The following is a 55,267-nucleotide window of genomic DNA, read 5'->3' on the forward strand; positions in this document are numbered from 1 at the left end:
ACCAAGTCCAACCTGATCCTGGGCATGGGCGAAACCCGCGAAGAGATCTCCGAAGCCCTCGCCGATCTGCACGCCGCCGGCTGCGACCTGATCACGATCACCCAGTACCTGCGCCCCTCCGAACGGCACCTGCCCGTGGACCGCTGGGTCAAGCCCCAGGAATTCGTGGACCTCGCCACCGAAGCCGAGGAAATCGGCTTCCTCGGCGTCATGTCCGGCCCCCTGGTCCGCTCCTCCTACCGCGCCGGTCGCCTCTGGGCCACCGCGATGCGCAAGAAAGGCCGCGAAATCCCCGCGCACCTAGAGCACATTGCCCACATCGCCGAGGGCATCCAGGACTCCGGCACCACCCGCCAGGAAGCCCGCACCCTCCTCGCACACCACGCAACGGCCTGACCCGCAAGGAGCCAGCATGTTCCCCACCCGGATTGAAATCATTCCCTCAGAGGGAATCGTCGAGGAAGTCCAGGCCGCAGTGCCGCTTTCCACACCGCTTACCGTCACGTGCCTGCCCCATCATGGCATCGCACGGACCATGGAGGTCTCGATAAAGCTCAGCCTCCTCGGCTACAACGTGGTTCCGCACCTCTCCGCACACGGACTGGAGCATCGGGCACAGCTTGCCGGCATCCTCCGGGACTGCGAGGTCGCCGGGATCCGGGAGGTATTCGCCATCGGTGGGGACGGGCCTCTTGGTGCCGGCCCCTACCAATCGAGCCTTCCCCTCTTGGCGGACATCGCCGAGTACACCGGCGGTCGCATCACCGCGGGCATCGCCGGGTACCCCGAGGGGCATCCTTCCGTGAGCGGGCTGGACTTGCTGGATGCCCTGTTGGCCAAACAGCACTTGGCCACGCATGTTGTCACGCAGATGTGCTTCTCCGCCCCGAAGATCCTCGATTATGCGGCACTATTGCGCCGTGAAGGCGTCGAGCTTCCGGTGTGGGCAGGGGTGGCCGGGGCAGTTCCCCTGACAAAACTGCTGGCCCTGGCAACCCAAATCGGCGTCGGGACATCCCTGAAGTTCCTCAGCAATAAAGGAACCCTCGCCCTCAAGCTTCTGGGCGGGGACAAGTACTCGCCGCAAAGCCTGGTTTCCGAGCTCACGGCGCACCCGGAAGGCGTCTCGGGAATCCATCTTTACAGTTTCAACCGACTCGACATGCCCGTCTGGGAGCGAAGCGAGCTGCCCGGTGCAGCGGGCAGCGAAGCAGCAGCCGCCCGGCCGCCGCTGACCGCCTAGGTCCCGGGGACCCCTAGCTCCCCGGGACCGAAATCACCGCGACCGTCTTCTGGGCGTCATCGCGCAGTTCCACGCCCGAAATCCCGGCGAGCTGGACCGGCGTCGCCCCGGTGACCTTGATGTGGCCGCCCGGGGTTGCGGTCCAACCGCAGGCCATTTCCTCCGTGCCGTCGCGGCCCTTGACCCACAGGTACATCGTGCCTTGCGGCGGCATGCTGCGGCCTTCGAGCTGCAGTTCGGTCCCCCACGCCTTCCTGACGAGCCCAACCGTAAGCTGCAGGCCGTTGTCCGTCTGGACCGAGTAGCTGGCGTCAGGCTTGGGTGGCTGGTTCAACACGGGTCCCGCCAGTATGCCCAACCCCAGGCAAGCGGCGGCCACGGCACCCACCAGAGCCGTCCACCGGCGTCGGACTTTCCGCCGCCGTGCCGCCACCTTCAAGAGAATCGGCTGCGGCAGCGTTTCTGGGAAAACCCCCATAGGCGAGCGGGCGTCCGAAGGGGAGGGCGGACCAGTCGCGAAGGGCTCGACGGCGGGGCGCCCGGCGGCGAGCGCGACGGCGTCGGGCACGGGGACTGCGTCGAGGAGGGCCGGGAGGCTCTCCAGCTCGCCCAACTCGAGCCGGCAATCCGCGCAAGTTGCGAGGTGCTCCTCGAAACTCCTGGCCTCAGCAGGCTCCAGGCCGCCGAGCAAGTAGGCGCCCAGCAATTGGTGAAGTCCGGTTTCGTTCACCGCTGCACCCCCATTTCGTCGAGAATCGTTCGAAGCGCCCTGACAGCGTAGAAGGCCCGGGATTTCACCGTGCCGCTGGGGATATTGAGCCTCAGCGCGGCCTCGTTCACCGTGAAACGTTCGTAATGCAGGGCAACGAGGACCTCCCGGTGTTCGGTGCTGAGCCGCAGGAGCGCCTCCTCCATCAGGACCCGGTTGAGGAGCTCGTCGACTCGCTCCGTGGCTTCCTCCGGGTCCGCCATGTCGCGTTCGGAGGCTTCTGCCGGGCGCCGCTGGGCCTTGCGGTAGTTGTCGATGATGACGTTGCGGGCAGTGCGGAACAAATAGCTGCGCAGGCTGCCGGTGATCTGCGGGGCGTGCTGCCACACGCGAAGGATGGTTTCCTGCACCACGTCCTCAGCCAAGTGCGCGTCCGGCGTGCAGCTGAGCACGAAGCGGCGCAGGGCTGTGCCATGGTCGCGGTAGATCGCGGCCACCACGTCCTCGTCGAGCGGCATCGGCGCCTCCTTGGTGCTCGGCTTCCCCTTCTCCTGCGATACGACGCGTCCGCCACGGAAAAGGTTCAAGCCCCGTGAACCATTCTTCACCCGGCGGCGTCGTACGGGTTAGCTTCCGGCCCTTCCGCGGCCGGGCCAACCAGAGGAGCAAACCATGAAGAAACCACTCAGCACCGGTCTCGGCGTCCTTGCTCTGGCATTCGCCCTCGCCGCATGCGGAGGTAGCCCCGGCACGTCCCCTTCCTCAAGCGCTGCGGCGTCCAGCCCATCGGCGTCGACTTCGGCGTCGTCGAGCGCTCCTAGCTCCCCGGCGTCGAGCGCTCCAGCGGCCGCGGCGGAACTGAAGACGGCGACGTCGAGTGCCGGCGAGAGGGTGGTGGCCGCCAACGGCAAGAGCGTCTACTTCTTCACCAAGGACGTCAAAGGTTCCGGAAAGAGCGCCTGCACCGGCGGTTGCGCTGCTTCCTGGCCGGCCGTGACGACGACGTCGGCCACACCCGCAGTTGACGGCGTGAGTGGAACCATCGGAACCATCCCCACGGCGGACGGCAAGATGCAGATCACCATCAACGGCATGCCTATCTACTTCTACTCCAAGGACGAAGACTCCAGTGACACCTATGGCCAAGGCGTCGGCGGTGTGTGGTTCCTGGTCAGCCCCTCCGGCTCCGTGATGACCCCGGGCAGCAGCACCCCAAGCGGCAGCAGCATGGGCTACTGAAACGCTCGCTCACTTATGCGGCCCAAACGGCAAACGCCCGCTCAGATCTCTCCGGACCGGCCGGAAGATCTGAGCGGGCGTTTACCTAAAAGGCCCTAAAAGTGGACGGGCGTCCGCGTTTGCACCCTTATAGGTGAGCGAGCGTTTAGGCGTCTTCGAACTCGTCAGCGTCCTCGAACTCGACGGCGGCGATGATTTCCTTCGTCTCCGGGTGGATCATGAAGGCTTCGTCGTCCTCTTCGATCATGATGTAGTTGCCGTGGTCGGTGGTGAAGTGCCAGGCGAGGATCGTCTCGCCGTCGTGCTCATAGTTGGGATCGCCCATGGTGATCTTCTCCAGGTTGAAGCCGGCGACGTCGCACAGTTCGCGAATGATGAGCTCGAATTCAGGGGCGTTCTCAAGTTCCGCTTCGGCGGCCTCGGCCTGACGCTCTTCGAGGTTCGGAATGAGGGCCACGCGCTCGGCGATGTGGGCTTTGAGCTCCTCGTCGTCCAAGTAGAGCACGCCGTCCTGGCTGCGGAGCCACGCGGCGTTGAGTTCGATGATGTCTTCGGTCTCCAGGAGGGAATCGAATTCGCGGTCCAGGGCTTCGAGTTCAGCGACGGCTTCCGGGGCCTCTCCGGACTCGTCAAGGTCGCCATCCAAGTAAGCCTCGGCGTCGTCCTCGGACAGCGCGTCGAACGCTGCAGCGGTGCGGTTGAACAGCTCAAGGTGGCCCTTGGCGCCCATTCCTTCGAGGCCTTCCCGGACAAACGCATCCACTTCTTCGCGTTCCGGAACGGTGAACACGTACTGGGCGAAACCCCCCGCGAGTGCCTGTGTGAGGTAGTAGTCCACAAAGTAGCTGCGCAGCGCGTTGGGAGCGATTTCCTCATGGTTGAGGAGCGCCTCGTACATCTCGTTGACCACGGTGACGTTCGCGTCCACAACGTCTGCGTTGCTGGCCTCGATGCTGTCCTTCGTCAGAACTGTTACGTACCTAAAGGTGGTCTCATTGGTAGTCATGGGATTTCCTCACTGCTAAGAAGCTTGTGCTGCTCCGGACCCTTTCAACGTACGCGGGGGCGGTTGTCGGGCAAGCTAGGCCGAGGTGAACGTCCGGCAAAGTTTCAGGGCCGGTCGCCGCTGGCTAGGATTCATAGATAGCCTCCTGCCGAAAGTAGCCCGAACGAATGCCTTCCCGCTCAGACGACTCCTGGGAACTGGCGATTCAGACACCCGCCATTAACGACCGCTCCCTCGCGGCTGGCCTGGCCTATGCCATGGGAAGCCGGGTCAGCGGCATCACTTTCGATTCCGCCACGGGCCTGATGATGGGCAAGGTCATGGGCAGCGGCCCCTCGCCGTATTCGACGTCGGCCAAGCTGGTCCGCAAACCCGGTGGCTGGAGCTGCACCGTGGGCGTGTGCAGTTGCCCCGTCCGCAAGGACTGCAAACACGTGGCCGCCCTTCTCTTCGCCGCCGAAGACCATCCCGCCGTGCGTGCACAGCTGCTGAGCGCGCCGGTTCTCGGGCAGACCGCCCGGCCTGGGGCAAGCGTGCAGAGACCGGCCTGGGAGCAGGCCCTCAACAAGCTCATCGCCACTCCGGGGACCGCTCCGCAAGGCCAAGGCCTCCCCTTGGCACTGGCGTTCGAGGTGGAAGAGCCGGCGCCGCACTTCTCCTACACAGGCCGGCGGGATCCGGTCCGCAGCGTTCGCCAGCTTAAGGCCCGCCCGGTGATGATGGGGGCCAAGGGCAAGTGGATCCGGGGCGACGTTTCCTGGACCAACCTGAACTACCTGGGCTACAAGCGCGAGTTCAACGAAGCGCATATCGGCTGGATGCAGGACTTCCTGGCGGCGCATTCCACCTCAGACTACCGGCAGCTCACGTCCAGCATGTGGCTGCTGCTCAACGAATTCGCCGGCAAGAACCTGTGGAGCCTCCTGGCCGAGGCCGGGAAGATCGGGGTTTCGCTTATCCACTCCGGCGGGGCCGAACCGGTCCGCATCGCTCGGGAGCCCGCCGTCGTCGGTCTTGACCTCAGCCGGCCCGACGACGGCCTGCAGCTCGCGCCGTCGGTGGCCTTGGGTGCGGACGCCCTTGATCCGGCGACCTTGGGATTAATTGGGCGCCCCGCGCACGGCTTGTTCTTCACGGGTCCAGGCGAGGGGCGCTTGCCCGGCGTATCGGCACCCGAGAACCTCATCACGCTGGCTCCGCTGGAGGGCGGTGAATCGCAGGAACTCCTCGATTTTGTCATGGGCGCATCCCGGCTCCAGATCCCGGCGAAGGACGAGGAACGATTCCTCACGGCGTTCTATCCGAAACTCAGGCAGTCCGCCAGGGTCACGGCCGCGGACCATTCCGTGGAGTTGCCCGTCCTCGCCGTGCCCACGCTGTCCTTGCTGGCGAACTACGGCTCAGACCACAGGGTGCGCCTGCACTGGGAGTGGCACTACAAGGCCGGCAAGCTCGTAACAGCCCAGCCCCTTTGGCGCCACCCGGATGACCACGGCTACCGCGACGACGTCGAGGAAGCCCGGATCCTGGAGTCGGTGGGCCGGCCGTGGGATGTGGTTGCCGCACTCGGCGAGTCGTCGAGCGGAGGATGGGGGGCTCCACGCCTGGCGGCCTCGGTAGCCCTTGACGGGCTCGACACCCTCGCCTTCACCGAGGAAGTATTGCCCCGGCTGCGCGAGTTGCCCGACGTCGTCGTGGAGACCTCCGGCGAGATCGCCGACTACCGCGAAGCCACCGAGGCTCCCGTCGTGTCCATCTCGACCAAAGCCACCGACAGCCGCGACTGGTTCGATCTGGGCATCGTCATCACGCTCGAGGGCGAACCTGTGTCCTTCGCCGCAGTGTTTTCCGCACTCGCCGCCGGCCAAAGCAGGATGTTGCTGCCCAGCGGCGCCTATTTCTCATTGGACCTGCCCGAGTTGCACCAACTCCGCGCGCTGATCGACGAGGCCAGGTCCTTGCAGGACAACCCGGACCGGCATGGCACCTTGCAAATCAGCCGCTTCCAGGCCGGGCTTTGGGATGAGCTGGCGCAGTTGGGGATTGTGGACGAGCAGGCGGCCGCATGGCGCGAGGCCGTGGGCGGCTTGCTCGACGACGACATGACCGGGCTGCCGCTGCCGAGTTCGCTCGATGCCGAGCTCCGTCCGTACCAGCTGGAGGGCTTCAACTGGCTGAGTTTCCTCTACCGCCACAGCCTGGGCGGTGTCCTTGCCGACGACATGGGCCTCGGCAAGACAGTGCAGGCGATTGCCTTGATGTGCGCGGCGAAGGAGCAAGCTGAATCCAACACCGCCGGAGCCGCCCCTCACGCCCCATTCCTAGTGGTAGCCCCCACCAGCGTCGTGGGCAACTGGGCGGCAGAGGTACAGCGCTTCGCGCCCGGGCTGCGCGTAAAGACCATCGGTGAGACGTTCGCCAAGAGTGGTGCGGAACCGCAGGAAGCCATGTCCGGGACCGACGTCGTAATCACCTCCTATGCTCTGTTCCGGATCGACTACGAAGCCTACGCAGCCAAGGAATGGGCCGGGCTCATGCTCGACGAAGCCCAGTTCGTCAAGAACCACCAGTCCAAGGCGTACCAGTGCGCCCGGAAACTCCCGGCATCCTTCAAGCTGGCCATCACCGGCACGCCGCTTGAGAACAACCTCATGGAATTCTGGGCGCTGACCTCGATCGTGGCGCCCGGGCTGTTCTCGAGCCCGCGCCGCTTCGCGGAGTACTACCAAAAGCCGGTCGAAAAGAACGGCGACAAGGCCCAGCTTGCCAAGCTCCGCCGTCGGGTCCGTCCCCTGATGATGCGCCGCACCAAGGAGCAAGTCATCAAGGACCTGCCGCCCAAGCAGGAGCAGGTGCTGGAGGTGGTGCTGAACCCGCGGCACCAGAAGGTGTACCAGACGCATCTGCAGCGCGAGCGGCAGAAAATCCTGGGACTCATCGACGACGTCAACAAGAACCGCTTCACTATTTTCCAGTCGCTCACCCTGCTGCGGCAGCTGAGCCTGGACGTCTCCCTCGTGGACGAGTCACTGTCCGCAGTGCGCTCGTCCAAGCTGGACGTGTTGTTCGAACAGCTCGAGGACATCGTTGCCGAGGGCCACAGGGCGCTCATCTTCAGCCAATTCACGGGCTTCCTGGGCAAGGTCCGGGAGCGGCTTGAGGAAGAGGGTACGGAGTACTGCTACCTCGACGGCGGCACGCGGAACCGGGCCGACGTCGTGAGTGAATTCAAGAACGGCGCAGCACCGGTGTTCCTCATTTCCTTGAAGGCAGGCGGCTTCGGCCTGAACCTGACCGAGGCCGACTATGTGTTCCTGCTGGATCCATGGTGGAATCCGGCCTCCGAAGCGCAGGCCGTGGACCGCACCCACAGGATCGGGCAGGCGAGGAACGTCATGGTGTACCGCTTGGTGGCGAAGGACACCATCGAGGAAAAGGTCATGGCCCTCAAGACCAGGAAGTCGCAGCTGTTCGCGGACGTCATGGAAGGCGATGCACTGACTGGCGGTGCCCTGACGGCGGAGGACCTGGCGGGGCTGTTCGCGGAATAGGGCCGGCCTGGTTCCGATGGAAGACCTCCGGCGCGAACTAGGCTGGACCGCATGGCGATCATCCATCGAGCAACCCTGAGTCCCAGCAAACTTGAGCTCATCGAAAAGTACCTGCCCGTCCAGCCGTGGTTCACCAAGGACGGCTCCCCACAGCCCGAACTCCTTGGCGCCTACCGCTTCGATGACCCGGACGGCGAAGTCGGCCTCGAAACCCACCTGGTCTCCCACGACGGCAAGGTCTACCAGGTTCCCCTGAGCTACAGGGGTTCGGAATTGCCCGGGGCAAAGGACTCGCTTCTTGGCACCATGGAACACTCCGTTTTGGGCACGAGGTGGGTCTACGACGCCTGCGCAGATCCCGTCTACGTCGTTGCCTTGGCCACCGCCATCCTCACCGGACAGCAGGAAGCCGAACAGTTCGTGGACGTGGACGGCGCGCTGGAGCCACGCAAGAGTTCGGTCAACGTCAAAGGCGGCGGGAAGCCCGGAAGCGAGGTCCCGTCGGTGACCCCCGCAGCCCCGGTCACGAACGACGGCGTCACCAGCATCGAAGCCGGCCAGCTCACCCTGCGGATAAACCGGGTTCTGGATTTGGGAACACAAGGTCCGGAAGATGCGGCTGCCCTGCGTGGCACCGGGACTCTCAAAGGCACGTGGGCCGGCCAAGAAGCGCCGGTGCTGCTGGCGTCCCTCTCGCAGCGCTAAGGGGGCTACTCCCCCGACCGGGGCCGCCACACCACGAGTGCCTGGGACCGCGCCCGGGGGCGCTGCCCGCGGGCCAGGCTGACGACGTCGCCCGCTGCTCCCGCCGCAAAGACACGGGCCTCCACCGGGCTCCGCCGGCGTTGCAGTTCCTCACTCAATTCGGCCACGCGGAACTGCAGCGCGGCCACTTGGTTTTCGAGTTCGAGGATGCGCTTGATGCCTTCGAGGGACACCCCCTCGTGCGAGAGCCGCTGGACCTCGCGCAAGCGGTCGATGTCGCGTTGGGAGTAACGCCGGGACTTGCCCGGGGCGCGGCTCGGCGACACGATGCCGAGGCGATCGTACTGGCGCAAGGTCTGCGGGTGCATGTCCGCCAGTTCAGCCGCAACGGAGATGACGAAGATCGGCTGGTTGATGTCGATGCCCATGCCTACGTCCCCTCCCATGTGTATTGCTGCCGCTACAAGCGGGCCTTGGCGGCCAGGTCGCGGCGGGGATCGGCGTCGGAAGTAGCCGCGGCGAATGCCTTGACGGCCTCCTCGGCCTCCTTGTTAAGGTTCTGCGGGACGGCGACGTCGATTGTCACCAGCAGGTCCCCGGAGCCCTTCGATGTCTTGACGCCTTTGTCTTTGACCCGGAGCGTGCGCCCGGAGGGTGTGCCGGCAGGGACGCGGACGGTGACGGTGTCGCCGTCGAGCGTTGGCACGTGGATGTTGGCACCCAGCGCGGCTTCAGCGAAAGTCACCGGCACGTGGATGCGGATGTTGTCGCCGTCGCGGTGGAAGAACTCGTGGGGCTTGACGTTCACCGTGATGATGAGGTCCCCGTTGCCGGCTGCGCCGGGATTGCCCTTGCCGCGCTGACGGACCTTCTGTCCGTCCCTGATCCCCGCGGGAATTTTGACGTCGATGACGTTGCCGTTGCTTTCGCGCAAGCTCACCGTGGTGCCGTGGATGGATCCGGCGAAGGAAATCGAGGTGGACGCGGTGCGGTCGCTGCCCTTTTGCGGGGTGCGCTGGAAGCCGGTCTGCCCACCGCCGAAGCCACCGCCGAAGAGGTCAGCGAACTCAGGCGGGATGCCGCCGGCGCCGGCAGGCTGGCGTCCGCCGCCGAAAAGGCCGCCGAAGAGGTCCTCGAAGCCGCCATTGGCCGGGCCGCCGCGAGCTGCGCCCGGGGCGAAGCGTGCCCCGCCCATGGCGCGAATGGCATCGTACTGCTGACGCTCTTCGGGATCCGACAGCACCGAATACGCTTCCGAGATGTCCTTGAACTTCTTCTCGGCAGCAGCATCCCCGGAGTTGGTATCCGGATGGTACTTCCGCGCAAGCTTGCGGTAAGCCTTCTTGATGTCAGCGTCAGAGGCGTCCTTGGCGACACCAAGGATGGCGTAAAAATCCTTCTCAACCCAGTCCTGGCTGGCCACTCGGCTTCTCTCTTTCGTTTCTGGTTAGTTGGCGCTCAGCTGGATAGGGGGCCGTGCCCGCTCCGCGGTGCCCGCCACGCCGCGGCCCCCTATCCAGCTGCGCTGCGCTTATCCCACCTTAGGTGAGACAACCGCATGAGCGGAGCGAGGCAAGGGGCCCGGGAGTGGCATCGGGCCTGCCGGAGCCGGGCGGCCAAGGATCGCAGATCCTTGGCCACCCGGCGGAGGGGCGGGGCCCCTTGTCTCGTTTCGCGATGGTGACGCGCATGTGCCGTGAGCTACGGCGAGCAGTTACGCCGGTACAGCCACAATCACCTGTGCCGCACGCAGCACGCGCTCGCCCGACTTGTAGCCGGAGCGCAGCACTTGGCTGACTGTGTCTACTTCGATGTCCTCGCCCGGTTGCTGAATGAGGGCTTCGTGGATCGTGGGGTCGAATTCGACTCCGGTTTCCGCGATGCGCTCCAAGCCGTACGTCTTCAGCGCGTTCTCCAGCTTGGCGGCGATCGCGGCGAACGGGCCGTCCACGAGGTCGCCGTGCTGGCGGGCGGCGTCGACGTCGTCCAGCACCGGCAGCAGGGAGTTCAGGACGCCGATGACGGCCATTTCCCCTGCGACGGCGCGGTCGCGTTCGACGCGCTTGCGGTAGTTGACGTACTCAGCCTGCAGTCGCAGGAGGTCGTTGCGGAGTTCCGCGGCCTCTGCTTCTGCAGCGGCGCCGGGGGCCACCGACTCTTCAGCCGGAACCTCCATGCCGTTAAGGATCTCCTCAGCCTGGGACAGGGCGTCGCCCTCGGCGGCAGCGGCGTTGGAATCAGCTGCCGGTCCTTGGGTGTGGCGGGCGGCCCCGGTTTCCGGGTCAACCTTGCGGTTGTCGCGAATAATTGGCTTCTGCTGACCGGCTCCTTCACGCTCGTCGTGTTTGCCCTCGTTGGAAGGTGAGTGCTCTGCGTCGTTGCCGTGGTGAGGCATGCTTACTTCTTTTCGTCTTCGTCGATGATCTCGGCGTCGACGATGTCCTCATCGCCGGAGGCCGAACCCGGGTTGGCACCCTCGGCGCCAGCGGCGCTGCTTGCGCCGTCCGGGGAACCGGCGTGCGAGTAGATCGCTTCGCCGAGCTTGGACTGCGAGTGCTGCAGCTTCTCGAAAGCGGTCTTTACCTCTGCGTCATCGGTGCCTTCGAGGGCTTTCTTGAGGGCGTCGACGTCGGCCTTGACCTCGGTCTTGACGTCTTCAGGCAGCTTGTCGTCGTTGTCGGCGATGAGCTTGTCCACGGAGTAGGCGAGCTGCTCGGCACTGTTGCGGGTGTCGGTAGCTTCGCGGCGGGCCTTGTCCTCGGCCGCGTGCTCCTCGGCTTCACGGACCATGCGGTCGATGTCTTCCTTGGACAGCGCGGTGCCGCCGGTGATGGTCATCGACTGCTCCTTGCCGGTGCCCTTGTCCTTGGCGGAGACGTGGACGATGCCGTTGGCGTCGATGTCGAAGGTGACCTCGACCTGGGGGACGCCACGCGGTGCCGGAGCGATGCCGGTCAGTTCGAACGTGCCCAGCGGCTTGTTGTCGCGGGTGAATTCACGCTCGCCCTGGAAGACCTGGATGGCCACGGACGGCTGGTTGTCGTCAGCGGTGGTGAAGGTCTCGGAACGCTTGGTGGGGATGGCCGTGTTGCGCTCGATCAGGTGCGTCATGACGCCACCCTTGGTTTCGATGCCGAGGGACAGCGGGGTGACGTCGATCAGCAGGACGTCCTTGCGCTCGCCCTTCAGCACGCCGGCCTGGAGGGCTGCGCCAACAGCAACAACTTCGTCCGGGTTGACGCCCTTGTTGGGCTCCTTGCCGCCGGCGAGTTCCTTGACGAGATCGTAGACGGCGGGCATACGGGTGGAACCGCCCACCAGCACGATGTGGTCGATTTCGGAGAGCTTGATGCCGGTCTCGGCGATGACGTCGTGGAACGGCTTCTTGGTGCGCTCAAGCAGGTCCTTGGTGAGGTCCTGGAACTTGGCGCGGGTCAGCTGCTCGTCCAGGTGGACCGGGCCGTCGGGGGTGACGGAGAGGTACTGGAGGGAGACGTTGGTGCTGGTGGAAGAAGACAGTTCCTTCTTGGCCTGCTCCGCAGCCTCACGAAGACGCTGCAGGGCGATCTTGTCCTTGGAAAGGTCGATGCCCTTGATCTTGAGCTGGTTCAGCAGGTAGTCAACGATGCGCTGGTCCCAGTCGTCGCCGCCGAGGCGGTTGTCACCGGCCGTGGCGCGGACCTGGATGGTGGAGAAGCCGTCTTCGTCCTTGCCGACTTCCAGCAGGGAGACGTCAAACGTTCCGCCGCCGAGGTCGAAGACCAGGATGAGTTCATCTTCCTTACCCTTGTCCAGGCCGTAGGCAAGCGCAGCCGCGGTGGGCTCGTTGACAATGCGGAGAACGTTCATGCCGGCGATTTCACCGGCTTCTTTGGTGGCCTGGCGCTCGGCGTCGTTGAAGTAGGCCGGGACGGTGATGACAGCGTCGGTGACCTTTTCGCCGAGGTAGCTCTCGGCGTCGTTCTTCAGCTTCATGAGGATGCGCGCGGAGATTTCCTGCGGCGTGTACTTCTTGTCGTCAATGGCGACGGACCAGTCGGTGCCCATGTGGCGCTTCACGGAAGCGATGGTGCGGTCGATGTTGTTGACGGCCTGGCGCTTGGCGATTTCGCCAACCAGGACTTCACCGGACTTGGAGAATGCAACGACCGACGGCGTGGTGCGGCCACCCTCGGCGTTGGCAATGACGGTGGGCTCGCCACCTTCGAGAACAGAGACGACGGAGTTAGTGGTTCCGAGGTCGATACCTACAGCGCGTGACATATGTTGCTTCCTTTCAATGGCCGACGGTCGAGATTTCACCCGGGCCTAACCTATGGAGGGTTTGGAACCGGGGAGCACTCAACCTTCGGCTAGTTGAGCGTTCTGCACTCAACTGTACTCAGGCCCCGTTCAATGTCAATCCAAACTTGAGTCAAGTACGCTCAACTATTGTTCGTGCGGACCAAGGAACCCCGGAAAATCAGGGCCTGTGATCGATTTCGCCGTGGGAGAACGCCGAAACGCCCGGGCCAAGCTGGCCCAGATAGTAGTTCTTCGGCCAATGCCTGACTTTCTCCGGCAGGCGCGGATAAGCCACCGCGAGGAGCCGCATCGTGCCCTCGAAGCTGCGCCGGCGCCGGGAACTCCACGGAAGTCCGAAACCCTCACGAAGCCCCTCCGGCAGCAACCCCGCCGTAATCAACCGGACCAACGGCATGCTCAAGCGCATCAAGAACGGCCCGCTCGCGGGGTAGAGGAGTTCGCGGGCCACCTTCAGTGCAACTGCGTCTGGGGCGAGGTTCTGCAAGGATGCGTCCCAATACCGCGCGAAAGCCTGGCGGTCCGCCGGCCACAGCTCGGCCGGAAGCTGCAAGGCCGTCCCAATGCCCGCATACTCCCGGTAGATACGATCGGCAGTGTCGTCATCGAGGGCTCCATGGACCTTTTCGTAGACGGTGACGGCGGTGTCATAGAGGGTCGCCACCACCCAGAGCTGGGAGTGCGGGTCAAAGGCGTTGTAGCCCTGCGACTTTTCGTCGGCTGTCCGGCGAACAGGGGCATGCCCGCGATTCACGGCCCGGCGGACCGCGGCCAATTGCCCCTCCGAGCCATAGACGACCGTGTAGACGTACGTCATGGTGGCACGCAGCCGATCCAGCGGCCGCTCGGCGAAATTGCTGTGTTCGGCTACGCCGTGACCGACCGCGGGATTGGCGATCTGCATCAGGATGGCGCGGCCCGCTCCCGCGAGCAAAACGCCCTCCGCGCCGATGTCAGCGAGTCCACGGGCCATGCAGTTACTTTACCTTTCCGGGACCTCCTTGATGCAGGGCCTTGATGCACGGCGGATGGGGGCTACAACCCCACGATCCCGCACAGCACCTCGAGTTGGTGCTCAAACAGCTCGTCGCGCGCGGCGAAGGTATCAGGTCCGTACTGGCCGAACACCTCGAAGCTGACCGCCCCGAAAACCGACGTCCACGCAAGCACACCCTTGGCCAATTCAGGTTCGGGAACGGCCACGCCCAGCTCGCCCCGGATGGCCGCCAGGTCTGCGGCAAGGGCAGGAGGAACGACGACGGCGGGCGCCGCTTCGGCGGTCAAGGCACCTGCGCGGTAGGCGGCGTCGAAGATCCCCACCATCCGGTAGATCACCCGCGTTCCAGGTTCCGTAGTGCGTTCGGAGGGCGCTTGGTATCCGGGCACCGGACTGCCGAACAGGAGCGCGTACCGCGCCGGCTCGCGCAGGGCCCACTGGCGAACGGCCCGCCCGAGTGCCAGGAACCTGCCACGATAGTCGTCCTCGGGGAGGGCGTCGACGGCGGCGTCAACTTCGTCGCCCAACTCACCGTAAGCGTCAATCAGCAGGAGGGTCAGCAGTTCGTCGCGGCTCTCCACATAGCGGTACACGGCGGAGGACACCACACCAAGATCGCGTGCCACCGCCCTCAGGGACAAGCCTGCGGCGCCATGCAGGGCAAGGTGCTCGCGACCCAGCCGGATAATGTCCGCCACGGTCCGTGCCCGGGCCCGCTCGCGGGGCGTCGATTTTTTGGCTGCTGCGGAGGAAGGGTGGTCCATGACTCCAGCATGCCACACAAGAGAGCGCCAATAACAAATGTGAGCACCGCTCTTGACACCTACAAAGCAAAGGTCCATCCTGAATTCAGAGAGCACTGCTCTCGAGTCTCAATCCCGGTCAGAAAGCGAGAACACCATGTACGTCGTCACAGGAGCCGGTCCCGTCGGATGGACCATTGCCGAGCAACTCGCGGACCGCGGAGAACGGGTGCGTGTGCTGACGCGCTCGGGCAGCGGCCCGGACCATCCGATGGTCGAAAAGCTCCGAGTGGATGTCTCGGACGCGGCCAAGCTGGCGCAAGCCTTCGACGGGGCCACCGCCGTTTTTCACTGCATCCACGGTTCTGCCTACCGGGCCAAAGCCTGGGCGGCCGAGCTTCCCGGAGCGGAGCGCGTGGTGATGGACGCCGCTGCTGCGGCGGGCGCCGTCGTCGTCTTCCCTGAGAGCCTTTACTCCTACAGCCAGCCGGACAAGACCATCACCGAAAGCAGCCCGCGCGAAGCAGACGGCGGTAAACGCGGGATCCGTACCGTGCTGTTGAAGGCCCGGCAATCCCACCCGGCGAACACCGTCAGCGTGGTGGCGGGCGATTTCTTCGGGCCACGGGCCCGCATGGCGCACGCCGGCGAGCGCATGGTCCCCTTGGTCCTCAAGGGCAAGCCGGTCCAGGTCCTCGGAAGCGCCGATGAGCCCCACTCTTTCACCTACGTCCCGGATCTGGCCGCAGCCATGATCGATGCTGCCCAAAAGCCCGAACTCCGGAACTCGGTTCTGCACGCGCCAACCGGTCCGGCCATGACGATGCGGGAAATCGCGGGGAACTTCGCTCGCTCGGCCGGCGTCCCCGAACCAAAACTGAGCGTAGTTCCAGGCTGGCTGCTCCGGACCCTTGGCCTGTTTTCACCCGACATGCGGGAGCTGGCCGAAATGCTGTACCAGTTCGAGCGGCCGTTCGTCATGGACTCCACTGCGAGCCAGGCCAAGCTTGGGCTCGCACCGACGCCGCTAGCGGACGCCATGGCGGCGACCGTGGCCTGGTGGCGGGATCAGGAAGCGGTGGCTGCCCGTTAAGCCAGCGTGCTGCGACGCCGGATCCCGGGCCAAACGCCCCGGCCACCAAATCCGACGGCCAAAGTCGTACGACAACGCAGGCACCAAGAGCGAGCGCACGATGGTGGTGTCGAGCAACACCCCGAACGCCACAATAAAGGAGATCTGCGCAAGGAAGAGGATCGGAATGACCCCGAGTGCGGCAAACGTTGCAGCAAGAACGACGCCGGCCGAAGTAATCACCGCACCGGTGGCACCGAGCCCCTTCAAGATACCGGCACGGGTTCCCTCGAGCGTCGATTCTTCCCGGACACGGGTCATGAGGAAGATGTTGTAGTCAACGCCGAGGGCAACCAGGAATACAAAACCGTAAAGCGGTACCGAGGCATCCGCGCCCGGGAACCCAAATAGATGGTTGAATACCCAGGCCGAGACACCAAGGGCTGCCGCATAGGAGAGCACCACGGTTCCGATCAGCAGTAGCGGTGCCAGGACTGCCCGCAGGAGTGCCATGAGCACCAACAGGATGACGGCCAAAACGATCGGAATGATTCGCCGCAAATCAGACTGCGCGCTCGCGTTGGTGTCGACAGCGGTGGCGGTGGTTCCTCCAAGCAACGTCCCGGGCGCTTTATCGTGCAGCTTCTGCCGGAGCGTGGCGATGGTCTGCTCGGCCTTCGCCGAATCCGCCTCCATGGACAGGGTGGCGTTGATCAGCACGCGACCGTCCCGTACCAAGGGTGCAGTGTCCGCCGCGCCTTCCGCCAGCGGTCGAAAGCCGGAACCAGGCTGAGCGGCAACCACGGATGCATCCGAGATGCCCTCCTGGGCCTTGACTTCGGCAAGTACCGCGGCTGCTACTTTTTCGTCAGCAACCACGACCACCGGGCTTCCGGCCCCGGCAGGATAGTGCCGGCCGAGTGCCGCCTGGCCGTCCACCGCCTCTGATTTGCTCAGAATGAGCGCCGACTGCGGAACTCCGCTGGCCTGGAGCTGCAGCAGGCCCGAGGCGCAGACCACCAAGACGGCAGTTGCGCCCAGCCACACGGCCCGGGGGCGCGTGGCTATGGTGTTGGCCAGAAGCCTCCAGATCCGGGGAATGTCGGAGTTGGCCGGGGCCTTCCTCGGGGTACGCGGCCAAAAGGCGGTCCTGCCGAGCAGACCAAGGGCCGCGGGAAGCAGAGTGAGGCTGGCCAACATTGAAAAGCCGATCCCGATCGCGCCGATGGGCCCCAGCCCGCGGTTTGAATTCAGTTCCGAGAAAAGCAGGCAAAGCAACGCCAAGGCGACCGTCGTCCCGGATGCCAGGATGGCCCCGAAGCTGCCCTTGTACGCGCGTCCCAAAGCCGACCACTTGCTCGAGGCGTCGCCCAAGGCCTCACGGTAACGGGCCACAAAGAGAAGTGCATAGTCGGTGGCTGAGCCAACCACCAGGATGGACAGGATCCCTTGGCTTTGTCCCGTCAATTGGACTGCGCCCGACTTAGCCAAGGCAAAGACCAGCAGAATCGAACCGCAAAGCGCGAAGACGGCGGTAAGCAGCACCACAAAGGGCAGCACCACGGATCGGTAGACCGCTAGCAAGATGACCAAGACCGCACCGAGGGCGGCGAAGAGCAATATTCCGTCGATACCGCCAAAGGCGCTCACCAAATCGGCGATGAAGCCCGCCGGTCCTGTCACGTAACCGGTTGTTCCAGCGGGAAGCCCGGCGCCGGTTATGTAGCCCGCCGCCTTCGCGCGAAGCGTTTGGATGCTCGCTTTGACCCCGTTTCCATCCTCCACGGGGACGATGAATTGCACCGCTTTCCCGTCCGCGGACGGAATCGGCCCGACCGTCGACGTCGAGTGGCTGACCCCCGCGACGGCAGACAGCTGCGTACCGAGGGAGGCCGCTCCGGCTAGTTGAGCGGGTGAAAGCTTCGCAGGAGACTCGATCAGCACCACCGCGGGCACACTGCCGCTGGAAGTGAACTTGTTTTGCCATGCACGGACCTCGGTGGATTCGGCGCTCGCAGGCAGGAAGGCTGCCTGGTCGTTACTGGACACCTCACTGAGCTTCCCGAAGGTAGGGCCGCCGAAGCCGCCGATCGCCATCCAAGCCACCAGGGCGAGCAGCGCCCCTGCCACCCACAACCTCGAAACCCTTAGTCGGCCGGTTCCACGCCGTTTGTCCATGACGCCCGCCCCCTTCCAATTACTTCCACGATGAAATATATCTATCATGGAGATAATTGGTCAATGGCACTCCGGTGGGATAATTTGAGGCTGAAGGAGGCCTCATGGATGACAAGCAGCACGCTCAGTCCGCAGCTGTACTCCTCGGGCTACTCCAGCAGTTCACGGTGGAAACGGAGCGTTACGTGGAGGCCGTCAGCACCCGCCATCACCTCCATCGAACGGACCTGAATGCCTTGGCTGCCATGGTGGCCGCCGCGCGGGAGGGCAAGACCATGACTCCCGGGGCGCTCAGGGCGGCACTCAACCTGAGTTCGCCCGCAACAACTGCGCTGGTGGACCGCCTAGACCGGGCGGGCCATCTGGCACGCCGCCGCAGCGAAAAGGACCGCCGGCAGGTTCATCTGGAGATGACCGATTCCGCCCGCGCTACCGGCAGTGAATTGTTTTCTCCCCTGGCGGGCGCCATCGCCCCGGTCATTGACGCGCTTTCGCCGGAAGAACTCCACGTCGTCATGGCTTTCATGCAAGGAGTCATCGAGGCCACCAAGACGGCCCGGAACGGTGTCACGCCAAGCAGCCAACCATCGAGTGGAGTTACACCCGAACCCCGGTGACTCGTGGACCAGTGCGGGAGTAACGTAGAGCACAACGGCTAGCTGGACCGCACTGTGGACTGGAGTGTCACCGTGGGTTTTGTGCGATCATCCATGACCGAGCTCCTCGGGATACTCTCCGACGCCGTTTCGCCCGAGCGCGTCCGTTTCGACGACGGATCCGCACCACCCACAGGCCATTCCACCGATGCTCCTGTCACGGTCCACGCCGTCGCCATGAACAGGGTGGGCCGTTCCCGGCGGGAGGGGCCGCTGCTGGACCTTGAGCTCAAGGTGGCGGTGGAATGCCATGGTCCGATGCAACTGGACAACATGGAGAAGCTCCTGGTTGCCATCGAGCAAAACACCCAATACTCCGTGGTCTCCAGCGGCGAATTCCAGCCGGACGAATACGACGCCGGAATCCGCCAAGGCCTCGGCTTCCTGGTCCGCGTACCCATCGGCATAAGCCTCGATGAGCCATCCGACCCGCCGTCCGCTGAACCTCTCCTTGACGCCGCCACGGTGGCCCGCCTCATCCACGGCCGGTTGGTCGACGTCCACAACAAGGGCATCCCCGAGGCATACATCCGCCCACATTCGTCCGCAACCGCCGTCGTGAGCGATCCCACCGGCCATTTCGAGGTCCTGGCCTCGGCGGAGGATCTCCAGCATTTTGTCGTGGCTGTGCGAGGCACCGAACGCGAAGTCTCTGCCAACACGAGCAGCCTGCCGGTCATCATCCGCTGGGAGTGAGGGCGCCGGACATGAAATGATCAACCATGCGTCCGATGCAGCACTCCAGCAAACTACAAAACGTCCGTTACGAACTCCGCGGGCCCATCCTCCAAGCGGCCAAGACCATGGAGGCCGAAGGGCACCGCATCCTCAAGATGAACCTCGGGGACACCGCGCCGTTCGGACTCGAAGCTCCGGAGTCGGTCGTGGTGGACATGATCCACCACCTCCGCGGCGCACAAGGGTACAGCGACTCCAAAGGCATCTTCACTGCCCGGACCGCGATTTCGCAGTACTACCAGACCAAGAACCTGATGAATATCGGCGTCGAGGATATCTTCATCGGCAACGGCGTCAGCGAACTGATCTCCATGACGCTGCAGGCCTTCCTGGAAAACGGCGACGAGGTCCTCATCCCCGCGCCGGACTATCCACTGTGGACGGCCACAGTGACCCTCACGGGCGGCAACCCGGTGCACTACTTGTGCGATGAGGAGCGGAATTGGTGGCCGGACATGTCCGACGTCGAAGCCAAGATCACCAAGCGCACCAAGGCGATCGTCATCATCAACCCGAACAACCCCACGGGAGCGGTCTACCCCCGCCACATCCTGGAGCAGTTCGCGCAGCTGGCCCGCAAGCATGATCTTGTCCTCTTCTCGGACGAGATCTACGAGAAGATCCGCTACGAAGACGCCGAGCACATCCACACTGCCTCTATCGCGGACGACATCTGCGTCCTGACCTTCAGCGGCCTTTCCAAGGCTTACCGCATGCCGGGCTACCGCGCAGGTTGGGTCGCCATCACGGGACCGCACGCGGCAACTGCCGAGTACCGCGAAGCCCTGGAGCTCCTGGCCTCCCTCCGTTTGTGCTCCAACGTTCCCGCGCAGCACGCCATCCAGACCTGCCTGGGCGGCTACCAAAGCATCGAAGAACTCATCAGGCCAGGCGGCCGGCTCCGCGAACAACGGGACCTGGCATTGAAGCTCCTGACTGCGATCCCCGGAGTGAGTTGCGTTCCCGCGGCCGGGGCAATGTACTTGTTTCCGCGGCTGGACCCTGAGGTCTACCCGATTGAGAGTGACGAGAAATTCGTCCTCGACCTCCTGCAGGACCAGAAAATCCTGGTCTCCCACGGTTCGGCCTTCAACTGGCCAACCCCGGACCATTTCCGTTTCGTCATCCTGCCCTCCGTCCGCGAGATCGAAGAGGCCGTGCGAAGGATCGCCACGTTCCTGTCCGCGTACCGAAACCGGCCCCAGGAGTAAAGTTCCGCCCTCTTTCCAGCTCATCGGGGTAGCGTTTGCCTATGAACGAGCAGAAGCCCGAAGACGTCTACACCCACGGACACCACGAGTCCGTTGTACGCGCCCATGCCTCCCGCACAGCCGAGAACTCTGCCGCCTTTGTCATCCCGCATCTCACCGCCGGGACATCAGTGCTCGACGTCGGATGCGGACCTGGAAGCATCACCTGCGACTTCGCTGAGCTGGTGGCTCCCGGGAAAGTCGTCGGGCTCGACCGTTCGGTGGAGATCGTGGCCCAGGCTGCCTCGCTGGCCGCCGAACGCGGTGTGGAAAACGTGGAATTCGTGACCGGCAACATCTACGATCTGGACTTCGAGGACGAGACCTTCGACGTCGTCCACGCCCACCAGGTCCTGCAGCACCTGACCGACCCCGTGGCGGCGTTGCGCGAAATGCGGCGCGTGGCCAAACCCGGCGCCATCGTGGCAGTGCGCGACGCCGACTTCCACGGCATGAGCTGGTACCCGGAGGTCCGCGAGCTCGACGACTGGATGGAGCTCTACCAGAAGATCGCCCGACGAAACGGAGCAGAACCCGACGCCGGGCGGCGGCTCGTGTCCTGGGCCCAGCAGGCGGGGTTCACCGATGTTGCGCCCTCGAGCAGCAACTGGCTATACGCCACCGCGCAGCAGCGCCGTTGGCAGTCGCGGGTGTGGAGCGAGCGCGTCCTGCACTCCGCCTTTGCCGAGCAGGCGCTGGAATACGGCCTGGCCAACGAGGCGGACCTGGCCAGGATCGCCGCCGGTTGGCACCGTTGGGGCTCCACGGACGACGGCTTCTTCCTGATCCCGAATGGGGAAGTCATCGCACGGGCTTAACTTTCTGTATTTCGATGTCGAAAACCGTTCCGTAGTTCCGACCTATGCACGAAAGCGCCCACACGGAGCGCCCTGATAAAGGAGTTCGAGATGAAATACATGATCATGATGTTTGGCTCTGCCGAGGGCATGATGGAGACCGCGGATCCGGAATGGATCAGGGAAATGATCGGATTCATGATCCAGATCGATAAGGACCTCAGCGATTCAGGCGAGATGGTTTTCAACGCAGGCCTTGCCGACCCGGGCACTGCCAAGCTCGTCAAGCAGACGGACAACGGCGTCATCACCACGGATGGACCTTTCGCCGAGGCCAAGGAATCCCTCATCGGCTACTGGGTAGTGGACGTCGCCAGCGAGGAACGGGCGGTGGAAATCTGCTCCGGCATCGTCAAGTACGCACCGGTCGTGGAGCTTCGCCGCGTCCAGGACGAGCCGCCTGAGGTCTAGCACTTGGCCGTCTCCCCCGGGGAATTCGCATTCGAGGACCTGCTGCGCACGCTTGCGCCGCAGGTCCTTGGCATGCTCGTCCGCAGGCACGGCCACTTCGCCGAGTGCGAGGATGCCGTCCAGGAAGCGCTGCTCGAGGCCGCGTTGCAATGGCCGGCCTCCGGGGTCCCGGACAATCCGAAGGCATGGCTGCTGACGGTCGCCAACCGACGCTTGGTGGACCACTGGCGTAGCGAAAGCGCGCGCCACGCGCGCGAAAAACGCGCGGCCGCCTTGGAACCGCCGCTTCCGGAAGATCCCGACGCCGGTGCTGCCGCCGACGATACCCTCGCCCTACTTTTCCTGTGCTGCCACCCCGCTCTCTCGGCACCCTCGCAGCTGGCATTGACATTGCGGGCAGTGGGAGGGCTCACGACAGCGGAAATCGCCAGCGCATTCTTTGTCCCGGAAGCCACCATGGGCCAGAGGATCAGCCGGGCCAAGCAGCGCATCAGGAAAGCCGGAGCCCATTTCGAGCTCCCTGAGGCCGAGGAGCGCAAGGCGCGGCTCGGCGTCGTACTCCACGTCCTGTACCTGACCTTCAACGAGGGCTACGCGGCGAGTTCCGGGCCATCCATGCAGCGCGAAGACCTCACCGCGGAGGCTATCCGCCTCGCGCGGCTCCTGCGGGGGCTGCTCCCGGGCGAGCCCGAGGTGGGCGGACTGCTCGCGCTTATGCTCCTCACCGATGCACGACGCCGGGCAAGGTCCCTGCCGGACGGTATGCTCGTGCCGCTCGCTGAGCAGGATCGGCGGCAGTGGGACTCGACGCAGATCGCCGAAGGCCTTGCAATACTATCCACGGTGCTCGGCGTTGGGCGTCCGGGACCCTACCAGCTGCAGGCGGCCATCGCTGCGGTCCATGCCGAGGCACCCTCGGCGGACCAGACCGATTGGCCGCAGATCCTGGCGCTGTACACGGTCCTCGAAGCTATGGCTCCGAGCCCGGTTGTGGCGCTCAACCGCGCAGTTGCCGTGGCAATGGTTGAAGGGCCGCAGGCGGCCCTTCAACTGCTGGACGGGCTTGAGGAGGGACTGAAAGGCTGGCACAGGCTCGACGCCGTTCGCGGGCACTTGCTCGAAATGTCTGGGGAGCTTGTTGGCGCCCGGGAGTGCTTGCTCGCCGCGGCACGAAAGACAGGGAGCGTGCAGGAGCAGCAGTATCTCTTGGTCAAGGCAGCGAAACTCGGACAGTTGTCCACATAGGCAAAGGCATCTCTGTCCGGGGCCGCCGCGTCCTGGCGCCACGTGCTGCGGGCATAAGCTGGATTGGTGCAAATTTCGCTTTGGCTGGCCCTGGTAGGCGCCGGCACCCTGATCAGTTTCACTCCCGGCGCGGGCGCCATCTCCACCATGAGCAACTCGCTCAACTCCGGATTCCGCCGCTCCATCTGGGGAGTCCTGGGCCAACAGGCGGCACTGATCATCCACATTCTGATTGTTGCGCTTGGCGTAGGTGTCCTGGTCTCAAGCTCGCCCGTGGTCTTCAACGTGATCCGCTACACGGGGGCGGCATATCTCGTGTACATGGGCATCCGGCAGTTCCTGCACCGGCCGGACCTGGACAAGGAAAAAGTGGAAGCCCGGCGGAATGAGCCGGCCTGGTCCATGTTCCAGCGCGGGGTTTGGGTGAACCTGCTGAACCCCAAAGCGATCGTCTTCTTCTTGGCCTTCATGCCGCAGTTCATCCGCCCGGAACAGCCGCTGATTCCGCAGTATCTGATCCTCAGCGCCACGATCGTATTCATCGACATTTGCGTCATGTGGTTCTTCTTCGCCCTGGCAGCCCGTTCATTCCAACGGTTCACGCACAACGAACACGGGCAAAAAGTCCTCAACCGTACTTTCGGCGTGCTGTTCATGTCCGTGGGCGTGCTGCTCGCCGCCATCCACTAGTCGGACGCGGGGTCACTTACGGCCCATGCCGGGCCGGTTAATGGGCGCTAAGTGACCCCGCGTTGTCAGCAATCGATGCGGTAGAGCCGCGCACCACCAGCGAGCTCTCCAGCGTCAGCTGCGGCTGTTCCAGCTCACGGCCTTCCATCAGCCCCCGGAGCTGTTCGCCGGCTTTGAGTCCCAACGGAGTGGCCGGCAAATGCACACTGGTCAGGCTCGGGTTGCTCGTGGCTGAATAGGGCAGGTCGTCGAAGCCGGCAACCGCGAGTTCCTCCGGAATCCGGACCCCGGCCACCCGGGCTTCCTGCAATACACCATAGGCGTGGGTGTCAGTACCGCAGACGACGGCGGTGACCCCGGCGCGCTGCCAGTCCGGCCATGCGGCAGCGAAGGCAGCCGCGGCAGCGCCGACGTCGATGGTGGTGCTGATGATGTGCTTGTCCGCTACCGAAATCCCGCAGGAAACCGCCTCCTCCAAAAATGCCGTCCGGCGCACCTCGAAGGTGGCCGTGCCGGTCACGCTGTCCACGTAGGCAACTCGATTGTGCCCGGAGGCCGCAAGATGCGCGGCCAATTCACGGGCACCGTGGGCAACATCGAGGTTCACGGACGGAGCGTAACCTTCCAGGCCGGGGGCATCGAGAAGGACCAGCGGCCCGGCAACTGACAGATCCTCCAGAAAGCTTGCGTTGGGCGCATCCACCAGCAGGCCTGCAGGGCGAAGGGCCAGAAGCTTCCGGACGTCCTCCGCGCGGGGGAACTCGCCGGCGTCGGTCACGGAGAGCAGCAGCTGGTACTCGGAGCCGAGCGATTCCCGTACTCCGGCGATGACCTTGGCGAAGAAGGGGTTGGAAATGTCCGGCGCCACAAGGATCACAATCGAGCTCACGCCCTTGGCCAAGGAGCTGCCGATTCCGTCCACCACATAGCCAAGTTCGGCGATGGCATGGCGGACGCGCGAGATGTTCTCCTCGGAGACCCTGCCCTGCGTCTTCCCGTTGGCGACCAACGATACAGTCGCCGTCGAAACCCCTGCCATGGCGGCCACCATCGCTGCCGTGACGCGATGGGCGCGGCCCTGCGCCTGCTGCACTCGTCCCCCCGTTTCCATACAACGATCGTAACGGGGATCCGGCCAATTCCCACGCAACAAGGCATCAAGCGCTTGACGCAAAGATGCGTTAAGCGCTTGACGTAAAGCCCGAGCCAATGCCAGAATTCCCCTGAATGCTTTAACGCCCTGCCTCGGCAGGCCCCAATGACGTGGAGATGAACATGGACCCCAACCCCATGACCCGAGAACCCAAGAAGATCATCCTGGATTGTGATCCCGGGCATGACGACGCGGTGGCCCTGCTGCTGGCCTACGGCAACCCTGACATCGAACTTCTCGCCGTCACCACGGTGGTCGGAAACCAGACCCTCGAAAAGGTCACCCGCAACGCCCTTTCGGTGGGAACCATCGCAGGCATCACGGGTGTTCCCTTTGCCGCAGGCTGCGACCGTCCGCTGGTCCGCGCAATCGAGACCGCACCGGATATCCACGGCGACACCGGCATGGACGGCCCCGAACAGCCCCAGTCCACCATCGAGCTGGACCCGCGCCACGCCGTCGACCTCATCATCGAAACGATCATGGCCCACGAACCCGGCACCGTGACCCTGGTCCCCACGGCGGGACTCACCAACATCGCCATGGCCGCCCGCAAAGAACCGCGGATCGTTGAACGGGTCAAGGAAGTTGTCCTCATGGGCGGCGGCTACCACGTAGGCAACTGGAGTGCCGTGGCCGAGTTCAACATCATCATCGATCCCGAGGCCGCCCACATCGTCTTCAACGAAAACTGGCCAGTGGTAATGGTCGGCCTGGACCTTACGCACCAGGCCCTGGCCACCCACGAGGTCGTCGAAAAGATCGCCGCCATCGGCAGCAAGCCAGCCAAATTCGTCATGGAACTCATGGAGTTCTTCACCAAGACCTACCGGGACGCCCAAGGCTTTGACTATCCTCCGGTGCACGACCCCTGCGCCGTGGCCTACGTCATCGACCCCACCGTCATGACTACCCGCAAGGTCCCGGTCGACATCGAACTGCAGGGCAAGCTCACTCTTGGTATGACCGTGGCCGATTTCCGCGCTCCCGCACCGGCCGACTGCAACACATCCGTCGCCGTCGACCTCGACCACGGGAAATTCTGGAACCTCGTCACCGACGCGATCATCCGCATCGGCGAGCCCGACGCAGGAGAGCCCACCGGCGCTCCCGCCACCGCTGCAGCCATCGCAGGAGAGGCCAAGTAAATGACTACCCTCATCAACGAAACCAAGACAACCCGCGGTAATATCGCCGCCCTCATGGTCGCCCTGCTGGCCGCCTGCGTAGCCTTCCAGCTCAACGCCTCCATGCTGAGCCCGGCCCTCGTGACCATGGGTAACGAGCTCCACACCGGCCAGGCAGTCATCGGCCTCTCCCAGACCTGGTTCTTTACCGCCGCGGCCTTGTTCTCACTGTTCCTGCCGCGCTTGAGCGACATCGTGGGCCGCAAGAAGATCCTGCTCGGCATGATGCTGCTCATGGCCCTCGGCTCGGTCATCGCAGCCATGGCGCCCGACGTCACGTGGCTCTTCGTGGGCCGCGTCGTCCAGGGCGTCAGCGGCCCTACCGTCCCGCTGTGCCTCATCATGCTGCGCTCCGCGGTCAACAACCCGCGCAAGTACGGAGCCCTGATGGGCCTCATCACGGCCGTCAACGGCGGCGTTGCCGGCGTCGACTCCTTCGTGGGCGGCTATTTTGCCGAGCACTTCGGATTCCGCAGCATCTTCTGGCTCATGGTTGGCCTCGCAGTCGTGGCCACGGCCTTGATCGCCTTCCTCGCCGGGGAGAGCAAGCCCGCCGCCGGCACCCGAATGGACTGGCTCGGTGTGGTCTTCATTGTCATCGCCGTGGGAGCACTCCTGACAGCCTTGAACGAAGGATCCAAGCTGGTCGGCGCGTTCTCTTCCGGAACGCTGATGTTGGCCATCGGGCTCACGGTAGTGGCCGTCGTGGCGTTCGCGGCCTTTTGGAGGACCGAAAAGCGCTCCAAGCAGCCCATGGTGGAGACTGTCCACCTTCGCCAGCGTTCCACGTGGGCGCCACTGCTGACCACCACCCTCGCCATGACCGGCATCTTCGCAGTCATCAACGGCATCGTCCCGGCATATGTCCAGGCCGCCGCGCCGGGATTCGGGGTTGGCCCCACTGAGATGTCGCTCATGATCCTCACACCGTACGCCCTCCTTGGCTGGGTGTTCGGGCCCATCAGCGGCAGGCTCGCGCCCGTGCTCGGCTACACCAAAGTCCTGCGCATCGGCATGCTGGGCAGCATTGCGTCACTGGCTGTCATCGCGTTCCTCGGACTCAACAGCCTGCCCCTCATGATCGCGGGAACGGCCTTGCTCGGGATTATGTACGCCGGTACGGTCAACATCATGCTCAACGGACTGGGAGTTGTCCTCTCCCCCGCCGGCAACCCCGGCTTCCTGCCCGGCATGAACGCCGGCGCTTTTAACCTCGGCGCCGGCCTGAGCTTCCTGGTGTTGCCGGCAGTCCTCGTGGCGACCTCGGCGCTCGGCGACGCCAAAGCCTCCTACTTGACGGTGGTCGTCGTCGGTTTGGCCATCACGGTTGCCGCCTTCGCGGCGTCGCTGCTCATCCCCAAGCCCCTCGAAGCCGAGGTTGAAAAGTGAACGGCAGGATCGTCGTCGTCGGGTCCTTGAACGCGGACCTCACCATTTATTGCGAGCGGCTCCCGCTCCCGGGCGAAACCGTCCACGGCAACGGTTTCGCCGTCAATCCCGGCGGAAAGAGCGCCAACCAGGCCGTCGCTGCGAGCAAACTGGGGGGCATGGTGAGGCTGGTCGGCGCGGTTGGAAACGACTCCAACGGCGACATGCTCCTTGCCTCCACGGAAGGGGCCGGCGTGGACGTTTCCCGCGTCCGGCGTTCCGCGGATGCTGCCACCGGCGTCGCGGTGATCGCGGTGGACGCCCATGGTGAGAACAACATCATCATCTCGGCCGGAGCAAACGGTACACTCGCCCCGGCGGACGTTTCGGCGGATGCATTCGACGACGCCGCGGTGCTGTGCCTCTGCCTGGAGGTCGGCCTCGAAACTGTGGAAGCTGCCGCCAAAACAGCGCACGACGCCGGTGCAACTGTTCTGTTGAACCTCTCGCCCTACGCCGAGATTCCGCAAAGCCTGGCCGCCTTGACCGATGTCCTGCTGGTGAACGCCCATGAAGCATCCATGTTCCTGGACAACGCCGACATGCCCCATCCGGGCGCGCACGCAAGCGCGTGGGAGCCGGTCAGGAGCCAGTTCGCTGAGCGAGGGCTGGAGCGGGTCCTCGTTACCCTCGGCTCGCATGGCTCGGCGGTGTTGGATTCCCTCGCCGCGCCGGGGGAACAGATCTCCCGGATCGCCCCTACCAAGGTCAATGCCGTGGATACCACCGGTGCCGGGGACGCCTTCACGGGCGCCGTCGCTGCCCGCCTCGCCGCGGGCGAAACCCTGGCCGAAGCCGCGGCGTTCGCTTCGGTTGCCGCCGCGCTCGCTACCACCAAGAAGGGCACCCAGGCCGCCTATCCCGGCGCGGAGGAGGTCCTGGAGCACTTGCGGATTTCCTAGGCACGGCGGTGCCGCCTCAACTTCCTACCAGTTTTCCGTTGCGGAACCCCGGAGTCCCGCGAGACGGCGGCGTCGACGGCAGTCAAAAGTGGTAGGAAGTTGAGGCCCCGTCTTTTTGACTAGCCAAGACGGGGTGGCATCCCCCATGCTTGCTCCATGTACTCAGCGTCGAGCCCATACCGCATCATCACCGTCTGTACGGGAAACATCTGCCGCTCCCCCATGGCGGAACTGATGTTGGCGGAGGCGCTCGACGCCGGAGGGCTGGGCGGGGCGGTTGCAGTGGACTCCGCGGGAACCACGTCATACGAGGCCGGACACCCCATCGATCCACGTGCTGCCCGTGTCCTTTCGGCCCACCGCATCCACTCTGAGAGTCACATTGCCAGGTGCTGGCGTCCGGAGTGGTTCCGGGAGCGGGACTTGATCCTGGCCCTGGACGTGGACCACTACGGCTGGCTGCACGAGACCGCCCCGAATTCGGAAACACTCGCCAAGATCCGGATGCTGCGCAGTTTCGATCCCTCCGTGACAGGCCGGAGCACCTTGGATCTGGGCATCGAAGACCCTTGGTACGGCGGCCACCACGACTTCGACGTCACGTGGAACCTCATCAAGGCCGCCGTGCCCGGCATTGTGGCCCACGCCCGGGCCGCCGTCGCCACGCAGGACTACGACCCGCAGCAGGTACGCTCTATTTCATGACCCCAGCACCCGTGATCATCGCTATCGATGGCCGGTCCGGCGCGGGAAAGACCACCCTCGCCGTCGAACTTGCCGCCCGCCTCCGCATGCATCACAAGGTGTCGCTGTTCCATCTTGAGGACATTTATCCGGGCTGGAATGGCCTTGCCGCGGGCATCGAGCGGTACGTCACCACCGTCCTGGCACCTCTGCGGCACGGCGACGCCGCCGAGTGGGTCCGCTGGGATTGGGAGAGACACTACGACGGCCGCAGGGAGGTGACGCTGCCCGCCGAAATCGTCATTGTCGAGGGCGTCGGGGCCGCCGCAAGCGCCGCCCGGCCCATGCTGGATGCCGTGGTTTGGGTGGACGCTCCCGACGACGACCGCCGGCACCGCGCGATGGCCCGGGACGGCAGCAGCTACGAACCGTTCTGGGACAGCTGGGCGGCCCAGGAGGACGAATGGCTGGAGAGCGACGGCGTCCTCGACCACACCGACGTGCGAGTAGTGAACCGGGCAGACGGCACCGCCCCGGGTGATGTCCTGCAGGCGCTGAACTACCTCCCTTCGCTCTCCCCGGTGCTTGCTCCCGAGCTCTCGGCGCGCCGCGGCTTGCAGCTCAAGGCCGAACGGATTGAGGCTACGCCGGACGCAGCGGCCCTGTTCCATGCGCTTTACGCCGGTTCTGCCAACGCCATCTGGCTCGATTCCTCCAATGCGTCCTCCAACACGGGCACAGCCCGCGACGCCGCAGCCGAGCGCAGCCGTTTCAGCATCCTCGCGGATGACGGCGGTTCCTTCGGCCAGGCCGTAATACACAGTTCCGGAACAACCCGGCTAAGCGCCGGATGCGCCACCGTGGAGACGAGCGGCCCGTTCTTCCGTTGGCTGGACACAGTGTGGGGCCGCAAGGCCTTGAAGGCGCCGGAAGGCTACGACTGCGAATTCACGCTCGGCTGGTTGGGCTACCTCGGCTACGAGCTGAAGCGGGAAACCGGGGGCGGCGACGTCCACGCCGCCACACCGGATGCAGCGTTGCTCTTCGCCGGCCGGGGCGTGGTGATCGACCACCGCGACGCCGCGGTGTGGCTGCTCGCCATCGATGCCCCCGACGCCGGCGATTGGCTTGGCCTGGCGCGCGAGGCCGTGTTGTCCGTGGCCGAAACCTCGAAGGCCCGGCCCTCAGCAACCGGCACACCGAGGCACTCGGCCGGGGATTCCGCCGTCGGGAGTCCCTCGGTGGGGCTCGAGTTCACCAGCCGCGACACCGAGGAAGAATACAAAAGCAAAATCACCGACGCCCAGCACCAGATAGCCGAGGGCAACACGTACGAGGTCTGCCTGACCACCACCGTGAGCGCTCCGGACCCTGGACTGGACCCGTGGGAGGGCTACCTCGCGCTGCGCAAGCGCAATCCGGCGCCGTTCGCGAGCTACTTGCGGTTCGGCGAGCTGACGGTGGCGAGCACCTCGCCTGAGCGCTTCCTCCGGATAACCTCCGACGGCGGGATGCGGGCCGAGCCGATCAAGGGCACGAGGGGCCGGGCCAACGATCCCGTCATCGACGAGGCTCTGCGGCGTGGCCTTGAATCCTCGATCAAGGACCGTGCCGAGAACATCATGATCGTGGACCTGCTCCGCAACGACCTGAGCCATTTCGCCGTGCCCGGATCCGTGACGGTCAGCCGGTTGTGCGCAGTGGAAAGCTACGCCACAGTGCACCAGATGGTGAGCACCGTTGATGCCCGGCTGCGTGCCGGAGCACCCCGGGCCGAAGCCGTTGCAGCCGCGTTCCCCGCCGGATCCATGACCGGCGCTCCGAAGATCAGTACCATGGACATCCTTGACGGATTGGAATCCGGACCTCGAGGGGTTTACTCGGGCGCGATCGGCTACTTCTCGCTCAACGCGGCGACGGACCTCGCCGTCGTGATCCGAACCCTGGTGATGAGTCCCGACGGCGACGGCGGACGCACGCTCAGTCTCGGGGTCGGGGGCGCCATTACGGCGGATTCGACACCCCAGGACGAATACGCCGAAATCCGGACCAAGGCCTTCGGGGTCCTCTCCGCCCTCGGCGCGGAATTCCCGGCGGGCTGAGGATCAGCCGTGTTCCTCGGTGCGTGCGCGGAGCGTGCGCACGTCGTTCCGGGTGATCGTGTAGTAGATCAGGCTGGCCAGGATTGCCCCCACAAACCATGAATACGGGCCTAGGCCCGAGCCTCCCGGCAGGAAGGCCTGCAGCCCGGGGACCAGGGCCAAAACACCCGCGACGACGGCAGCCGGAACCAACGCGGCGACGGCCTTGGGGTTCCAGCCCTTGGTGTAGAAATAGAGGCCGTTCTCGTCCTCGTGATACAGGTCCGAGACCTTGCAACGCTGGTTCCTGATGCGGAAGAAGTCGGTGAAGATGACCCCGAACAATGGACCAAGCAGCGCGCCGAGGCCACCCAGGAAGTAGACGATCACCACCGGGCTGCTGAAAAGGTTCCACGGCAGGATCACGATCGCGAGAACCGCGCTGATAAGGCCGCCGCGGCGGAAATCGATCCGGTGCGGGGCCACGTTCGCGAGGTCGTAGGAAGCCGAAACGAAGTTCGCCACGACGTTGATTCCGATCGTGGCCACCACAAACGTCACCGCGGCGATGATGGTGATCCACGGATTCTTGATCGCCTGGACAATCGCCACCGGATCGGTGATCACCTTGAACATGTCTTGGCCGCGGTACTGGTCTGCGGTGAAGTAGGACGCTGCGCCGGCCGTGACCACCACAGTGACCAAGGCGAAGGCGATGAAGTTCACGGGCAGGCCCCAGAAGTTGCCGCGCAGGATGGTCTTGCGGTCCGGTGCGAACCGGGAGAAATCGCAGAAGTTCAGGAGAAGTGCGGCGAAGTAGGTGACTGTGAGGGCGATGGCCGAGAAGAACTGTGTCAAGGCCGCGGGGCCGTCCAACGGAGCGACGCCGGGAATCGAGAGGCTGAACTTGCTGCCGGCTTGCGTCAGGATATAGACCGCGAGCGCGAACATGGCCACCCAAATGGCAGGACCGGCCCAGTCCTGGAACTTCCGTACCGTCTCCATGCCCCGCCGGATGACCAGCAGCTGGACAGCCCAGAGGACCAGGAATGCCGCCCAGCCGAGCGGCGTCAGGCCAAGGATGCGTGGCACATCCGGGGCGTCGAGAGAGCTCAACTGGGGCCAGACCGAGAACAGCAGCACCAAGACGGCTTCCGAGGCGAGCCACGTCTGGATGCCGTACCAGGCGATGGCGATCAGTGCCCGGATCAGGGCCGCGAGGTTGGCGCCGAAGAGGCCGAAGGACATCCGCGCCAGGACCGGATAGGGTACGCCGGTTTTCTGCCCGGCCGTTCCGGCGAAATTCATGAGGAAATAGACCAGGGTAATGCCGAGGACCAAGGCCAGGAAGACTTGCCAGCCCACCAGTCCGGTGATGAAAAGCCCGGCCGCGAAGGTGTAACCTGCAATGCTGTGGACGTCGCACATCCACAGTGCGAAGAGGCTGCGGACCCGCCAGTTGCGTTGCCGGGCCGGTGCAAGGTCCGCGTTCCACAGGCGGTCGCTGACCAATCGGCCCTCCGCCAGGATCCGGACTTTCTCGGGGTATTCGTCGCCGGGCTCGGGCGGCGCCTGCGCGGCCGGGGACTCGTTCTTCCGCGCCATGATGCCTCCGAACAACGCTTCCAAACATGCTTGGAACTCCAGAATCGCCCCATTGCGACGGGAAGGAAAGACCCCCGACGGGCGCCGGCGCATCGTCGCGTTAGCATTGGTTCAACCAGGTCCTACTAGGAGGGTGCATGCCGCACGTCGTTGACTTCGAGAATGTTTCTACTGTCGGATTGGAATCGTCTCCCGTTGCCGAGGCGCTTGCCGGACTGCGCGCCAACGAGGGCCGCTACTACCGGAACAAGTACGGCCACGTCTTCACAGTGAGCCCTGCTGGCGAGGTCCCGGAGGTGGTCGAGCGGGTGAGCCGCATCCTGAAGGAAGAGCGCGACATCGTCATCAGCTCCCGCCCGCTGGAAGCAACCGCCTTCGACGTCGACGGTTTGCGGATGGCCTACGTTTTCTACGAGTCGGGGCTCTCGATCAACGTCATGTACAGCATCGAGGCCGGCGGAAAGCGGGCGGTCGGCTTCAAGCTCGCTGACGGCATGGAGATTCCGGAAGAACTGGCATCGCGCTTCAAATTCGCCCGCCAGAAATCGAAGCTGGCAGGCGTTATCCGCGGCTCCTACTTCGTGATCAAGGGCGAGTACTAGCGTCCAAGTAGTCGGCACTCTATTTAGGAAGCCTACTGAATATGTACAGTGGCATGCATCCTATTCATTACCGCTTGGGATCGGTACGGGGAAAGACCGGGCCGGGCGGTTAGGGCAGGGCTGTGCCGGTTACCCCCGGAAGTCCGTGCCCCCACAAAAATTGGGGTTACAAATGAAAAAAATGCTCACGCCACTCGGTATCCTCTTCGTTGCCGTATTGGCGTTGACCGGCTGCGGTGGTTCCACGAATGCGGGAAGCACCGCTGCATCCACCTCGACGCCGACGCCTACACCGACGCCCACTCCGAAGACCTACACGAATGAGGAACTCGCTTCGATCATTGCGCAGTTGAAGGATGACCAGGGCAAACCGTTGACCGTCGTCCCTGCCGCGCAGCTCGACCAAGGCGTGATCGCGGCGAAACAGATGCTCAAGTCCGCCGTCATCACACCCCCGGCGTGCGCAGCCTTGGCGAACAGTAATGCGCAGGTGCCGGACGGGGCGACGTATGCGGCGGGGCAGAGTCTTTCTGCGGCCGACAAGTCCCTGACCGTAATCACCGCCCTGGCGGTGAAGGACCCCACCGTACTGGCGGGCCAGACGAAGAAGTCCGCTGACGCGCTGGCTCAGTGTTCGACCTTCACGATCGAGGCCGGAGGGCAGAAGATCACGACCCAGACCCAGCCGTTGCCCGAAAAGACCAGCGGGGAGCAGTCGATGGGGGCATTGACCACCCAGGTCCTGGCGTCCGGCCAGAAGTCGACCACACTGACGGTTACAGGGGTGAAGGGCAACCTCGGAGCCACAGCGGTCAAGACGGGCGCCTCGGTCACCGCTGACTCTGCGGCGGAACTGGTCAAACTGGTCAACGCCGTCCTCGGCTGACGGCCGGCGGAGGACTGAGGTCGCGAGAACCTTGCACCACGGGCCGTCCGCGGCTCAAGCGCCCAGGTTCAACATTTCGACGTAGCGGTCGATCATCATGTGTTGGCCCTTGATTTGGGAGATCCGCTCCGGGCTGGCGATCTCGCCGTCGGGCAGTTGTCCTGAACCGCCCGACGGCCCCAACGGAAGGATAATGACTGGCTTCGACGGCGTGTATGCGGCTAGGTCCGCGGAGCCTTCGATCTGGGCTTGGATGTTCTTGGCAACCACCGCGGCCTCGCGTCCCGCAACGCCGGCTTTGTTCGCGTCGATCGCCGAGATGTCGCCTAAAGCGTAGACGCTCTCGAAACCTGCGACGCGGAGTTCGGGGGTCACGTCCAGGTAGCCCTCCGCTGTCCGTGCGGCAAGGAGGTCTCCCGTCACATAGTCCGTCTGCGGGGCTATTCCATAGCAGCGGAACCAGATATCCGCCTCGATGGCGGCACCGTCCGTGGTGCTGACGGTGAACGTGGCAAATTCACCCGCAGGAACCGGAGGCATCTGCACCAACGGGCTCCCCAGAATTCGCCGTACGCCAAGGTCATCCAGCTGCCGGTTGACCTCAATACGCAGCCGGGGATCATATGGCCCGGGAAGGATATCCGGCGCCATATCCACCATCACAATGTCCTTGTCCGGCCACGCCGCCGCGATCTCGCCCGCAAATTCAAGCCCGACCGCCCCGGCGCCCAGGAGCATCACCCTGCCGGCGCGCTTGAGGTCGTCGTGGGCGGCCTCGTAGCGGGCGATTGCGTAAGTGGTGATCGCTCGGTCACTTTTGGCCGGGAAGGGATAGCTGGAACCGCTTGCGAGGACAATGTAGTCCGGCGTCAGCCTGGCACCTGACGCCAACTCGACTGTGTGCCCGTCTACTCGGACAGCACGGTCCCGCAGTACCGTGCCGCGCGCCAGCAGGCGGTCATAGGGGAGGAACATCCGCGGCAGGAAGTCGGGTTGGACTACAGCTCGGAGGGCCGCGATGTTGTGGACAAAAGCGTCCTTGGGCTCCACCAAGGTAACCATCGCGTATTGGTCCAGCGCCTTGGCTACGGAGATCCCGCCGTAGCCTCCGCCGATAACCACCACGGTGGGGTGCGGAGTGTGGTCGTTCATGGCAACTCCTTTGGAAAGAGGCTCGTACTGCTCGGACCGTGCCGTCCAGATCGTTTATGAAGCACAACGATTTAACATAAGCAATAATTTCCCGAGTGATAGGATTTTCCTGATGAGTCCTTCAACGCCAGGCACACAGTTGGGGTTTCTCTTGGCGCGCCACGGGCGCATCATGAATTCGCACCTCCGCCAGGCGCTGGACTCCTCCGGGCTCAGCCCAAGGCATGCTGTGCTGCTTTGCCGGCTTGACGAGTCAGGACCGGCCAGTCAGCAAGACCTCATCGATTTCCTGTCGATAGACGCCAGCGCCCTCGTGGCGGTCCTGAACGACCTTGAACGCGACGGCCTGGCGGAACGCCGCCGCGATCCCGCCGACCGCCGTCGTCATATCGTTGAAATCACCGCTGAGGGCAAACGCGCGGTGGCCTCGATTGACGTCGCCGTGGCCGACGTCGAGCGCGAAGCCTTCACCGGCTTCTCCGCCGAGGAGCTCCAGCAACTCCATGGGCTGCTGTCACGGATCCACGGCGATACCGCGGATGAGGCCTGCGCCGAGGACTGAGCCCTACTGGAGCGTGGCGGTCAATCGCGCCACGTTGTCCACGTATTTGGCAAGCATCGGCCGGTGCAGCCAGTCCTGCAGGGTCAGCTCCCGGCACATTTCCCGGTAACTCGACTCGACGGAGCGCATGCTGTCCACCGCTTCGGCCCCCAGAAGCATCACGGACACCTCCATGTTGAGCGAGAAGGAGCGCATGTCCATATTGCTGGAACCGAGGACGGCTACTTCCTCGTCAATGGTGAAGTGCTTGGCGTGCAGCACGTACGGCGCACGGTACAGGTAGATCCGCACCCCGGCCTCCAGCAGCGCCTCGTAGTAGGAGCGCTGCGCATGGTGGACCAGGAACTGGTCGCCCTTCTCCGACACGAAAAGTTCCACGTCGACGCCACGCTGGGCCGCCGTCGTGATGGCGTACAGCAGCGAATCGTCGGGCACGAAATACGGGCTACAGATGGAGATACGGTGCTGGGCCGAATAAATCAACGTGTTGAAAAGGCGCAGGTTGTTTTCCGTGACAAACCCCGGACCGCTGGGAACCACCTGGGCCGTCATCCCCTGTTGTGCCGTATGCACTGGCGCCGCCTGGACCGCGACCTGCAACTGATACTCGAGGGACTCGTCCGTTTCGCTGAGCCAGTCGGTGGCGAAGACAACGTTGAGCGTGGCAACGATCGGGCCCTCCATCCGCGCCATGAGCTCCACCCATTTACGCCCTGCGCGCCGATGCTTGGGGTTGTTGTAGGAGGGCTCGATCAGGTTCTGGGAACCCGTGAAGGCAATTTCGCCGTCGATCACCAGGATTTTCCGGTGGTTCCGCAAGTCAGGGCGGCGCCACTGGCCGTGGATGGGCAACAACGGCAACATGCGGCGCCACTGGATCTGGCCACGCCTGAGCCTGCGGACCAGTCTTCGGTAGCCGGGGATCCGCAACGTGCCGATGTGGTCGAACAGAAGACGGACGTTGACGCCGCGCGCTGCCGCGTTTTCCAACTCGGTGAGGAGCTCGTCTGTGACCGAGTCGCTGCTCATGATGTAGAACTCCGCGTTGACGAACTTCTTGGCTCCCCGGACCGCTTCCGCCATGGCCTTGATCGACTCTTCGTAGCCGGGCATCAGCTCCACCGAATTACCGTCGACCATCGGAAGTGAGCCGAGGCGTCGGTTCAGTTCGCCCGCCGACGTCACCCATTCGGGTCCCGAGTAGTTGCTGACGGCGTCGGCGAGCGCCGAGGTGCCCGCCCTCACCCGGTCATTGACTTGCTCCTGCTGTTCACGACGACGGCGGGACAAGCGGAAATTGCCGAACAAGAGGAACAGGACGAAACCAATGGACGGAACGAGGAAGACAACCAGAAGCCAAGCCATGGCGGTGGTGGGACGGCGGTTTCCCGGGATGACGCCCAGCAGGACGATGCGCAGGATGATCTCAACAACGGCCCACGCGCCGAGGAGCCAGGTCCACTCTGCCCCGAACTGAAAAGGAAACAGCACTCCACACCCCACGGTCAAATAACCAGTCAAAGAACCAACAGTGAGGCCAGCCTATCTGGCGCACCGCTCCCGGCTGTCCGCCCTGTGGGCCAGCACTAAGCTGGAAGCATGACTTTACCTGCCTCCACGGTCCTCGTTTTCCTGGATCCAGCGTTTGAAAACGGCCGCGTCGCCGATTCCAGCCAGCCGCAGCTCATGGCTACCGACCTCGGTGCCACCCGGGGTGACGGCGTCTTCGAGTCCTTGCTCGCCGTCGAGGGGCGTGCGCGGAAGGTGCAAGCGCACCTGAACCGGCTTGAGAGCTCAGCCCGCGCATTGGACCTCACCATTCCCGGACAGGACGTCTGGCGCCGTGCGATCGATACGGCGATCACCGAATTCCGCGATTCTTTCCCGGCGCCGAGTCCAGCCGAGGACGAAGTAGTCGTCAAGCTCCTGGTGACGCGCGGCGTTGAAGGCGCGTCGACTCCTACGTGCTGGATCCAGGCTTCGCCGTCACCCGCGGGCAGCCGCCGGCAGCGCGAGACGGGCATCGACGTCGTACTCCTTGACCGCGGCTTTGACACGGAGGCGGGCGACCGCGCCCCCTGGCTGCTGCTCGGCGCCAAGACGCTCTCCTACGCCGTGAACATGGCCGCACTGCGCTACGCGCACAAGCAAGGTGCGGACGACGCCATCTTCACCTCAACAGACGGCCGTGTTCTGGAGGGCCCGACGTCCACGGTGTTGCTGGCCCACGTTGAGACGGTCGACGACGGTGCCGGCTCGGTGCGCACGGTCAAGCGCCTCGTCACTCCGCAACTGGACAGCGGGATCCTCCCGGGCACTTCGCAGGATGCGCTTTTCACGAGGGCCAAGGCTGCGGGCTGGGAACTCGGCTACGGTCCGCTGGTCCCGGAAGACCTGTTCGACGCCGACGCTGTGTGGCTGATCTCAAGCATCCGCCTCATTGCACCCGTCAACCACATTGACGGCAGGGAGATCGGTACCCCGGCAATGCGCAAACAGCTGACCGCCGAACTCAACGAGCTGTTCGCGGGGATTGAGTAGCGCTTTCGCGGCCGCTATTGGCTGAGGATCTGCTCGCGGAGGATGTCGGCGTGCCCGCAGTGTTGCGCAAGCTCGCGCAACATGTGGAGGTACACCCAGCGCAGCGGGAGCGGGCCGCGTCGGTTGCCGTTGAGCATGTCGTCGAGTCCCAGGGACAATGTCGCCTGGCGTGATGCCTCGCATGCCTCTCGGTGTCCTTGCTGGACCGTAGCGATGGTGTCGTCCTCATGGAGGATGAAAGACTCGTCCGGCGTCGCGGGAATGCCGATCTCTGCACGGGAACGGCAGGTGATGGCTTCGTCGAACCAGACCCTCTCAACGAAGGTCGCGTGTTTAACGAGGCCCAGCAAGGTGGTCCTCGACGGCACCAATGACCGGCGGGCCTGTTCCTCCGTCAACCCGTTCAAACAGTCGTTGAGCGCGCGCCGGTGCTCGTCGATGAATGCCTCGAATTGGGTCCGAATTGGCTGGTTGAGGACGTCCTCGGTAAGCGTCACGGTTGCACCTATGTTTCCGTCGGGCAGGGATTCAGTCAGGATCGACGTGATCCGAGCTTAGCGTCCCTGGCCTGAGGGTTGTATGCCGTGGAATAGAATCCGATCATGCGTCTAGCGATCATCGGAGCGGTTCTCCTTGCGGCCGGTGGCGTCGCCGTCGCCACGGGCGCCCCTCCTGTGACGGATCTGATGGCACTCGTGGATCGAGTGGCTCCGATTCTGCTGTTCGTCGTCGCGATGACGGTTGTGACTGAGCTGTGCAGCGAGGCCGGAGTCTTCCTTTGGATTGCCCGCCGGCTCCGTTATTGGGGTCGCGGATACAGCATTCTCTTGTGGCTGTTCCTGGCCGCCTTCGCGACGCTGAGTACCGTTTTCCTTTCCTTGGACACGACGGCGGTGTTGCTGACCCCGGTGGTGGTCAGTGTGACGCGGCAAGCCGGGTTGCCGGCCCTGCCCTTCGCCCTAACGACGGTGTGGTTGGCCAACACGGCAAGCCTGCTGCTGCCCATTTCCAATCTGACCAACCTCCTGGCCCAGCACAGCCTTGGCGGTATTTCCCCGGGTGGCTTTGCCGCCCTGATGTGGGCCCCCTCCCTGGCCGCCGTCGTCGTGCCGCTGCTGTTCATCGCTATCGTGTTCCGGCGGGATCTGCGCAACCGCTATTCGAGGATCCCGGTCAGGCGGATCAGGCCGGATCAGCCCGCCGGCTCCGGGTCCAAGGCTGCGGCGCCGGACCGGGTTCTGCTCGGGTGCACCGCATTGGTACTGGCATTGCTGCTGCCTGCGTTGGTGTCCGGGGTGCCGGTATGGATCCCCGCCCTGGCCGGGGCTGTTGTGCTGGGCGTAGTATTCGCATTCCGGCGCCCCGGGGTTCTTTCGCTGTCGCTGATCCCTTGGTCCTTGTTGCTGTTCGCTTCCGGCCTCTTCCTGGTGATGGAATCGGCCAGGCACCTGGGGGCTCCTATTCTGCTGGGCCAACTGGCGGGACAAGGCCAAGGCTTTCCGGATCTGGTCCGGCTTGCCGCAACGGGAGCCGCCGGTTCGAATGTGCTCAACAATTTGCCTGCGTACCTCCTGGCAGAACCGTTGGCCGCGTCGCCAGTGCGGATGGCGGCGTTGCTGGTCGGGGTCAACGCGGGTCCGCTCATCACTCCGTGGGCGTCCTTGGCCACCCTGCTCTGGCATGATCGGCTCGCACGGATGAATGTCCTGATTACGTGGAGGGGATACGCGCTCTTCGGACTGATTGTTGCGCCTCTTACTGTGTTTGCCGCGGTGGCGGTACTGGTGGCCGCAGGGCACTAAATGCGATCGGCGGGTACCCGAAACCGGAGCCTATCGCCGGGCACGAAGAATCGGGACAGAATATAGAACAGTCCGGCCGCTATCACCGAAACCCCGAAGGAGAAGGATCTGCCCATGCTCAGTCTGCAGGATATCGACAACATCGTCCTCAACGGAGGGATTGTCGTGGACGCCGCCGGGCAGAAAATCGGTTCAGTGGAGCAGATCTTCACCAGCGGTGACTCCGGGGATCCGGCCTTTGTCACTGTGCGGACCGGCCTGTTCGGCATGTCCGAGTCTTTCGCCCCGCTCTCCGGAGCCAGCCTTGAGGATTCAGTGATCCGGGTGGCCTTCGCGAAGGACAAGGTGAAGAACGGCCCGCGCATCGAGAGCGACCGCGGCGTGATCACGGAGGCGCAGGAACAGGAACTCTACAGCTACTACGGGCTCGTGACAGAGGAATCCACTGAAGATGCCGGCACAGCAACCGGTCAAGGGGAAGTGCCGCTCGAAAACGAAGAGGACGCGAGCCGGCGCCAGGTGCGCCCGCAGATCGCACAGCCGCTCGACGGGCCGCCACCCCCGCCGCACCCTCACGGCGCCCCGCCGCATCCGCCGCACCCTCACGGCGCCCCGCCACATCCGCCGCACCTCCACAAGCATGTGCCCGTGCCCCCGCATCCGGGGCCGCCCCCGCCGCATCGGCCATCTGGGCCTTCGCCGGAACAGGGACATTAGGCGGCCGCCGGGTGCGGCGGGATAACCGCGGCGTGTTCGCCAGAGGATTTCAGCCGCCGGCCGTCACCCTTACCGCTGCTGCTCCCCCATCTGTAGAGGACGCCGTAGCGCCTGAATAAGGCCGCATCACCATGACCTGGACAGTGACCCGCCCGGGCTGCAGCTGAACAACGCGGGCATATGGCGTAGAGCAGTCGAAGGCCTGGTCCTGGGAGGGCAGGCCGGTTCGTGGATCCTGGCCGATGACCAGGTGGACATCCGAGGCGCCAACACAGGCTGCGCTCACGGTGTACGAGCCCGCGTCCTCCACCCTCGCACTCTTTCCAACCCGGCTGAGGGCGCTGTCCACTGCGCCGGAATCCTCCAGGATCACCCGCCCGGAGCCTGCCCCGAGAAGTTGCTTCGCCGCAACGAGGTTTCTCGGATAATACCGCTACGGATTTGGCTCCCCCATGACCCACCATGAATCCGAGTGTAGCGGGCAGCGTAATTTAGCTCGCCAACACTATTGTGCCGTCGCGGCGGCAGTAGTTAACTAGTTGCGGCCGGGCAAGCTGGATAGACGTCTGGTGCGCCGGTTCTGGGGCCGGCGCACCAGGCTCCCCAACTAACTCGCAGTAGGCGTCGTTCGGGTCCTCGAAGCGACACCTACTGCCGGCCAGCTGGGACCTGTCATGATCCGATCGGAGAAAGTGCCCTCACCAGACCGAAGAGGTCCTTGGGGTCATCAGGGTTGGCGACGAGGTCGATCTCCTCGAAGAAGTCCGAACCTTCAACGGCATCGCGGAGATACCGCAAGGCTGAAAAGTCCTCGATCGCGAAACCAACGGAATCAAAGATCGTGATTTGGTCCCTGGAGGTCCGGCCCGGCGCGTGCCCGCCCAGGACTTGCCAGAATTCCGTGACGGGAAAATCGGCGGACATTTGCTGGATCTCGCCTTCAATCCGCGTCTGCGGTTCGTATTCCACGAAGACGTCGCCGAGGCCCAGGATGGCCGCGTCGAGTTCCGTCTTCCCGGGGCAATCGCCCCCGATCGCGTTGATGTGAACACCCGGCGAAACCTGGTCTGCGGTCAGGATGGTGGCATTGGCCTTGTCCGCCGTACAGGTGGTGACAACGTCGGCACCCTCCACTGCATGGCCCGCCGAGCCTGCGATGGTGATATCGAAACCGAGCGGAGCCATGTTCCGGACGAACTTCTCCATCGCAGCCGGGTCGGTGTCCCAGATCCTGACAGTGTTAATCCCCAAGGCCGCCCGGAAGGCCAAGGCCTGAAACTCCGATTGGGTTCCTGTTCCGATCATCGCCATGGTCCCTGCATCGGTACGCGCGAGTTTCTTCGCGACCATCCCGGACGTAGCTGCCGTTCGCAGGGCTGTCAGCACTGTCATCTCTGCAAGGAACGTCGGGTAGCCGTTGTGGACATCGGAAAGGACGCCGAAAGCTGTCACGGTCTGGAAGCCGCGCGCAGGATTCGAAGGGTGCCCATTCACATACTTGAAGCCGTATGTTTCTTGGTCACTGGTGGGCATCAGCTCGATGACGCCAAAAGGCGTGTGACTTGCCACCCGCGGAGTCTTGTCAAAGGATTCCCACCGACGGAAGTCGTCTTCCAGGTACTGAATCATCTCCGCGATGATGGCCTCCGGGCCTCGCCCAGCTGTCCAACGAACCATATTGCGGACATCGACAAAGCGCGTCATGTGCGCTCCTTTCCCTCATAAGCACTGTTGCAATGAGGCTACGGAGGAGCGATATGCATCCACAATTGCCAAAGTACATACTTTTCATTGAAGACATGTACATAATGACGAGCACTGGTGCACATAATGCCCATATCCCCGCAAGCGTCACGCGGGCACTACCTCAAGACGGAGCTGAGCAACAGGCTGGTCTCGCTGTTCACGATCCCCTCGATCCCCCGGATCCTGCCCAGCACTTGGTCAAAGTCGCGGAGGCTTTCCGTGCGCAGCTCAGCCACAAGATCCCATCCGCCATTCGTCGTGTGCAGTGCCCAGATCTCGGGGAGACCCCTGAGCTGGCGAATAACCCTGTCGGCCGACCGTCCCTCGACGGCAATGAGCGCGATGGCCCTGATCGCAAGTGGATCGAGTTCATCGCGCACCCTCGCGGTAAAACCAACGATGGTTCCGGAGGAGACAAGGCGCTCGAGCCGGCTATTCACCGTGGCTCGGGCGACGCCCAGCTGACGGGCAAGGCTCGCCACTGACGCCCGCCCATCCTCCCGTAGGGCGGAGAGGAGCTGACGGTCGAGATCGGTGAGTGCTGCCATAAAGATAAACGTATCGCCCATTCCCCCAGCGGGCCCGAGTCCGTAGGGTATCGACATGAGCATCTACATCAGCCCCGACTCTGCTGCGTGGTCGCTGACGGCCATGGCGACCGGCGCCTCGGCGGGATCAATCGATGATGCGAACGGCATGTCCAACTTGGTGAGGGAAATCTACGAGACAGAAGGTTTCGAAGCCTTGTCAGGTGTGGTTTTTGCCTTGGCTCATCACAACAGCCTCTCGCTGCATGCACTCGCCACGGCCACCGGGATTTCCGTACACGAGTTGCTGGAAATCCGGAAGCATCAAGGTTCCCCTTTTCATCATTCCCCCACAGGCGTAGCGTCACGGTTCGACGCCCTCCCGCCCCGGATCCAGGCAAGCCTGGAACCGCTCCCTAATGAAACCGAAGCCTGAGGCCACCGGCTCCCAGCCTTCGCAAGCCTGACTGCCGTCCGGTTACGGAACATGACGACGGCCGGTGCTGCAGGCCGCCGTCGTGGATGTTATTTTCTTCTTGAGTAATGAGCACCAGCGCGAAGCCCTGACTTGCTGGTCGGCAACCCTCTCTCCGGCGGGGTGCCTCAGGTGACTACTCGGCGTATCGACACTTTCGAACTGCAAGCGTGACTGAGGAGCACCAATGCCTGAATCCACTGACGAAAAACTCTCCTACCGTCTCATCACGGGCCCTGACACGAAGGAATTCTGCGAGCGGATCTCCACCGCCCTCGCCGAGGGATACGTGTTGCACGGCAGCCCGGCTGCGACGTTCAACGGCACCGACGTGATCGTGGCGCAGGCAATCGTCCTGCCCGCGGCGATCGCGAGCGCGGATGCCGCCGTGGCGAATGCTGTAGACCAGCTCGATGAAGAGTTCGACGGCGAGGGCCACGCATGAGCTACGCAGGCGACCTCAGCCCGCACGACGCCTGGGCCAAGCTCGAACAAGGCGCCATCCTGGTGGACGTCCGCACGGAAGCCGAGTGGGCACATATCGGGATCCCGGCAACCGCATCCGCGGACAACAACCTCAAGGATCCCTTGTTCATCCAGTGGAACCTGGCCGGAGGAGTACCCAACACTCGTTTCATCGAAGAGCTGGCAAAGCAGGCTCCGGCGGCGGACGGGACCGAACTGGTCTTCCTCTGCCGCTCCGGCCAACGTTCCATCGCCGCCGCAATCGCCGCAACACAGGCCGGTTACACCGCCTACAGCGTCCTGGAGGGCTTTGAGGGCGAACCGGACCGCTACGGCGAGCGGACCGTGAACGGCTGGAAGAACCGTGGACTTCCGACGAAACTGGGGAACTAAGTGACTTTCAATCCTGACGCCGCCGGCTGGAGCCCTGACACCCAGGCCGTCCGCGGCGGTCTTGACCGCACCAACTTCCAGGAAACGTCCGAGGCCATCTTCCTGAACTCCGGCTTCGTCTACGAATCCGCCGCAGCCGCGGAGCGCGCATTCACGGGCGAAGACGAACGCTTTGTCTACTCCCGTTACGGCAACCCGTCCGTAGCCACCTTCCAGGAGCGCCTCCGCCTACTCGAAGGCACCGAAGCGTGCTTCGCGACGGCGTCGGGCATGTCCGCTGTCTTCACCGCCCTCGGGGCGTTGCTGGCTGCAGGTGACCGCGTGGTTGCAGCGCGTTCGCTCTTCGGTTCCTGCTTCGTCATCCTCAACGAGATCCTGCCGCGCTGGGGCGTCGAGACCGTCTTCGTTGACGGGCCGGACCTCGACCAGTGGCGTGCAGCCCTCTCCGAGCCAACAACGGCAGTGTTCTTCGAGTCGCCGTCGAACCCCATGCAGGAAATCGTGGACATCGCCGCCGTGAGCGAGCTCGCCCACGCGGCGGGGGCCACGGTCGTCGTCGACAACGTCTTCGCCACTCCCCTGCTGCAACGCTGCGGCGATCTGGGCGCCGACGTGATTGTCTACTCGGGTACCAAGCACATCGATGGCCAAGGCAGGGTCATGGGCGGAGCGATCCTGGGTACCAAGGAGTTCATCGACGGTCCCGTCAAGCAACTCATGCGGCACACCGGGCCATCGCTCTCCGCGTTCAACGCCTGGGTCCTGACCAAAGGCCTGGAGACGATGGCGCTGCGCGTCAATCACTCCGCGGCGTCTGCGTTGCGGATCGCCGAATGGCTTGAAGGACAGCCAGCCGTCAGCTGGGTCAAATACCCGCTGCTGAAGTCACACCCGCAGTTCGAGCTCGCTGCGAAGCAAATGAAGGCCGGCGGAACCGTGCTCACCTTCGAGCTGCTCCCCTCTGCGGGGCGATCGGCGAAAGAGGCCGCCTTCGCGCTGCTGGATGGGCTCGCCGTCATCGACATCTCGAACAACCTCGGCGACTCCAAGTCGCTCATCACCCACCCCGCCACCACCACGCACCGTGCCATGGGTCCGGAAGGCCGCGCAGCCATTGGCCTGAGCGACGGCGTCGTACGGCTTTCGGTGGGGCTGGAGGATGTGGACGACCTCATCGGGGATCTGGAGCGCGCCCTCAAGCAGGTCTAGCCCGGCGCTTCGCGCCAATCCTGGCGCACCCAGGTGAGGACGGGCTGCGGCTTGGTGTCGCTCTCGTCCTTCTCTGAGCGCATGGTGATCTGAACGGCGTGCTCGACGACGGCGGCCAGCCCGGCGGCGTCGGGCATGCCCCCGTTGCTTTCGCTCCAGCGCTCGGCAACTCCACGCTGTTCGATGGCGCCGTTACCCCGGCTCAGGATGGCCGCCACGCCGGATTGGACCAAGTCGAATTCACCCTGTTCGGCGAGCACAGGTTCCAGATATTCCACCAACGACCACACGACGTCAGCGGCGGGCTCCGGGCGAAAGGTTCCAAAGTCCAGCAGTTCGGTGCGGAGTCCGAAGTTGCTGGCCTGCCAGGATGCCATCCGCAAGAGCGCCGTGGGCACGGCAGCTGGCTCTATCCCGGCATGGTACTCACGAACAGAAGTCTCAACCAAAGCCCTGACGAGCACCGCGATGAGGGCCGCATCCTCGGCCCGGAGGCAGACATCGGCCACCCGGACCTCGACCGTGGGAACGTGCCGGGAAAGCCTGGCGTCGAAGTACACCATGCCCTCGTCCAGCAGCACACCAGTTTCGATGAGCCTCCTGACAACCCGCCGGTAAGCACTCAAGGAACCGAAGATGGCTGACGGCCCCGAGGACGGCCAGCGATTCCACGCCTGTGTCCGGTAGCTCTCAAAACCCGTGGCCAACCCCCGCCAGTAAGGTGAATTGGCGCTGATCGCGGTGAAGACAGCGAGCTTGTCCCGGATGCGGTCCAGGATCATCACGCCTTCCTCGGGGGACTCGATCGCGGTGTGCACGTGGAATCCGCAAGTGAGCTGTTCATGCGCGGTGATGCCGAAGCGTTCGAGCATGATCGCGTACCGCGGATCCGGAGTGGTGTGCAGGGCAGCGTCCACGGGCGACGTGGCCAACGCAGCGATCCTCGCGCCGTGGTGCCGGGCGGCGTGGCTCGCGAGGCCCCGCGCCCTGCGGATCTGGTGCAGGAGCTCGGCATAGCTTCGGCATGGCCGGGTCTGGGTTTCGATCTGCTCAAGCTTGAGCTCATGGCTTAGGCCGGTATCGGGGCCGTCGGTCTCCTCAAAGGTAACGCCGGTCTCCGGGCCGTCATGGTCCGGGCCGTCATGGTCCGGGCCGTCGTGGTCCGGGCCGTCGTGGTCCGGGCTGCCGTGGTCTGGGCCCGAGAGGAGCGCGTCGGCAAGGGCGAGCGGCTCGCCGGTCACGGGATCGACGATCAGCAATTCCTCTTCCACACCAAAAGTGCGCACGGAACAATTGTGCGCCATGGCAGCCTCGCGGAGACAGTGGCGCGTCCGGGGTGGGTGTGGGCGTGTTGGCAGGGCGGGCTTGGGTCGGGGTTTGGCAGGGTGGGCAGATTCTGCTGGATCATTCCTGCCGTACGGATGGCACTTCCCCATTTTCCGGGCATGGGCGAAAGCCAGACCGGGATGATCCAGCAAAATGTCGGCCGAGTCATCCACATACGCCACATTCCCTGGCTCGTCAGCCCCAGCATCGTGTCTAGCTGGATCCATGGACGCCTTGGAATACCTTGTTTCAGTGGGTGGTGTCGCTCGGGTAGGCCTGCTGCGCGCCAACGGCTATACACCCTCAGCCATCAGCAAGCTTGCCACCGCCGGGGCACACCAACCACGAAAAGGAATATGGGCCCTTCCCTCAGCGGATACCGAATACCTCATGGCTATTCTCAATAACGGGCAGCTCACCTGTGCGAGTGCTGCAATGCGTTACGGCCTGTGGATCAAAGACAAGCCCGAACGTGTGCATCTGTCCACGCGGCACTGCCGGGGCAGGGGCTTCGTCCGGCATGGCGGTCTTCGCCTGTCTCCAGAGAAGGCCGTCCCGGTGGCCTCCGTGGAAGACACTGTCATTCACGCGCTGACCTGCTTACGGGACGTGGACGCCATTTCCATTGCGCAATCGGCCATCCAAGAGTTCGGTATCCCGCGGGCAATGCTCGAAAGCAAGATCTCTGCCAACTGCTACGGAAACGCGAGAAGGCTCCTGGCCAAGGCAGATGGCTTGTCCGAATCCGTACCCGAGATCAGCGCCCGACTGCTTTTCGAATCGGAAGGCCTGGCATTTCGTCGCCAGGTCCCTATCCCTGGGGTGGGACGCGTCGACTTTCTGATTGGCCGGCGCCTCATCGTCGAAGTCAACGGCTACGCCTTCCATGGTTCCCGGGAGGCGTGGAGAAAGGACATGGCACGCCTGAACGCTGCGCAGGCACGTGGTTTTGACGTCCTGAGCTTCGCTCCCGAGACGATCTGGAACAACCCGGGGCGCGTGATGGAGGAAATCCGCGCCGTCCTGGCCCTAGACAAGCAGTCGGGGCCCTAGAAACGGACGGCAGCGATGGATTCTGCTGGATCATCGCCTGCTTGCCGAAGGGCGCACCCATCATTTTCGCGCACCAGCGCACGCCGCGCTCCGATGATCCAGCAGAATGTTCCGATCCGCGACGCGCGGAGCCGAGTCCGGCCCTGAAATCCGCCGCGTCAGTCCTGGAAGTACTCGATCTTGGCGCCAATGGTGTTGAGTCGCTCGGCCAGGTCCTCGTATCCGCGCTCAATCACGTAGATGTTGCGCAGCTCGGACGTGCCGCGGGCCGCCAGCATGGCCAGGAGCAGGCAAGCCGCGGGCCGGAGTGCCGGCGGGCATCCCACTTCCGCGCCACGCCATTTGGTGGGGCCATTGACGTAGATGCGGTGCGGATCGAGCAGCTGGACCTGGGCGCCGAGCTTATTGAGCTCGGTCAGGTAAATCGCGCGATTCTCGTAGACCCAGTCGTGGATCATCGTCTGGCCCTCGGCATTGCCGGCGATGACCGCAAAGAACGGCAGGTTGTCGATATTGAGTCCGGGGAAGGGCATCGGATGGATCTTGTCCTCAGGGGCACGCAAGCGTGATGGCTTTGTGGTGACGTCCACGAGGCGTGTCCGTCCGTTGCGTGCAAAATACTCCCCGGAGATGTCGAGCTGCTGGCCCATTTGCTCGAGTGTCGCCAGTTCGATCTCCATGAACTCGATGGGGACACGGCAGATGGTGACCTCAGAGTTGGTCACGATGCCCGCGGTAATCAGGCTCATGGCCTCGATCGGGTCTTCGGACGGGAAGTACTCTGTGTCGACGTCGATCGCCGGGCGGCCCGTGATCTTCAGCGTGGTTGTCCCGATGCCGTCAATCGCCACTCCGAGATTCTGCAGGTAGAAACAAAGGTCCTGCACCATGTAATTGGGACTGGCATTGCGGATCACCGTGGTACCGCTGCGGTGTGCTGCGGCCATGATGGCGTTCTCCGTCACGGTGTCACCGCGTTCGGTGAGCACAAAGGTGCGGTGGTCTGCATCAGTCGGCGGGGCCTGCACAGAATAGAAGCCGGACTTGGCCTCCACGGAAAGCCCGAACTGCCGTAGCGCCTGCATATGCGGTTCCACGGTTCGGGTCCCGAGATCGCAACCACCGGCGTAGGGCAGCTGATACGAGCTCGCCTCATCCAGAAGGGGACCCAGCAACATGATGACACTGCGGGTGCGGCGTGCGGCCTCCACGTCCATGGAGGCGAGGTCCAAAGTCTCCGGGCGTCGGATGCGCAGATCGTTGCCGTTGAGCCAGGTGCACTCCACACCGATGGAGGTCAGAACTTCGACGATCCGGTTGACCTCTTCGATCCGGGCAAGGCGGCGCAAAGTGGTGGTGCCGCGGTTGATGAGGCTCGCGCAAAGCAATGCGACACCGGCATTCTTGCTGCTGTTGACGTCGACCGAGCCGGAGAGCGTGCGTCCGCCCTCCACGCGCAGGTGGGTCATCTGCGGTTTGCCGACCTTGACTATGGTTCGCCCGAAGATCGACTCCAGGCGTTCGATCATGCGGAGACTGAGATTCTGCTTGCCCTGTTCCATTCGGGCAATGGCGCTTTGGCTGGTGCCCAGTTCCGCAGCAAGCTGTCCCTGTGTCCAGCCCTTTTCACCGCGGGCGTCGCGAAGAAGGAGTCCTACATGTTCGGCAGTCGGTTGCGTCATGATCAATAAATATCACAAATGGTCTAGAAATGCCCACCCCAGGGAGCAACGCGCCGTATTTGGCTCGTTTTAGTCGCCCCGTGCGATATCTGAGCATAGGAACGGCGCCGGGATTGACGGGCTGCGCGCGCCGGGAGAGGCTTTCTCAAATGAGCGCCCCAGCAATCCGTCGGATCCGGCCTACCCGTCCACGGGCCTGCGCTTGAACGCAGAAGTCCGCCCAGCCCAAGGCAGCGACATCGCCCTCATCCTCGCCGTCGAGGCCAAAGCGGGACGTCCCCTTCCGGACCCCTCGCGGCTGGCGACGGCCCTCGACGACGAGTCCCGCCTCGTGGTGGTCGCTACCGCGCGGGGAACGTCCGGCGTCGGGGGCCTTCTCGGCTGGGGTAAGACCCATTTCTGGGCCTATGACGACGACGCCGCCCCCGCGGGGCACTATCTGGGTGGCATCACTGTGCGGCCGGATTCCCGACGCAGCGGCATCGGGACAGCACTCACGCAAGCCCGGCTGGATTGGATATGGCGCCGGGCATTGGAAGCCTGGTATGTCGTCAACGCGTCCAACATCGGGTCAATTGAACTGCATCGCCGGTGGGGATTCGTGGAAGTCGCCCGGGCGCCGAGCTTTCACACGACAACCTTCGACGGCGGCGCAGGCATACTTATGCGGGCGGCCCGCCCGACGACACCCGAGTAACAGCTGCGAGTCAGTTGGGCTGCTTCAGCCAGACGAAGTGCCACGTGCCCGCCCATTGGGCCGCGAGTACGGCCGCGGCTGCGATGACCAACCCGCCGGCAAGAACCCAGACGTCCAAGCGGCTGTAGGTTGATTCGCGCGCCCAGGTCCTCCGCCCACCACCGAAACCTCGCGCCTCCATTGTCACGGCCAAGCGGGACGCCCGACGAATCGCCTGGACCAGCAGCCCGAAGCTTTGGCCAAGCATGGCCTTGAACCGTTGCAGCGGGCTCCCGTGCGAGCCGACACCCCGCGCGCGCCGCGCCATGCCGATGGTCTGCCATTCCTCCGCCATGAGTCCCACTAGCCGCAGCGCGGCCAAGGTACCCAAGACAAAACGGTGGGGCAGTCCCGCCTTCTGCGCCAAGGCATCGGCAAGGTCAGTCGGATCGGTGCAACTCATCAGGAGAATGGCCGGCAACGCGATTGCCAAGCCGCGCAGCATGAACCCGAGTCCGAGCTGAAGCGAGCCTTCGCTGATAGACCAGATCCCGACGTCGAGGAGTATCTTGCCGCTGTCGGCCGACAGGATCGCGGTGCTCCAGCCTCCGAGGGCTGCCGCGATGATCAGGGGCCAGCCGCGCTGCCACAGCAAGCGCAGCGTGAGGCCCGCGAGGGGGAACAACGCCAGTTCGCCGAGGAGCGCGGTCGAGGCCGACACCAAGTCGATGGACAACGCCAATACCAGGGTGATGAGGAAAACCGACACGAATTTCGCCAGTGGATTCGCGCGCGTGAGGAGGGCATTGTTGCCGCGCAGGGTCAGGGTTTCCTTCATGCCGCACCGGCTTCCTGCCGGGTCCCGTCTTGGAACGCAGGCACGAGCCGCATCTCCCTGCCACCCAGGACGGAGCTGAATTCCTGGTCGTGGGTCACGGAAACCACGGACGTGCCGTCGTCGAGCAATTCCGACAGGAACGACGCCAGCTCGGCCCACGTGTTTGCGTCCTGGCCGAACGTCGGCTCGTCCAGCACGAGGACCCGCGGATGTGCGGCAAGCACGGTGGCCACCGAGAGCCGACGCTTTTCGCCGCCGGAGAGCGTGTACGGATTGGCATCCACGAGATGCCGCAGGCGTAGCCGTTCCAGCAATTCGTCCACGCGGTCCTCGCCGTGGCCAAGGTGTTTGGGGCCGAACATGAGTTCGTCGAGCACGCGGCCCGTGACGAACTGGTGCTCGGGCTCCTGGAACACGGTCCCGATGCGGGATATCAGTTGCTGGGCCTTCCACTTGAAGGGGTCGGCGCCGGCGCCGTCGCTGAGCCCGACGGCGGCAGTCACGGTGCCGGACACGGGAGCCAGCAAGCCAGCAAGGGTCAGGGCGAAGGTCGATTTTCCTGCACCGTTGGGGCCGGTGATGGTCAGAGCTTGCCCGGCAAACACCTCAGCGTCGAGTCCGGCCTGCACAGGCAGGGGAGGGACGGTTTTGAACCCCCGCCGGCGCGCCCGTTCGCGGGAGACCGCGAGCTCATGGGTGGCGAGCAGCAGCTCTCCCCCGCTCGTCGTCCCGGAACCGCCGGCCGTCCCGGAACGTGGCCGGGTGATCGGCACGTACCCGGGCACCCAGACGCCTGCGGCAGTGAGCATGTCCCTTGCTTGCGCCAGCACCGTGTCCGGATTGCCGTCCAGGAGCACCGCCGGCGTGGACCCTGCCGTGGCGGAAGAGCTGCCCGGCTGGAGCACCACGATCCGGTCCACGAGGTCTTTCCAGACGGAGACCCGGTGCTCCACCACCACCAAGGTGGCTCCGGTCTTGTCCAGGCAGCGGCCCACGGCATCGCGGACCTCCAGCACGCCGGCAGGGTCCAGGTTGGCGGTCGGCTCGTCCAGGAGGATCAAGCCCGGGCGCATCGCCAGGATGCCGGCTAACGCAAGGCGCTGCTTCTGCCCTCCCGAGAGGGCCGACGTCGGGTGGTCGAGCGCAAAGTTGCCGCTGGCACTGTTCCGCAGCCCGACGTCGTCGAGAGCTTCATGGACCCGATTCCAGATCTCGTCCCGCGCCACGCAAAGGTTCTCGGCACCGAACGCGACGTCATCCCCCAGGCGGGAAAGGACCACTTGGGTTTCGGGGTCCTGTTGCATGAGTCCGGCACGGCCCCTCCGGGCCTTCGGGGAAACGCCGTCCACCAGCAGCGAGCCGGTCTCGTCGGCGTCGTCCCCTTCTTCGCCCAGGACGCCCGCGAGGGCATGCAGGAGCGTCGATTTGCCGGCCCCCGAAGGGCCAAGCAACAGCACACGCTCGCCCGGACGGATGTCCAGGTCCAGCGCGTGGATGGCCGGCGCGGTGCGGCCCGCGTGCCGCCAGCCCCAGCCTTGCGCGGAAATGGCAGCGGGTCGCACCACAGCGGCGGTGCCGGAATCAGGACTGGGCATTAGGAAAAGACGGGCTCCGAGGCGGCCTTGCGGGACGCGAACGCACTCAGGACACCGGTCTTGGCGAGGCCGCGGGTGGCGATCCAAGCCAGGGCCCCGGCGATCACGGCGCCGGAAAAGGTGCAGAACACGATGTAGGCGAGCTTGTCCACCGCTTCGTAGGCGATGTTCCAGCCCCACGGCAGGAAGGAGTCATTCAGGCCGCAGAACAGGCCCGCACCGGCACCGGCCAGCAGGGACACGGACAGGTTGAACTTCTTGTACATGAACGCCAGGAAGATGAGCTCCGCGCCGAGGCCTTGGAGCAGCCCGGAGATCAGGACCGTGGTGCCGTACTGCGAACCCATGATGAGTTCGCTGGTAGCGGCAACGGTCTCGCAGAAAATCGCGGCACCGGGCTTGCGGACAATAAGCATGCCCAGGACTGCCGGGATCATCCAGCCACCGGCGATGATGCCTGAAAGCGGCGGGTAGCCGGCGGACATAGGCGTGGCAACCAGAGCCATCTGGTCCCATGCCCAGAAGATCACGCCGCCAGCGATAGCGACCAACGCCGCCACGACGATGTCCACGACGCGCCAGTTGTAGCCGGGCTTGGTGAGACCCGTCTTTGCAGAAATACCAGTCATTTTGTCCTCCTGAGGAACAGGAGGGGAAAGTGTTTCCGGTTGCGTTCGGCTTCCGCCGCATCCTTCCCGGACACTATGAGAACTCGACTCCCTTGCGCCGGTACTAGCCGGATCAGGTTCGAGGGTCTGCGGCTGTCCGCACTCTCAGCGCCCGTCCTCCGTGCCGCATTGCTGCGAGCCCGACGGCGGCGCTCCCCTGTCGTTATCAATCCACCCTTTTGGGCGTGGTTCAGTTTACACCTTGGCGAGGTTCCGGGTTGGGGTAACGATGGATTCTGCTGGATCATCCGCCAGGTGAGCCCAGCTAGGCCCGACATGGCGCGGGACCCCGCAGAAACTGGGAGAATGATCCAGCAGAATGTGACTCAGCAAGCGGGCAAGGGAGCGGTCTTGACAGGCATTGGCGAAGCGAACAGCACCACGGTGGCCGAACCGAGGCTTGCCGCGAGCGTGATCCTGGTCCGCGACGCCCCCGCCCGCACAGAACCGGTAAGCCCGGTGGCTGCCCGGGATGCTTCGGCAGGCACAGAGCTAGCCGCGGATGCGGGGCGTGGCTTGGAAGTGTTCGTCCAGCACCGCGTGACAACGATGGATTTCGCCGCGGGCATGGTCGTTTTCCCCGGCGGACGAGTCGACCAAGCGGATAGCTCCGGTTGGGACTTCGCGGCCGACGTCGTCGAGCGGCACGCCGCCGCATGGCATCGGAGCAGCATCGCCGCCGAGCCCTCCTCGGCCCGGTTCAACGCCGGCCGGGTGCTGGCGGCCGCGCAGCGCGAAGTGTTCGAAGAGGCCGGACTGAAGCTCGACGCCGCCACCCTCCGTCCGTGGGCCAACTGGGTTACTCCGGTGGACCAGCCCAAGCGCTTCGACACCTACTTCTACCTGGCATGCCCGCTTTCCGGTGCCGAACCAAAGCACCAGACCACGGAGGCGTCATCGTCCCTGTGGATGCCCGTCCGCACAATCCTGGACGCCGAAGCCGCGGGGACACTCAAGCTCATGCCGCCCACGTTGGTGTTACTGGATGAGCTTCTCGCCCTCGATACGGTGGAAGCGGTGCTGGCCGAGGACCGTGACGTCGTTCCTGTGCGTCCCAAACCGGGCGCCTTGCAGGAGTTCTTCCGGCTGAGGCGCCAACCGCCATCCGTTGCTCCAGAACTGCCCTGAAGTGGGGTTAGGCTGGGGACGGTCCTGTTTCCTCCCGCAAGGAGTCCCGGAATGAACCTCTTTTTCAAACTGCTCGGCACCGGCGTGAGCATCGGCGCGGGCTTTGCCGGCACCAAGCTCGTCAACGCCTTGTGGGAAAAAGCCACGGGCAACAAACCGCCCAAGGGCAACGACGACATGGAAGCCAGCCTGCGCTCGGCGCTGACCTTTGCACTGATTTCGGCGTCTGTCAGCGCCGTCATCCAGGTTATGGCTGGCCGGGGTACGAAGCGCGCCATCGCTCGCTTCGAGAAGACGCCGGACATCGTCTAGGCGGACGGCCCGCGGCTCCCGTCGGGACCGCCCACGCTGCCGCGGTTGGCACCTGCGTTCCCGCCGTTGGCGGTGCGGGGGATTGCGGAGTCCGACCCTTCAGCTTTCTCGGCGTCCCGCTTTACGGCAGCCCGCAACACGACGGCCTCAAGTTCGTCTGTGCTGAGCAACTCGGGGTGCAGGTGCTTGGTCCGGTAGCCCGCGCGGCCCACCATGTGTGCGGACACGGGCACCGTCAGCAGTTGGAAAATCCAGGCGACCACCAGGATCGGCCATACCC

General features: G+C 64.4%; 54 protein-coding genes, 2 pseudogenes and 2 riboswitches (1 of these 58 cut by a window edge). Of the genes and pseudogenes, 32 read left to right on the forward strand and 24 right to left on the reverse strand.

Translation table 11 applies throughout. The features are described 5' to 3' along the window. Together J2S96_RS17250 and J2S96_RS17255 are read left to right on the forward strand one after the other, a co-directional pair. A pseudogene (locus J2S96_RS17250) lies at window positions 1-396 on the forward strand (lipoyl synthase); the annotation flags it as partial. A 16-nt stretch (window positions 397-412) separates the two neighbouring features. Next, window positions 413-1,243, forward strand: a complete 831-nt coding sequence (locus J2S96_RS17255; RefSeq protein ID WP_306866159.1) for a methylenetetrahydrofolate reductase — start codon at window positions 413-415, stop codon at window positions 1,241-1,243. 13 nt (window positions 1,244-1,256) lie between these two features. Here J2S96_RS17255 and J2S96_RS17260 read toward each other — a convergent pair whose 3' ends face one another. Together J2S96_RS17260 and J2S96_RS17265 are read right to left on the reverse strand one after the other, a co-directional pair. Further along, window positions 1,257-1,973, reverse strand: a complete 717-nt coding sequence (locus J2S96_RS17260) for an anti-sigma factor (protein WP_306866161.1) — start codon at window positions 1,971-1,973, stop codon at window positions 1,257-1,259. Further along, window positions 1,970-2,470 carry a sigma-70 family RNA polymerase sigma factor gene (locus J2S96_RS17265; protein ID WP_028267556.1) on the reverse strand — a complete coding sequence of 167 codons (501 nt, stop codon included), beginning with the start codon at window positions 2,468-2,470 and terminating at the stop codon, window positions 1,970-1,972. The genes J2S96_RS17260 and J2S96_RS17265 overlap by 4 nt, the downstream gene beginning before the upstream one ends. Before the next feature lie 154 nt (window positions 2,471-2,624). Between J2S96_RS17265 and J2S96_RS17270 the strand changes: the two genes are divergently transcribed. Further along, complete coding sequence (locus tag J2S96_RS17270; RefSeq protein WP_306866167.1) at window positions 2,625-3,191, forward strand: COG4315 family predicted lipoprotein; 567 nt, start codon at window positions 2,625-2,627, stop codon at window positions 3,189-3,191. A gap of 145 nt (window positions 3,192-3,336) precedes the next feature. Here J2S96_RS17270 and J2S96_RS17275 read toward each other — a convergent pair whose 3' ends face one another. Continuing rightward, entirely contained in the window at window positions 3,337-4,197 is an 861-nt protein-coding gene (locus tag J2S96_RS17275) for a DMP19 family protein (RefSeq protein WP_306866171.1), read from the reverse strand. Window positions 4,198-4,364: 167 nt separating this feature from the next. On the opposite strand from J2S96_RS17275, the gene J2S96_RS17280 reads away from it, so the two are divergent. Both J2S96_RS17280 and J2S96_RS17285 read left to right on the forward strand, forming a co-directional pair. Then, window positions 4,365-7,748 (forward strand): DEAD/DEAH box helicase, encoded by a 3,384-nt coding sequence (locus tag J2S96_RS17280; RefSeq protein ID WP_306866173.1) that lies wholly within the window; start codon window positions 4,365-4,367, stop codon window positions 7,746-7,748. 51 nt (window positions 7,749-7,799) lie between these two features. Then, window positions 7,800-8,453, forward strand: coding sequence for a CG0192-related protein (locus J2S96_RS17285; RefSeq protein ID WP_306866175.1), 654 nt, complete (start codon window positions 7,800-7,802; stop codon window positions 8,451-8,453). A gap of 5 nt (window positions 8,454-8,458) precedes the next feature. Here the strand turns inward: J2S96_RS17285 and J2S96_RS17290 are convergent, their stop codons facing one another. The 6 genes from J2S96_RS17290 to J2S96_RS17315 all read right to left on the reverse strand — a co-directional run bounded on the left by J2S96_RS17290 (window position 8,459) and on the right by J2S96_RS17315 (window position 14,516). Further along, window positions 8,459-8,881 (reverse strand): heat shock protein transcriptional repressor HspR, encoded by a 423-nt coding sequence (locus J2S96_RS17290; protein WP_306866367.1) that lies wholly within the window; start codon window positions 8,879-8,881, stop codon window positions 8,459-8,461. 32 nt (window positions 8,882-8,913) lie between these two features. Then, complete coding sequence (locus J2S96_RS17295) at window positions 8,914-9,876, reverse strand: DnaJ C-terminal domain-containing protein (protein WP_306866176.1); 963 nt, start codon at window positions 9,874-9,876, stop codon at window positions 8,914-8,916. Between the two features lie 291 nt (window positions 9,877-10,167). Further along, entirely contained in the window at window positions 10,168-10,848 is a 681-nt protein-coding gene (locus J2S96_RS17300) for a nucleotide exchange factor GrpE (RefSeq protein ID WP_306866179.1), read from the reverse strand. Between the two features lie 2 nt (window positions 10,849-10,850). Further along, entirely contained in the window at window positions 10,851-12,716 is a 1,866-nt protein-coding gene (gene dnaK / locus J2S96_RS17305; protein ID WP_306866181.1) for a molecular chaperone DnaK, read from the reverse strand. A gap of 199 nt (window positions 12,717-12,915) precedes the next feature. Next, window positions 12,916-13,728, reverse strand: coding sequence for an oxygenase MpaB family protein (locus J2S96_RS17310; protein ID WP_306866184.1), 813 nt, complete (start codon window positions 13,726-13,728; stop codon window positions 12,916-12,918). A gap of 62 nt (window positions 13,729-13,790) precedes the next feature. Further along, window positions 13,791-14,516 carry a TetR/AcrR family transcriptional regulator gene (locus J2S96_RS17315; protein WP_306866188.1) on the reverse strand — a complete coding sequence of 242 codons (726 nt, stop codon included), beginning with the start codon at window positions 14,514-14,516 and terminating at the stop codon, window positions 13,791-13,793. Window positions 14,517-14,652: 136 nt separating this feature from the next. On the opposite strand from J2S96_RS17315, the gene J2S96_RS17320 reads away from it, so the two are divergent. Further along, window positions 14,653-15,588 (forward strand): NAD-dependent epimerase/dehydratase family protein, encoded by a 936-nt coding sequence (locus J2S96_RS17320; protein ID WP_306866191.1) that lies wholly within the window; start codon window positions 14,653-14,655, stop codon window positions 15,586-15,588. On the opposite strand, the gene J2S96_RS17325 is transcribed toward J2S96_RS17320, so the two are convergent. Then, a complete protein-coding gene (locus tag J2S96_RS17325; RefSeq protein ID WP_306866194.1) occupies window positions 15,523-17,745 on the reverse strand; it encodes an MMPL family transporter in 2,223 nt (740 codons plus the stop codon). The two genes, J2S96_RS17320 and J2S96_RS17325, sit on opposite strands and share 66 nt — an antisense overlap. Before the next feature lie 104 nt (window positions 17,746-17,849). On the opposite strand from J2S96_RS17325, the gene J2S96_RS17330 reads away from it, so the two are divergent. From J2S96_RS17330 to J2S96_RS17360, 7 genes are all read left to right on the forward strand, one after another. After that, window positions 17,850-18,362: a MarR family winged helix-turn-helix transcriptional regulator gene (locus J2S96_RS17330; protein WP_306866195.1), complete on the forward strand. Its 513-nt coding sequence runs from the start codon at window positions 17,850-17,852 to the stop codon at window positions 18,360-18,362. A 93-nt stretch (window positions 18,363-18,455) separates the two neighbouring features. Further along, window positions 18,456-19,097 carry a hypothetical protein gene (locus J2S96_RS17335; RefSeq protein WP_306866197.1) on the forward strand — a complete coding sequence of 214 codons (642 nt, stop codon included), beginning with the start codon at window positions 18,456-18,458 and terminating at the stop codon, window positions 19,095-19,097. Between the two features lie 26 nt (window positions 19,098-19,123). After that, window positions 19,124-20,350 carry a pyridoxal phosphate-dependent aminotransferase gene (locus tag J2S96_RS17340; protein WP_306866200.1) on the forward strand — a complete coding sequence of 409 codons (1,227 nt, stop codon included), beginning with the start codon at window positions 19,124-19,126 and terminating at the stop codon, window positions 20,348-20,350. Window positions 20,351-20,391: 41 nt separating this feature from the next. Continuing rightward, window positions 20,392-21,207, forward strand: a complete 816-nt coding sequence (locus J2S96_RS17345) for a methyltransferase domain-containing protein (protein ID WP_306866203.1) — start codon at window positions 20,392-20,394, stop codon at window positions 21,205-21,207. A 90-nt stretch (window positions 21,208-21,297) separates the two neighbouring features. Beyond that, window positions 21,298-21,657 carry a YciI family protein gene (locus tag J2S96_RS17350; protein WP_306866206.1) on the forward strand — a complete coding sequence of 120 codons (360 nt, stop codon included), beginning with the start codon at window positions 21,298-21,300 and terminating at the stop codon, window positions 21,655-21,657. A gap of 3 nt (window positions 21,658-21,660) precedes the next feature. After that, window positions 21,661-22,902 (forward strand): RNA polymerase sigma factor, encoded by a 1,242-nt coding sequence (locus tag J2S96_RS17355; RefSeq protein ID WP_306866209.1) that lies wholly within the window; start codon window positions 21,661-21,663, stop codon window positions 22,900-22,902. Between the two features lie 66 nt (window positions 22,903-22,968). Then, entirely contained in the window at window positions 22,969-23,592 is a 624-nt protein-coding gene (locus tag J2S96_RS17360) for a LysE family transporter (protein WP_306866212.1), read from the forward strand. A gap of 37 nt (window positions 23,593-23,629) precedes the next feature. Here J2S96_RS17360 and J2S96_RS17365 read toward each other — a convergent pair whose 3' ends face one another. Then, window positions 23,630-24,643, reverse strand: a complete 1,014-nt coding sequence (locus J2S96_RS17365) for a LacI family DNA-binding transcriptional regulator (protein WP_306866369.1) — start codon at window positions 24,641-24,643, stop codon at window positions 23,630-23,632. A gap of 224 nt (window positions 24,644-24,867) precedes the next feature. On the opposite strand from J2S96_RS17365, the gene uriH reads away from it, so the two are divergent. The 5 genes from uriH (at window position 24,868) to pabB (ending at window position 31,048) form a co-directional block, all read left to right on the forward strand. Beyond that, window positions 24,868-25,893, forward strand: a complete 1,026-nt coding sequence (gene uriH, locus J2S96_RS17370) for a uridine-preferring nucleoside hydrolase UriH (RefSeq protein WP_306866215.1) — start codon at window positions 24,868-24,870, stop codon at window positions 25,891-25,893. Further along, window positions 25,894-27,321: a uridine transporter UriT gene (gene uriT, locus J2S96_RS17375; RefSeq protein ID WP_306866217.1), complete on the forward strand. Its 1,428-nt coding sequence runs from the start codon at window positions 25,894-25,896 to the stop codon at window positions 27,319-27,321. After that, on the forward strand, window positions 27,318-28,262 hold the full coding sequence (locus J2S96_RS17380) for a ribokinase (RefSeq protein WP_306866220.1): 945 nt from the start codon (window positions 27,318-27,320) through the stop codon (window positions 28,260-28,262). Before uriT ends, J2S96_RS17380 begins: the two co-directional genes overlap by 4 nt. A 156-nt stretch (window positions 28,263-28,418) precedes the next feature. Continuing rightward, window positions 28,419-28,967: a low molecular weight protein-tyrosine-phosphatase gene (locus tag J2S96_RS17385; protein ID WP_306866223.1), complete on the forward strand. Its 549-nt coding sequence runs from the start codon at window positions 28,419-28,421 to the stop codon at window positions 28,965-28,967. Continuing rightward, window positions 28,964-31,048, forward strand: coding sequence for an aminodeoxychorismate synthase component I (gene pabB, locus J2S96_RS17390; RefSeq protein ID WP_306866226.1), 2,085 nt, complete (start codon window positions 28,964-28,966; stop codon window positions 31,046-31,048). Before J2S96_RS17385 ends, pabB begins: the two co-directional genes overlap by 4 nt. Window positions 31,049-31,051: 3 nt before the next feature. Here pabB and J2S96_RS17395 read toward each other — a convergent pair whose 3' ends face one another. After that, window positions 31,052-32,632, reverse strand: coding sequence for an NCS1 family nucleobase:cation symporter-1 (locus J2S96_RS17395; RefSeq protein ID WP_306866227.1), 1,581 nt, complete (start codon window positions 32,630-32,632; stop codon window positions 31,052-31,054). A gap of 137 nt (window positions 32,633-32,769) precedes the next feature. Here J2S96_RS17395 and J2S96_RS17400 point away from each other — a divergent pair, with 137 nt between their 5' ends. Then, window positions 32,770-33,234, forward strand: coding sequence for a phage tail protein (locus J2S96_RS17400; protein WP_306866229.1), 465 nt, complete (start codon window positions 32,770-32,772; stop codon window positions 33,232-33,234). 181 nt (window positions 33,235-33,415) lie between these two features. Next, window positions 33,416-34,120 carry a hypothetical protein gene (locus tag J2S96_RS17405; protein ID WP_306866232.1) on the forward strand — a complete coding sequence of 235 codons (705 nt, stop codon included), beginning with the start codon at window positions 33,416-33,418 and terminating at the stop codon, window positions 34,118-34,120. A 54-nt stretch (window positions 34,121-34,174) separates the two neighbouring features. On the opposite strand, the gene J2S96_RS17410 is transcribed toward J2S96_RS17405, so the two are convergent. Continuing rightward, the gene (locus J2S96_RS17410; protein WP_306866235.1) at window positions 34,175-35,272 is read right to left on the reverse strand and encodes an FAD-dependent oxidoreductase; all 1,098 of its coding nucleotides are present in this window, start codon (window positions 35,270-35,272) and stop codon (window positions 34,175-34,177) included. A gap of 112 nt (window positions 35,273-35,384) precedes the next feature. Between J2S96_RS17410 and J2S96_RS17415 the strand changes: the two genes are divergently transcribed. Next, window positions 35,385-35,834, forward strand: a complete 450-nt coding sequence (locus J2S96_RS17415; RefSeq protein WP_306866238.1) for a MarR family winged helix-turn-helix transcriptional regulator — start codon at window positions 35,385-35,387, stop codon at window positions 35,832-35,834. 3 nt (window positions 35,835-35,837) lie between these two features. On the opposite strand, the gene cls is transcribed toward J2S96_RS17415, so the two are convergent. After that, a complete protein-coding gene (gene cls, locus J2S96_RS17420; RefSeq protein WP_306866241.1) occupies window positions 35,838-37,325 on the reverse strand; it encodes a cardiolipin synthase in 1,488 nt (495 codons plus the stop codon). Window positions 37,326-37,433: 108 nt separating this feature from the next. Here cls and J2S96_RS17425 point away from each other — a divergent pair, with 108 nt between their 5' ends. Beyond that, a complete protein-coding gene (locus J2S96_RS17425) occupies window positions 37,434-38,375 on the forward strand; it encodes an aminodeoxychorismate lyase (protein ID WP_306866244.1) in 942 nt (313 codons plus the stop codon). Window positions 38,376-38,389: 14 nt separating this feature from the next. Here J2S96_RS17425 and J2S96_RS17430 read toward each other — a convergent pair whose 3' ends face one another. Continuing rightward, complete coding sequence (locus J2S96_RS17430; RefSeq protein ID WP_306866247.1) at window positions 38,390-38,872, reverse strand: DinB family protein; 483 nt, start codon at window positions 38,870-38,872, stop codon at window positions 38,390-38,392. 105 nt (window positions 38,873-38,977) lie between these two features. Here J2S96_RS17430 and J2S96_RS17435 point away from each other — a divergent pair, with 105 nt between their 5' ends. Then, window positions 38,978-40,177 carry an SLC13 family permease gene (locus J2S96_RS17435; protein WP_306866249.1) on the forward strand — a complete coding sequence of 400 codons (1,200 nt, stop codon included), beginning with the start codon at window positions 38,978-38,980 and terminating at the stop codon, window positions 40,175-40,177. 114 nt (window positions 40,178-40,291) lie between these two features. Beyond that, window positions 40,292-40,894: a hypothetical protein gene (locus J2S96_RS17440; RefSeq protein WP_306866251.1), complete on the forward strand. Its 603-nt coding sequence runs from the start codon at window positions 40,292-40,294 to the stop codon at window positions 40,892-40,894. Between the two features lie 49 nt (window positions 40,895-40,943). Here the strand turns inward: J2S96_RS17440 and J2S96_RS17445 are convergent, their stop codons facing one another. The 3 genes from J2S96_RS17445 to J2S96_RS17455 all read right to left on the reverse strand — a co-directional run bounded on the left by J2S96_RS17445 (window position 40,944) and on the right by J2S96_RS17455 (window position 43,188). Next, complete coding sequence (locus J2S96_RS17445) at window positions 40,944-41,267, reverse strand: hypothetical protein (RefSeq protein ID WP_306866253.1); 324 nt, start codon at window positions 41,265-41,267, stop codon at window positions 40,944-40,946. Between the two features lie 299 nt (window positions 41,268-41,566). Next, window positions 41,567-42,598, reverse strand: coding sequence for an ornithine cyclodeaminase (locus tag J2S96_RS17450; protein WP_306866256.1), 1,032 nt, complete (start codon window positions 42,596-42,598; stop codon window positions 41,567-41,569). 158 nt (window positions 42,599-42,756) lie between these two features. Then, window positions 42,757-43,188, reverse strand: a complete 432-nt coding sequence (locus J2S96_RS17455; protein WP_306866259.1) for an Lrp/AsnC family transcriptional regulator — start codon at window positions 43,186-43,188, stop codon at window positions 42,757-42,759. A gap of 55 nt (window positions 43,189-43,243) precedes the next feature. Between J2S96_RS17455 and J2S96_RS17460 the strand changes: the two genes are divergently transcribed. From J2S96_RS17460 to J2S96_RS17475, 4 genes are all read left to right on the forward strand, one after another. Continuing rightward, window positions 43,244-43,603, forward strand: coding sequence for a hypothetical protein (locus tag J2S96_RS17460; protein WP_306866261.1), 360 nt, complete (start codon window positions 43,244-43,246; stop codon window positions 43,601-43,603). A 103-nt stretch (window positions 43,604-43,706) separates the two neighbouring features. After that, window positions 43,707-43,819, forward strand: a riboswitch (SAM riboswitch). Window positions 43,820-43,829: 10 nt separating this feature from the next. Continuing rightward, window positions 43,830-44,087, forward strand: coding sequence for a DUF1737 domain-containing protein (locus J2S96_RS17465; RefSeq protein ID WP_306866262.1), 258 nt, complete (start codon window positions 43,830-43,832; stop codon window positions 44,085-44,087). Next, the gene (locus J2S96_RS17470; protein ID WP_306866264.1) at window positions 44,084-44,500 is read left to right on the forward strand and encodes a rhodanese-like domain-containing protein; all 417 of its coding nucleotides are present in this window, start codon (window positions 44,084-44,086) and stop codon (window positions 44,498-44,500) included. The genes J2S96_RS17465 and J2S96_RS17470 overlap by 4 nt, the downstream gene beginning before the upstream one ends. Then, window positions 44,501-45,709, forward strand: a complete 1,209-nt coding sequence (locus J2S96_RS17475) for an O-succinylhomoserine sulfhydrylase (RefSeq protein WP_306866266.1) — start codon at window positions 44,501-44,503, stop codon at window positions 45,707-45,709. Here the strand turns inward: J2S96_RS17475 and J2S96_RS17480 are convergent. Then, window positions 45,706-46,995: a glutamate--cysteine ligase 2 gene (locus J2S96_RS17480; protein WP_306866267.1), complete on the reverse strand. Its 1,290-nt coding sequence runs from the start codon at window positions 46,993-46,995 to the stop codon at window positions 45,706-45,708. The two genes, J2S96_RS17475 and J2S96_RS17480, sit on opposite strands and share 4 nt — an antisense overlap. A 265-nt stretch (window positions 46,996-47,260) precedes the next feature. Here J2S96_RS17480 and J2S96_RS17485 point away from each other — a divergent pair, with 265 nt between their 5' ends. Next, window positions 47,261-48,088, forward strand: coding sequence for an endonuclease domain-containing protein (locus tag J2S96_RS17485; protein WP_306866270.1), 828 nt, complete (start codon window positions 47,261-47,263; stop codon window positions 48,086-48,088). A 158-nt stretch (window positions 48,089-48,246) separates the two neighbouring features. Here the strand turns inward: J2S96_RS17485 and J2S96_RS17490 are convergent, their stop codons facing one another. Beyond that, window positions 48,247-49,770 carry a UDP-N-acetylglucosamine 1-carboxyvinyltransferase gene (locus tag J2S96_RS17490; RefSeq protein WP_306866273.1) on the reverse strand — a complete coding sequence of 508 codons (1,524 nt, stop codon included), beginning with the start codon at window positions 49,768-49,770 and terminating at the stop codon, window positions 48,247-48,249. A 202-nt stretch (window positions 49,771-49,972) separates the two neighbouring features. Here J2S96_RS17490 and J2S96_RS17495 point away from each other — a divergent pair, with 202 nt between their 5' ends. Further along, window positions 49,973-50,467, forward strand: coding sequence for a GNAT family N-acetyltransferase (locus J2S96_RS17495; RefSeq protein WP_306866276.1), 495 nt, complete (start codon window positions 49,973-49,975; stop codon window positions 50,465-50,467). Between the two features lie 10 nt (window positions 50,468-50,477). On the opposite strand, the gene J2S96_RS17500 is transcribed toward J2S96_RS17495, so the two are convergent. From J2S96_RS17500 to J2S96_RS17510, 3 genes are read right to left on the reverse strand one after another with little or no spacing between them, the layout of a single operon-like run. Next, on the reverse strand, window positions 50,478-51,284 hold the full coding sequence (locus J2S96_RS17500) for an energy-coupling factor transporter transmembrane component T family protein (protein ID WP_306866278.1): 807 nt from the start codon (window positions 51,282-51,284) through the stop codon (window positions 50,478-50,480). Continuing rightward, window positions 51,281-52,879 (reverse strand): ABC transporter ATP-binding protein, encoded by a 1,599-nt coding sequence (locus J2S96_RS17505; RefSeq protein WP_306866280.1) that lies wholly within the window; start codon window positions 52,877-52,879, stop codon window positions 51,281-51,283. The genes J2S96_RS17500 and J2S96_RS17505 overlap by 4 nt, the downstream gene beginning before the upstream one ends. Then, on the reverse strand, window positions 52,879-53,508 hold the full coding sequence (locus tag J2S96_RS17510) for an ECF transporter S component (RefSeq protein WP_306866281.1): 630 nt from the start codon (window positions 53,506-53,508) through the stop codon (window positions 52,879-52,881). The genes J2S96_RS17505 and J2S96_RS17510 overlap by 1 nt, the downstream gene beginning before the upstream one ends. A gap of 71 nt (window positions 53,509-53,579) precedes the next feature. Then, window positions 53,580-53,716, reverse strand: a riboswitch (TPP riboswitch). Between the two features lie 137 nt (window positions 53,717-53,853). Here J2S96_RS17510 and J2S96_RS17515 point away from each other — a divergent pair. Next, window positions 53,854-54,675, forward strand: a complete 822-nt coding sequence (locus J2S96_RS17515; protein ID WP_306866283.1) for an NUDIX hydrolase — start codon at window positions 53,854-53,856, stop codon at window positions 54,673-54,675. A 51-nt stretch (window positions 54,676-54,726) separates the two neighbouring features. Then, entirely contained in the window at window positions 54,727-54,987 is a 261-nt protein-coding gene (locus J2S96_RS17520; protein WP_306866285.1) for a DUF4235 domain-containing protein, read from the forward strand. Between the two features lie 95 nt (window positions 54,988-55,082). Here J2S96_RS17520 and mnhG read toward each other — a convergent pair. After that, window positions 55,083-55,267: pseudogene (gene mnhG, locus J2S96_RS17525) on the reverse strand (monovalent cation/H(+) antiporter subunit G); its annotated part runs 208 nt beyond the window's last position; the annotation flags it as partial.

This window comes from Arthrobacter bambusae, assembly GCF_030812595.1.
Classification (GTDB): domain Bacteria; phylum Actinomycetota; class Actinomycetes; order Actinomycetales; family Micrococcaceae; genus Arthrobacter; species Arthrobacter bambusae_B.

Bases quoted from the DNA above. Each gene is read 5' to 3' on its own strand.
- J2S96_RS17255 (WP_306866159.1), top strand. From the start codon at position 413: ATGTTCCCCACCCGGATTGAAATCATTCCCTCAGAGGGAATCGTCGAG.
- J2S96_RS17265 (WP_028267556.1), bottom strand. From the start codon at position 2,470: ATGCCGCTCGACGAGGACGTGGTGGCCGCGATCTACCGCGACCATGGC.
- J2S96_RS17270 (WP_306866167.1), top strand. From the start codon at position 2,625: ATGAAGAAACCACTCAGCACCGGTCTCGGCGTCCTTGCTCTGGCATTC.
- J2S96_RS17275 (WP_306866171.1), bottom strand. From the start codon at position 4,197: ATGACTACCAATGAGACCACCTTTAGGTACGTAACAGTTCTGACGAAG.
- J2S96_RS17280 (WP_306866173.1), top strand. From the start codon at position 4,365: ATGCCTTCCCGCTCAGACGACTCCTGGGAACTGGCGATTCAGACACCC.
- J2S96_RS17285 (WP_306866175.1), top strand. From the start codon at position 7,800: ATGGCGATCATCCATCGAGCAACCCTGAGTCCCAGCAAACTTGAGCTC.
- J2S96_RS17290 (WP_306866367.1), bottom strand. From the start codon at position 8,881: ATGGGCATCGACATCAACCAGCCGATCTTCGTCATCTCCGTTGCGGCT.
- J2S96_RS17300 (WP_306866179.1), bottom strand. From the start codon at position 10,848: ATGCCTCACCACGGCAACGACGCAGAGCACTCACCTTCCAACGAGGGC.
- dnaK (WP_306866181.1), bottom strand. From the start codon at position 12,716: ATGTCACGCGCTGTAGGTATCGACCTCGGAACCACTAACTCCGTCGTC.
- J2S96_RS17310 (WP_306866184.1), bottom strand. From the start codon at position 13,728: ATGGCCCGTGGACTCGCTGACATCGGCGCGGAGGGCGTTTTGCTCGCG.
- J2S96_RS17315 (WP_306866188.1), bottom strand. From the start codon at position 14,516: ATGGACCACCCTTCCTCCGCAGCAGCCAAAAAATCGACGCCCCGCGAG.
- J2S96_RS17320 (WP_306866191.1), top strand. From the start codon at position 14,653: ATGTACGTCGTCACAGGAGCCGGTCCCGTCGGATGGACCATTGCCGAG.
- J2S96_RS17325 (WP_306866194.1), bottom strand. From the start codon at position 17,745: ATGGACAAACGGCGTGGAACCGGCCGACTAAGGGTTTCGAGGTTGTGG.
- J2S96_RS17330 (WP_306866195.1), top strand. From the start codon at position 17,850: ATGGATGACAAGCAGCACGCTCAGTCCGCAGCTGTACTCCTCGGGCTA.
- J2S96_RS17335 (WP_306866197.1), top strand. From the start codon at position 18,456: ATGACCGAGCTCCTCGGGATACTCTCCGACGCCGTTTCGCCCGAGCGC.
- J2S96_RS17340 (WP_306866200.1), top strand. From the start codon at position 19,124: ATGCGTCCGATGCAGCACTCCAGCAAACTACAAAACGTCCGTTACGAA.
- J2S96_RS17345 (WP_306866203.1), top strand. From the start codon at position 20,392: ATGAACGAGCAGAAGCCCGAAGACGTCTACACCCACGGACACCACGAG.
- J2S96_RS17350 (WP_306866206.1), top strand. From the start codon at position 21,298: ATGAAATACATGATCATGATGTTTGGCTCTGCCGAGGGCATGATGGAG.
- J2S96_RS17365 (WP_306866369.1), bottom strand. From the start codon at position 24,643: ATGGTGGCCGCCATGGCAGGGGTTTCGACGGCGACTGTATCGTTGGTC.
- uriH (WP_306866215.1), top strand. From the start codon at position 24,868: ATGGACCCCAACCCCATGACCCGAGAACCCAAGAAGATCATCCTGGAT.
- uriT (WP_306866217.1), top strand. From the start codon at position 25,894: ATGACTACCCTCATCAACGAAACCAAGACAACCCGCGGTAATATCGCC.
- J2S96_RS17385 (WP_306866223.1), top strand. From the start codon at position 28,419: ATGTACTCAGCGTCGAGCCCATACCGCATCATCACCGTCTGTACGGGA.
- pabB (WP_306866226.1), top strand. From the start codon at position 28,964: ATGACCCCAGCACCCGTGATCATCGCTATCGATGGCCGGTCCGGCGCG.
- J2S96_RS17395 (WP_306866227.1), bottom strand. From the start codon at position 32,632: ATGGCGCGGAAGAACGAGTCCCCGGCCGCGCAGGCGCCGCCCGAGCCC.
- J2S96_RS17400 (WP_306866229.1), top strand. From the start codon at position 32,770: ATGCCGCACGTCGTTGACTTCGAGAATGTTTCTACTGTCGGATTGGAA.
- J2S96_RS17405 (WP_306866232.1), top strand. From the start codon at position 33,416: ATGCTCACGCCACTCGGTATCCTCTTCGTTGCCGTATTGGCGTTGACC.
- J2S96_RS17410 (WP_306866235.1), bottom strand. From the start codon at position 35,272: ATGAACGACCACACTCCGCACCCCACCGTGGTGGTTATCGGCGGAGGC.
- J2S96_RS17415 (WP_306866238.1), top strand. From the start codon at position 35,385: ATGAGTCCTTCAACGCCAGGCACACAGTTGGGGTTTCTCTTGGCGCGC.
- J2S96_RS17425 (WP_306866244.1), top strand. From the start codon at position 37,434: ATGACTTTACCTGCCTCCACGGTCCTCGTTTTCCTGGATCCAGCGTTT.
- J2S96_RS17435 (WP_306866249.1), top strand. From the start codon at position 38,978: ATGCGTCTAGCGATCATCGGAGCGGTTCTCCTTGCGGCCGGTGGCGTC.
- J2S96_RS17440 (WP_306866251.1), top strand. From the start codon at position 40,292: ATGCTCAGTCTGCAGGATATCGACAACATCGTCCTCAACGGAGGGATT.
- J2S96_RS17450 (WP_306866256.1), bottom strand. From the start codon at position 42,598: ATGACGCGCTTTGTCGATGTCCGCAATATGGTTCGTTGGACAGCTGGG.
- J2S96_RS17455 (WP_306866259.1), bottom strand. From the start codon at position 43,188: ATGGCAGCACTCACCGATCTCGACCGTCAGCTCCTCTCCGCCCTACGG.
- J2S96_RS17460 (WP_306866261.1), top strand. From the start codon at position 43,244: ATGAGCATCTACATCAGCCCCGACTCTGCTGCGTGGTCGCTGACGGCC.
- J2S96_RS17465 (WP_306866262.1), top strand. From the start codon at position 43,830: ATGCCTGAATCCACTGACGAAAAACTCTCCTACCGTCTCATCACGGGC.
- J2S96_RS17470 (WP_306866264.1), top strand. From the start codon at position 44,084: ATGAGCTACGCAGGCGACCTCAGCCCGCACGACGCCTGGGCCAAGCTC.
- J2S96_RS17485 (WP_306866270.1), top strand. From the start codon at position 47,261: ATGGACGCCTTGGAATACCTTGTTTCAGTGGGTGGTGTCGCTCGGGTA.
- J2S96_RS17490 (WP_306866273.1), bottom strand. From the start codon at position 49,770: ATGACGCAACCGACTGCCGAACATGTAGGACTCCTTCTTCGCGACGCC.
- J2S96_RS17500 (WP_306866278.1), bottom strand. From the start codon at position 51,284: ATGAAGGAAACCCTGACCCTGCGCGGCAACAATGCCCTCCTCACGCGC.
- J2S96_RS17505 (WP_306866280.1), bottom strand. From the start codon at position 52,879: ATGCCCAGTCCTGATTCCGGCACCGCCGCTGTGGTGCGACCCGCTGCC.
- J2S96_RS17510 (WP_306866281.1), bottom strand. From the start codon at position 53,508: ATGACTGGTATTTCTGCAAAGACGGGTCTCACCAAGCCCGGCTACAAC.
- J2S96_RS17515 (WP_306866283.1), top strand. From the start codon at position 53,854: ATGATCCAGCAGAATGTGACTCAGCAAGCGGGCAAGGGAGCGGTCTTG.
- J2S96_RS17520 (WP_306866285.1), top strand. From the start codon at position 54,727: ATGAACCTCTTTTTCAAACTGCTCGGCACCGGCGTGAGCATCGGCGCG.